The sequence below is a fragment of the Aeromonas sp. 603404 genome (genome assembly GCF_049171775.1).
Classification (GTDB): Bacteria; Pseudomonadota; Gammaproteobacteria; order Enterobacterales; family Aeromonadaceae; genus Aeromonas; species Aeromonas veronii_A.
Map to the genome: position 1 here is coordinate 1 of NZ_JAAKPE010000003.1, position 57,671 is coordinate 57,671.

General features: G+C 58.3%; 48 protein-coding genes and 1 pseudogene (1 of these 49 running past the window's edge). 24 read left to right on the top strand and 25 right to left on the bottom strand.

Translation table 11 applies throughout. The features are described from left to right. A pseudogene (locus G5306_RS05745) lies at positions 1 to 494 on the top strand (IS3 family transposase); the annotation flags it as partial. A 68-nt stretch (positions 495 to 562) separates the two neighbouring features. On the opposite strand, the gene G5306_RS05750 reads toward G5306_RS05745, so the two are convergent. Together G5306_RS05750 and G5306_RS05755 are read right to left on the bottom strand one after the other, a co-directional pair. Next, on the bottom strand, positions 563 to 1,438 hold the full coding sequence (locus G5306_RS05750; RefSeq protein WP_421312545.1) for a flagellar protein MotY: 876 nt from the start codon (positions 1,436 to 1,438) through the stop codon (positions 563 to 565). Between the two features lie 68 nt (positions 1,439 to 1,506). After that, positions 1,507 to 3,480, bottom strand: coding sequence for a methyl-accepting chemotaxis protein (locus G5306_RS05755; RefSeq protein ID WP_421312546.1), 1,974 nt, complete (start codon positions 3,478 to 3,480; stop codon positions 1,507 to 1,509). 292 nt (positions 3,481 to 3,772) lie between these two features. Here G5306_RS05755 and G5306_RS05760 point away from each other — a divergent pair, with 292 nt between their 5' ends. Beyond that, positions 3,773 to 4,690, top strand: coding sequence for an autotransporter domain-containing protein (locus G5306_RS05760; RefSeq protein WP_421312642.1), 918 nt, complete (start codon positions 3,773 to 3,775; stop codon positions 4,688 to 4,690). A 106-nt stretch (positions 4,691 to 4,796) separates the two neighbouring features. On the opposite strand, the gene katG is transcribed toward G5306_RS05760, so the two are convergent. Next, positions 4,797 to 6,983, bottom strand: coding sequence for a catalase/peroxidase HPI (gene katG, locus G5306_RS05765; protein ID WP_421312547.1), 2,187 nt, complete (start codon positions 6,981 to 6,983; stop codon positions 4,797 to 4,799). A 257-nt stretch (positions 6,984 to 7,240) separates the two neighbouring features. Between katG and G5306_RS05770 the strand changes: the two genes are divergently transcribed. Further along, positions 7,241 to 8,098 carry an NERD domain-containing protein gene (locus tag G5306_RS05770; protein WP_421206484.1) on the top strand — a complete coding sequence of 286 codons (858 nt, stop codon included), beginning with the start codon at positions 7,241 to 7,243 and terminating at the stop codon, positions 8,096 to 8,098. Positions 8,099 to 8,146: 48 nt separating this feature from the next. Here the strand turns inward: G5306_RS05770 and G5306_RS05775 are convergent, their stop codons facing one another. Further along, positions 8,147 to 9,328: a DUF1615 domain-containing protein gene (locus G5306_RS05775; RefSeq protein WP_421254904.1), complete on the bottom strand. Its 1,182-nt coding sequence runs from the start codon at positions 9,326 to 9,328 to the stop codon at positions 8,147 to 8,149. A gap of 257 nt (positions 9,329 to 9,585) precedes the next feature. Between G5306_RS05775 and G5306_RS05780 the strand changes: the two genes are divergently transcribed. Then, positions 9,586 to 10,620, top strand: coding sequence for a sterol desaturase family protein (locus tag G5306_RS05780; protein ID WP_421312643.1), 1,035 nt, complete (start codon positions 9,586 to 9,588; stop codon positions 10,618 to 10,620). 124 nt (positions 10,621 to 10,744) lie between these two features. Here the strand turns inward: G5306_RS05780 and carB are convergent, their stop codons facing one another. The 3 genes from carB to dapB form a co-directional block, all read right to left on the bottom strand. Further along, positions 10,745 to 13,969, bottom strand: coding sequence for a carbamoyl-phosphate synthase large subunit (gene carB / locus G5306_RS05785; protein ID WP_421312548.1), 3,225 nt, complete (start codon positions 13,967 to 13,969; stop codon positions 10,745 to 10,747). Between the two features lie 20 nt (positions 13,970 to 13,989). Beyond that, complete coding sequence (gene carA, locus G5306_RS05790; RefSeq protein WP_031227689.1) at positions 13,990 to 15,126, bottom strand: glutamine-hydrolyzing carbamoyl-phosphate synthase small subunit; 1,137 nt, start codon at positions 15,124 to 15,126, stop codon at positions 13,990 to 13,992. A 669-nt stretch (positions 15,127 to 15,795) separates the two neighbouring features. After that, complete coding sequence (dapB, locus tag G5306_RS05795) at positions 15,796 to 16,608, bottom strand: 4-hydroxy-tetrahydrodipicolinate reductase (RefSeq protein WP_005347132.1); 813 nt, start codon at positions 16,606 to 16,608, stop codon at positions 15,796 to 15,798. Between the two features lie 334 nt (positions 16,609 to 16,942). Between dapB and G5306_RS05800 the strand changes: the two genes are divergently transcribed. The 4 genes from G5306_RS05800 (at position 16,943) to serA (ending at position 21,458) form a co-directional block, all read left to right on the top strand. Next, on the top strand, positions 16,943 to 18,277 hold the full coding sequence (locus tag G5306_RS05800) for a Na+/H+ antiporter NhaC family protein (RefSeq protein WP_106844006.1): 1,335 nt from the start codon (positions 16,943 to 16,945) through the stop codon (positions 18,275 to 18,277). A 212-nt stretch (positions 18,278 to 18,489) separates the two neighbouring features. After that, the gene (locus G5306_RS05805; protein WP_005337635.1) at positions 18,490 to 19,086 is read left to right on the top strand and encodes a 5-formyltetrahydrofolate cyclo-ligase; all 597 of its coding nucleotides are present in this window, start codon (positions 18,490 to 18,492) and stop codon (positions 19,084 to 19,086) included. 161 nt (positions 19,087 to 19,247) lie between these two features. After that, positions 19,248 to 19,901: a ribose-5-phosphate isomerase RpiA gene (gene rpiA, locus G5306_RS05810; RefSeq protein ID WP_005353106.1), complete on the top strand. Its 654-nt coding sequence runs from the start codon at positions 19,248 to 19,250 to the stop codon at positions 19,899 to 19,901. Between the two features lie 324 nt (positions 19,902 to 20,225). Beyond that, the gene (serA, locus tag G5306_RS05815; protein ID WP_005337639.1) at positions 20,226 to 21,458 is read left to right on the top strand and encodes a phosphoglycerate dehydrogenase; all 1,233 of its coding nucleotides are present in this window, start codon (positions 20,226 to 20,228) and stop codon (positions 21,456 to 21,458) included. Positions 21,459 to 21,539: 81 nt separating this feature from the next. Here serA and G5306_RS05820 read toward each other — a convergent pair whose 3' ends face one another. Continuing rightward, positions 21,540 to 21,920: a diacylglycerol kinase gene (locus tag G5306_RS05820; protein ID WP_005337641.1), complete on the bottom strand. Its 381-nt coding sequence runs from the start codon at positions 21,918 to 21,920 to the stop codon at positions 21,540 to 21,542. A 144-nt stretch (positions 21,921 to 22,064) separates the two neighbouring features. Between G5306_RS05820 and G5306_RS05825 the strand changes: the two genes are divergently transcribed. Beyond that, on the top strand, positions 22,065 to 23,132 hold the full coding sequence (locus G5306_RS05825; RefSeq protein WP_058059525.1) for a 3-deoxy-7-phosphoheptulonate synthase: 1,068 nt from the start codon (positions 22,065 to 22,067) through the stop codon (positions 23,130 to 23,132). Positions 23,133 to 23,497: 365 nt separating this feature from the next. Here the strand turns inward: G5306_RS05825 and G5306_RS05830 are convergent, their stop codons facing one another. The 3 genes from G5306_RS05830 to G5306_RS05840 all read right to left on the bottom strand — a co-directional run bounded on the left by G5306_RS05830 (position 23,498) and on the right by G5306_RS05840 (position 26,196). Continuing rightward, the gene (locus G5306_RS05830) at positions 23,498 to 24,295 is read right to left on the bottom strand and encodes an ATP-binding cassette domain-containing protein (RefSeq protein WP_421221428.1); all 798 of its coding nucleotides are present in this window, start codon (positions 24,293 to 24,295) and stop codon (positions 23,498 to 23,500) included. Between the two features lie 65 nt (positions 24,296 to 24,360). After that, the gene (gene btuC / locus G5306_RS05835) at positions 24,361 to 25,368 is read right to left on the bottom strand and encodes a vitamin B12 ABC transporter permease BtuC (protein WP_421221422.1); all 1,008 of its coding nucleotides are present in this window, start codon (positions 25,366 to 25,368) and stop codon (positions 24,361 to 24,363) included. Positions 25,369 to 25,464: 96 nt separating this feature from the next. Beyond that, a complete protein-coding gene (locus G5306_RS05840; protein WP_421208714.1) occupies positions 25,465 to 26,196 on the bottom strand; it encodes a substrate-binding periplasmic protein in 732 nt (243 codons plus the stop codon). A 112-nt stretch (positions 26,197 to 26,308) separates the two neighbouring features. Between G5306_RS05840 and G5306_RS05845 the strand changes: the two genes are divergently transcribed. Further along, on the top strand, positions 26,309 to 26,665 hold the full coding sequence (locus G5306_RS05845; protein WP_151287233.1) for a DMT family protein: 357 nt from the start codon (positions 26,309 to 26,311) through the stop codon (positions 26,663 to 26,665). Between the two features lie 58 nt (positions 26,666 to 26,723). Next, positions 26,724 to 27,863 carry a type IVa pilus ATPase TapW gene (gene tapW / locus G5306_RS05850; RefSeq protein WP_421312549.1) on the top strand — a complete coding sequence of 380 codons (1,140 nt, stop codon included), beginning with the start codon at positions 26,724 to 26,726 and terminating at the stop codon, positions 27,861 to 27,863. 77 nt (positions 27,864 to 27,940) lie between these two features. Here the strand turns inward: tapW and G5306_RS05855 are convergent, their stop codons facing one another. Then, on the bottom strand, positions 27,941 to 28,390 hold the full coding sequence (locus G5306_RS05855) for a methyltransferase family protein (RefSeq protein WP_421231252.1): 450 nt from the start codon (positions 28,388 to 28,390) through the stop codon (positions 27,941 to 27,943). A 173-nt stretch (positions 28,391 to 28,563) separates the two neighbouring features. On the opposite strand from G5306_RS05855, the gene alr reads away from it, so the two are divergent. Next, a complete protein-coding gene (alr, locus tag G5306_RS05860) occupies positions 28,564 to 29,790 on the top strand; it encodes an alanine racemase (RefSeq protein WP_421312550.1) in 1,227 nt (408 codons plus the stop codon). A 65-nt stretch (positions 29,791 to 29,855) separates the two neighbouring features. Here alr and G5306_RS05865 read toward each other — a convergent pair whose 3' ends face one another. The 7 genes from G5306_RS05865 to G5306_RS05895 all read right to left on the bottom strand — a co-directional run bounded on the left by G5306_RS05865 (position 29,856) and on the right by G5306_RS05895 (position 37,614). Then, complete coding sequence (locus G5306_RS05865) at positions 29,856 to 30,800, bottom strand: TerC family protein (protein ID WP_421312551.1); 945 nt, start codon at positions 30,798 to 30,800, stop codon at positions 29,856 to 29,858. Positions 30,801 to 31,103: 303 nt separating this feature from the next. Next, positions 31,104 to 32,099 carry a murein tripeptide/oligopeptide ABC transporter ATP binding protein OppF gene (gene oppF / locus G5306_RS05870; protein WP_005337666.1) on the bottom strand — a complete coding sequence of 332 codons (996 nt, stop codon included), beginning with the start codon at positions 32,097 to 32,099 and terminating at the stop codon, positions 31,104 to 31,106. After that, complete coding sequence (locus G5306_RS05875; RefSeq protein ID WP_216978443.1) at positions 32,100 to 33,080, bottom strand: ABC transporter ATP-binding protein; 981 nt, start codon at positions 33,078 to 33,080, stop codon at positions 32,100 to 32,102. Positions 33,081 to 33,134: 54 nt separating this feature from the next. Next, positions 33,135 to 34,046 carry an oligopeptide ABC transporter permease OppC gene (oppC, locus tag G5306_RS05880; RefSeq protein WP_033137999.1) on the bottom strand — a complete coding sequence of 304 codons (912 nt, stop codon included), beginning with the start codon at positions 34,044 to 34,046 and terminating at the stop codon, positions 33,135 to 33,137. Between the two features lie 14 nt (positions 34,047 to 34,060). Continuing rightward, entirely contained in the window at positions 34,061 to 34,981 is a 921-nt protein-coding gene (gene oppB / locus G5306_RS05885) for an oligopeptide ABC transporter permease OppB (RefSeq protein WP_069555437.1), read from the bottom strand. A gap of 98 nt (positions 34,982 to 35,079) precedes the next feature. Then, positions 35,080 to 36,699, bottom strand: a complete 1,620-nt coding sequence (locus G5306_RS05890; protein WP_421312552.1) for an ABC transporter substrate-binding protein — start codon at positions 36,697 to 36,699, stop codon at positions 35,080 to 35,082. Positions 36,700 to 36,978: 279 nt separating this feature from the next. Beyond that, positions 36,979 to 37,614 (bottom strand): YchE family NAAT transporter, encoded by a 636-nt coding sequence (locus G5306_RS05895; RefSeq protein WP_005337678.1) that lies wholly within the window; start codon positions 37,612 to 37,614, stop codon positions 36,979 to 36,981. An 840-nt stretch (positions 37,615 to 38,454) separates the two neighbouring features. On the opposite strand from G5306_RS05895, the gene adhE reads away from it, so the two are divergent. Further along, complete coding sequence (adhE, locus tag G5306_RS05900; protein WP_337072781.1) at positions 38,455 to 41,121, top strand: bifunctional acetaldehyde-CoA/alcohol dehydrogenase; 2,667 nt, start codon at positions 38,455 to 38,457, stop codon at positions 41,119 to 41,121. Between the two features lie 596 nt (positions 41,122 to 41,717). Here the strand turns inward: adhE and G5306_RS05905 are convergent. The 3 genes from G5306_RS05905 to G5306_RS05915 all read right to left on the bottom strand — a co-directional run bounded on the left by G5306_RS05905 (position 41,718) and on the right by G5306_RS05915 (position 44,611). After that, a complete protein-coding gene (locus G5306_RS05905) occupies positions 41,718 to 42,458 on the bottom strand; it encodes a YebC/PmpR family DNA-binding transcriptional regulator (RefSeq protein ID WP_005337681.1) in 741 nt (246 codons plus the stop codon). Between the two features lie 102 nt (positions 42,459 to 42,560). After that, positions 42,561 to 44,327: an aspartate--tRNA ligase gene (gene aspS / locus G5306_RS05910; RefSeq protein ID WP_005337684.1), complete on the bottom strand. Its 1,767-nt coding sequence runs from the start codon at positions 44,325 to 44,327 to the stop codon at positions 42,561 to 42,563. A 32-nt stretch (positions 44,328 to 44,359) separates the two neighbouring features. After that, entirely contained in the window at positions 44,360 to 44,611 is a 252-nt protein-coding gene (locus G5306_RS05915) for an FmdB family zinc ribbon protein (RefSeq protein ID WP_005337686.1), read from the bottom strand. 162 nt (positions 44,612 to 44,773) lie between these two features. Here G5306_RS05915 and G5306_RS05920 point away from each other — a divergent pair, with 162 nt between their 5' ends. The 6 genes from G5306_RS05920 to G5306_RS05945 all read left to right on the top strand — a co-directional run bounded on the left by G5306_RS05920 (position 44,774) and on the right by G5306_RS05945 (position 50,970). Next, positions 44,774 to 45,622, top strand: a complete 849-nt coding sequence (locus G5306_RS05920; RefSeq protein ID WP_421312553.1) for a DUF72 domain-containing protein — start codon at positions 44,774 to 44,776, stop codon at positions 45,620 to 45,622. A gap of 275 nt (positions 45,623 to 45,897) precedes the next feature. Further along, positions 45,898 to 46,644: a carboxy-S-adenosyl-L-methionine synthase CmoA gene (cmoA, locus tag G5306_RS05925; protein WP_005353159.1), complete on the top strand. Its 747-nt coding sequence runs from the start codon at positions 45,898 to 45,900 to the stop codon at positions 46,642 to 46,644. Next, entirely contained in the window at positions 46,641 to 47,618 is a 978-nt protein-coding gene (gene cmoB / locus G5306_RS05930; protein WP_160881619.1) for a tRNA 5-methoxyuridine(34)/uridine 5-oxyacetic acid(34) synthase CmoB, read from the top strand. The genes cmoA and cmoB overlap by 4 nt, the downstream gene beginning before the upstream one ends. Before the next feature lie 52 nt (positions 47,619 to 47,670). Next, positions 47,671 to 48,459 (top strand): ATP-dependent zinc protease, encoded by a 789-nt coding sequence (locus G5306_RS05935; protein ID WP_040067873.1) that lies wholly within the window; start codon positions 47,671 to 47,673, stop codon positions 48,457 to 48,459. A 3-nt stretch (positions 48,460 to 48,462) separates the two neighbouring features. Further along, complete coding sequence (locus tag G5306_RS05940) at positions 48,463 to 50,001, top strand: inactive transglutaminase family protein (protein ID WP_216953263.1); 1,539 nt, start codon at positions 48,463 to 48,465, stop codon at positions 49,999 to 50,001. Between the two features lie 3 nt (positions 50,002 to 50,004). Then, positions 50,005 to 50,970 carry an alpha-L-glutamate ligase-like protein gene (locus G5306_RS05945; RefSeq protein ID WP_216953262.1) on the top strand — a complete coding sequence of 322 codons (966 nt, stop codon included), beginning with the start codon at positions 50,005 to 50,007 and terminating at the stop codon, positions 50,968 to 50,970. Positions 50,971 to 51,151: 181 nt separating this feature from the next. Here G5306_RS05945 and G5306_RS05950 read toward each other — a convergent pair whose 3' ends face one another. Then, positions 51,152 to 51,754, bottom strand: a complete 603-nt coding sequence (locus tag G5306_RS05950; protein ID WP_216953261.1) for a peroxiredoxin C — start codon at positions 51,752 to 51,754, stop codon at positions 51,152 to 51,154. A 146-nt stretch (positions 51,755 to 51,900) separates the two neighbouring features. Here G5306_RS05950 and G5306_RS05955 point away from each other — a divergent pair, with 146 nt between their 5' ends. From G5306_RS05955 to G5306_RS05970, 4 genes are all read left to right on the top strand, one after another. Next, complete coding sequence (locus G5306_RS05955) at positions 51,901 to 52,809, top strand: hydrogen peroxide-inducible genes activator (protein ID WP_216953260.1); 909 nt, start codon at positions 51,901 to 51,903, stop codon at positions 52,807 to 52,809. A gap of 193 nt (positions 52,810 to 53,002) precedes the next feature. Then, entirely contained in the window at positions 53,003 to 53,452 is a 450-nt protein-coding gene (locus G5306_RS05960; protein WP_216953259.1) for a C40 family peptidase, read from the top strand. Between the two features lie 279 nt (positions 53,453 to 53,731). Next, the gene (locus tag G5306_RS05965; RefSeq protein WP_005347176.1) at positions 53,732 to 53,908 is read left to right on the top strand and encodes a hypothetical protein; all 177 of its coding nucleotides are present in this window, start codon (positions 53,732 to 53,734) and stop codon (positions 53,906 to 53,908) included. A gap of 497 nt (positions 53,909 to 54,405) precedes the next feature. Then, entirely contained in the window at positions 54,406 to 54,582 is a 177-nt protein-coding gene (locus G5306_RS05970; protein WP_005337712.1) for a hypothetical protein, read from the top strand. 72 nt (positions 54,583 to 54,654) lie between these two features. Here the strand turns inward: G5306_RS05970 and icd are convergent, their stop codons facing one another. Both icd and G5306_RS05980 read right to left on the bottom strand, forming a co-directional pair. After that, positions 54,655 to 55,908, bottom strand: coding sequence for an NADP-dependent isocitrate dehydrogenase (icd, locus tag G5306_RS05975; RefSeq protein ID WP_005347179.1), 1,254 nt, complete (start codon positions 55,906 to 55,908; stop codon positions 54,655 to 54,657). 156 nt (positions 55,909 to 56,064) lie between these two features. Continuing rightward, positions 56,065 to 56,940: a helix-turn-helix transcriptional regulator gene (locus G5306_RS05980; protein ID WP_421171842.1), complete on the bottom strand. Its 876-nt coding sequence runs from the start codon at positions 56,938 to 56,940 to the stop codon at positions 56,065 to 56,067. 116 nt (positions 56,941 to 57,056) lie between these two features. Between G5306_RS05980 and manA the strand changes: the two genes are divergently transcribed. Beyond that, on the top strand, positions 57,057 to 57,671 hold the 5' portion of the coding sequence (gene manA, locus G5306_RS05985) for a mannose-6-phosphate isomerase, class I (protein WP_421312554.1). The gene runs 576 nt beyond the window's last position; 615 of the gene's 1,191 nt are visible here — the first part of the coding sequence; it begins with the start codon at positions 57,057 to 57,059; the stop codon falls past the right edge of the window.

Sequence of the window (57,671 nt, forward strand, 5' to 3'; positions counted from 1 at the left end):
GGGCAGGTCACACCGGTGGCCCCGGAGCAGGTCTGGGTCGCTGATATCACCTATCTGCCAGCCAGGAGCGGGCCGCTTACCTGAGCCTGGTGACGGATGCCTACTCACGCAAGATAGTGGGCCATCACGTGCACGAAGGAATGCATGCCGAATCGGTGGCGATGGCGTTCAGGAAAGCACTGAAGCAACGGCGTGGCGACGGTGAACTCATCCATCACTCAGACCGCGGCGTGCAGTATTGCTCGGGACTGTATCAGTCATTACATGAACGGTACGGGGTGAAATGCTCGATGACGGATGGGTATGACTGCTACCAGAATGCGTTGGCGGAGCGGGTGAACGGGATTTTGAAAGGAGAGTTGTTGTTGCAAAGCCCGCAGGATTTGACGCAAGCGCGGGAAATGGTGCGTGAAGCGGTGGATATTTACAACGCGGAGCGGCCGCATCATGCATTGAAATACAGAACCCCCGATGCGGTACATAGAGGGTTCTGAGTAGAAAAATGCTAGTTGAAAATGTGTAAACCTATTTCAGGACTAGACACTCTTTGCCGGGGACGGCGCTAGATCTCGCCATTGCGCCCCATGCTGATCACCACCCGCCGGTTCTTGGCACGACCCTGCTCCGTTTCGTTGGAGGCAACGTGCTGCTTCTCGCCATGCCCCTCCACCGAGATCTTGCCGGGATCGATCCCCAGATCGACAAACACCTTCTTGATGGCATCGGCCCGTTTCTCGGATAGCTTCAGGTTCGGCCAGCGGCCGCCATAGCTGTCGCTGTAGGCATCGATCACCACCACGTCGATGCTCTTGTCCGCCTTGATAAACTCGCTGATCATCGCCAGCCGCCGCTTGGAGGAGATGGAGAGCTGATCGCTGTTCTTGTCGTAGGTAAGCACGCTAAAGGCGATGTCGTTGAAGCTGTAGGGCAAGAGCCCGCTCAGGCAGTCGATAAAGGCCTGATATTTGACCCGAAAGTTAACCGACGAAAGCGATACTCGCACCGCACGGTTTTGGCGATACCAGTCCCGATACTGGAAAGTGGGCATTCGTCCCCCCTCCAGCTCATCGAGCATGGTCCAGGCGGTTTGCCCCTCCACCAGCCCATCGAACTGCTGATAGAAGCGCAGTTGACTCACTTCTCGCCCGGCAATCCCTGGGCGCCATACCGGCGGCATGATGCCAAGGCTCACCGTCTGGGTCTGGGCCTGTGGCCGCTTGCCCTTGAGCTCAAAGTCGAGGTTGATCTTGCGCCCGGCGCGGCTGACAAAGGCCCCCGTTCCCCAGTTGGGGATCGGGTGTTCGAGGCGACACTCAATCTGGGTATCGGAGGTCAAACGCCAGACGGATTGATCCAGACCGGCACCGAATTCGGTGACCCCAGCCTGTAACTGCATACTCACGGATATGCTGACCAACCCCAACACCCAAGCGTTCAATTGCTTGCCCTCCACACGATCTCACAAGGGGTATCGGCCAGGGAGGGACAAGCTTTAGCGCAAATGGATCAGTGGGGAGAGGCTCTCTCTATCAACTTGAAGCTGGCAATTCGTCCAGCCAGCTCCCGTGCCAACTGATCCAGTCCGACACTATTCTGCTGCAGGGTGACCGAGTGCTGGCGATGGGCCTCGTACACTTCGCGGATGGTCATTACGTTGTGCTGGATATCGTCCGTTACGTAGCGCTGCTGCTCGGTTGCGGTAGCCACCTGCGCCGTCATGTCACTCACCTTGCGCACCTCATTGACGATGTCGGTCAGCTCGTGACCCGCCCGCTGCGCTTCACTGACGCTGAGGCCCGCCTGCTCGCTGCCCGACTGCATGGCCACCACCGCCTGACGGGCTCCAGCCCGCAAACGGGAGAGCATCTGTTCGATATCATCTGCCGCCTGCTGGGTACGGGCAGCCAGTGAACGTACCTCATCGGCGACCACGGCAAAGCCGCGCCCCGACTCACCGGCACGGGCTGCCTCAATGGCGGCATTGAGGGCCAACAGATTGGTGCGATCGGAGATCTGCTTGATGAGGTTGAGTGCCTCGACGGCGGACTCGGTATCCTGATGCAGGTTGTTGACCAACAGCCGGGTCTCGTCGAGGGTACCGGCCACCTGCTCGATGGCGGCGATAGTCTGATCCACCTCCTTGTCCCCCTGCCGGGCACGGCCAATGGCCTGCTGGGTCGCCAGTGAGGTCTGGGTCGCATTGCGAGCAATTTCGGCCACCGTCGAAGCCATTTCCGTTGCGGCGGTGGCAACCAGTTCAACCTGACCGACGCCACGCACCACACCTTCATTCACTTCGGCAATCACCTCGCTGGAGTTGCTGGCACTACGGGTCAATATCTCACAGGAGCGGCGCACCTCCAGCAACAAGCCTTCCAGATGCTGCAGAAAGTGGTTGAGATCCCGCGCCAATGCCCCAAGCTCGTCACCCGATTGCCAGTTGACCCTCACCGTCAGATCATTTTCATTGACGAGCCGTGAAAAGGTGCGATGCAGAGCGACGAAGCCCAGATGCACATCCCGCAGCACCTTCCAACTGATGAGGGTAGTCAACAGCAGGCAGCACAGAACCGCCATAGCCCCCCACCAGAAGTTGCGCTGACTCTCTCCCTGCATCTGCTCAACCCGTTCGAACAACTGCTGGAAGAGCTGATCTTCGCCCTGTTTGAGCTGGTCGATCTTCTCGGTGCTCACGGCAAACCAGCGCTCCGGATCGACGCCAAAGCTCCCCTCGGTCATCTTGCCCAGGGCGAGCTGCTCATATTTCGCGACTTCTGCCATCACCGGACTCTTCTCAATTTGCTCAAGCAGGCGTCGCTGCGGCTCGCTTGCCACGGCGCGAAAACGCTCCAGATAGCTCTGCTGGGCAGCGAGCAGGGACATAAATTGCTGCAAGGTAGCCGGGGTGAAACTCCCTTTGGCAAAGACATTGCTGAGGGTCGCCCGCTCCATCCCCATACGCTCCTTGTTTTGCAAAAATGCGGCGTAGGCATTGGTCTGCAAGGCAATAGCGGCATCCTGGCTACGCAGACTAATCTCATCCACGACCTTGAGCAGAGAAGCAATCAACTGGCTATAAAAGGCGACCTGACGCGGGGCCTCTATGGCCAGTTTGTCCACCTGATTGCGGATCCCCATCAACTCGCGCAAAGCCAGATCCACCTGCTCGTGGGCAACCCCCCTCTCCAACCCCTGAAAGCGATGAATGGCTTCATCAACCTGTTGCCGCTGACGTGGCAGGGCATCTGCAAATTTGCGCCCTTCAGAGCCGATAAACCCCGCCGACATGCCACGCTCCTTTTGCAGCTCGTGCACCAACTGGGCGCTGCGTTCGACCACAGCCAGCTGCTGCAGGGCTTGCGTCATCTCATGGGTCACCCGATATCTGTCGTATGCGTAGTGGCTGGCGAAAAACAGCAGCGCCAATAACGGCAGGCAAATTGCCAGCAACATCTTGCCGGCCAATCCGAGTCTGTTCATCCCGCACTCCTGTCATTTTTATCAACGCGTTGATTATATCCGGCCTGCTCGCTTATGCCGCTGACGACATCTGCCATTGGCCAGAACCATGAGCTGCATCAACCATTTTCTGTAGATGGCCACGCAGCCCCCCCATAGCCCAGCCCAATGGTCAGGTCGAGACAGCCAGAGAGAAACTCGCTACAGTAGATCAGGGCGACAGGAGGTCGCTTGTTTGGGGAATCCAGCCATGAAACACCCGCTCTGCCCGCTTTACCGTCTGGGTTGCGCCCTCTTCGCGGCGACCCTGCCCATGGCGTCACTCGCGGCCAGTAACAACCTTGACGATCAGGAGGAGGACTGGGCGCAAAAACGGGCCAATGCGGTGATCTCGCTGATGACTTTCAGCGTGGTGCCGGACATCACCGCCAGCAACCTGGACATCGGCAGCAGCACTGGCCAATCTTCTGCGCTCAACATGGGGCAACTGGGAGGCGGCGCAACCCTGAGCGAAGCCGTGCCCATCTATCTGGAGGGGGCGCTGGGCTACAGCCGCTACGACCCCCAGTTTGTGATAAGCAATGGTACCGAAAGTCGCACCATACCGACCAAGTGGAATAGCCTGACCGCCTCGGGCGGGATCGGCTGGGATGTCACCCTTCACAAAGATCCGCGTGGCGGCCACTGGGTGCTGCGCCCCATAGCCAACATCTCGCTCGGTACCATGGCCAGTGACCTGCGGATCGGCAACTGGCTGCTGGATCGTACCAAGGGCTACTCGCTGGACTTTCTCGATGGGGGTCAGCTCAATATGTACGGGCTGGGTGGCTCGCTGATGCTCGATTACGAACTCTTTTCACCGGCCCAGGACATAGATGCCGAACTGCGCTACTCCTATCAGCACCTGCAGAGCTTTGGCGGCACCTCGACCAGCGTCCGTGGTCACGCCGAGGCGGAGAACCTCGGCCTCTATCTGCGCCGCCGCGCCCCGCTGTTCCACTGGACCCTGCTCGACAGACCGGTGCGCTATGTACTGGAGGGGGCTCATACCGCATATCTGGGGGAGCAACGGGGGTTGCTTGGCTTTGACTCCCTCAACTCCATCGGCGCCGGTCTGGAGCTGGACAGCAGCAAGTACGACATCATTGTCACCCGTACCCGGCTGGTTGCCCGCTACATGTTCAGCCACAACACCAGCGGTTATTCCATCGGGCTGGCCATGAGCTTCTAACCCGGGCTGCCAGAGGGGCATCCTCCGAGTCGCATCATGCAGCTATCACCGCCACCATAAAAAACGCCAGCCTTGCGGCTGGCGTTCTCATTGGGGTTGAAGTGACTTATTTCAGATCGAAACGGTCATTGTTCATCACCTTGACCCAGGCCTTGACGAAGTCTCGGACGAACTTCTCCTTGCCATCTTGCTGGGCATAGACCTCGGCGTAGGCACGCAGCACCGAGTTGGAGCCAAACACCAGATCAACCCGGGTAGCAGTCCACTTCACCGCACCACTCTGGCGATCCACGATCTGGTAACTGTTGCGGCCAGTCGGCTGCCAGCTATAGGCCATGTCGGTCAGGTTGACGAAGAAGTCGTTGCTGAGCACACCGACCCGGTCGGTAAAGACGCCGTGGGCCGACCCGCCATGGTTGGTGCCAAGCACCCGCATACCGCCGACCAGCACAGTCATCTCGCGGGCGGTAAGCCCCAGCAACTGGGCACGGTCGAGCAGCATCTCCTCCGGCTGCACCTTGTAGTGCCCCTTCTGCCAGTTGCGGAAACCGTCGTGCACCGGCTCGAGGAAGGCGAACGACTCAGCATCGGTCTGTTCGGCGCTGGCATCGCCGCGGCCCGGCGCAAAGGGAACGACGATATCGACGCCAGCCAGTTTGGCCGCCTGCTCCACCGCTGCGCTGCCCCCCAGCACAATCAGGTCGGCGATGCTGACCGGCTTGCTCAGGGAGGCCTGCAGGGCGATCAGGGCGTTGAGCACCTTCTCGAGGCGAGCGGGCTCGTTGCCTTCCCACTCTTTCATCGGCGCGAGACGGATGCGAGCACCGTTGGCACCACCGCGATAATCGGAGCCGCGGAAGGTGCGGGCACTGTCCCATGCGGTGGCGATCAAATCGGTTGGCGCCACGCCGCAGGCCAGCAGTTTGGCCTTGATCTCACTAACCTCTTTGTCAGAGAGCTGGTAATCCACCGCCGGAACCGGATCCTGCCACACCATGACTTCGCTCGGCACTTCTGGCCCCAGATAGCGGCTGCGCGGCCCCATGTCGCGGTGGGTAAGCTTGAACCAGGCGCGGGCAAAGGCGTCGGAGAAGAGCGCTTGATCCGCGGCAAAGCGCTCGGAGATCTCCCGATAGACGGGGTCAAAACGCAGCGCCATGTCCGCATCGGTCATGATGGGGTTGCAACGGATAGAGGGGTCTTCCACGTCCACCGGACGATCTTCCTCCTTGATGACGACGGGCTCCCACTGCCAAGCACCGGCCGGGCTCTTCTTGAGCCACCAGTCGTGGCCCAGCAGCATCTTGAAGTAGCCGTTGTCCCAGCGGGTCGGGTTGCTGGTCCAGGCACCTTCGATCCCGCTGGTCACCGTATCACGGCCGATACCGCGGCTCTCGTGGTTGATCCAGCCAAGCCCCTGTTCGTGCACATCCGCCCCTTCGGGGGCTGGTCCCAGTTTGGCTGCGCTGCCGTTGCCGTGGGCCTTGCCGACGGTGTGGCCACCGGCGGTGAGGGCGACGGTCTCTTCGTCATTCATCCCCATACGGGCAAAGGTGACGCGCATGTCGTGGGCGGTTTTCAGGGGATCGGGATTGCCATCCACCCCTTCCGGGTTGACGTAAATCAGCCCCATCATCACCGCGGCCAGCGGGTTCTCCAGATCCCGTTCGCCGCTGTAACGGCTCCCTTCGCTACCGCTCGGTGCCAGCCACTCCTTCTCGGAGCCCCAATAGACATCTTTTTCCGGATGCCAGATATCCTCGCGGCCACCGGCAAAGCCGAAGGTCTTGAGCCCCATGGATTCATAGGCGACGTTGCCCGCCAGGATCATCAGGTCAGCCCAGGAGATCTTGTTGCCGTACTTCTGTTTGATCGGCCACAGCAGACGGCGCGCCTTGTCGAGGTTGCCGTTGTCTGGCCAGCTGTTGAGGGGAGCGAAGCGCTGGTTGCCGGTGTTGGCACCGCCGCGTCCGTCGGTAGCGCGATAGCTGCCGGCGGAGTGCCAGGCCATGCGGATCATCAGGCCGCCATAGTGACCCCAGTCTGCCGGCCACCAGGGCTGGCTGTCGGTCATCAGGGCATGCAGATCGGCTTTGAGGGCATCGTAATCGAGGCTGTTGAAGGCATCGGCATAATCGAAAGTCTCATCCATCGGATTGGTCTTGCTGTCATGCTGGTGCAGGATGTCGAGGTTAAGGGCATTGGGCCACCAGACTTGATGCTCCTGGCTGGCAGAGGTATTGGCACCGTGGGCAAAGGGGCACTGACCGGCCCCGCTAGCGTGTTTGTCCATCTATCAGATCCTCATTGTGGTCATAATGACGGCGAAACCCTTCGCTTCGCAGTAGAGACTAGCCTACCCCCCACCAGTCACTTAAAAAACCGAATAAAAAAGTTCAATTCAATCTGGTTTTGCGATTGAACTATCTCGTCACCGGGTAACAAACAGAACAATGCAGGCGCTGGCAGAGTAGTAGTGGCATAGATCACACACGCTTGTTGAACCCACTGTTAACATGTTGCCATTGCACATCAGACGACAGCGTTGAAATGGACTTCACACCCGTTATTGCGATTCTACTGGGCCAGTTCTGGTATCTGCTGCCCCTGTTGTTGATTGCCACCCTGATCAAAACGCCCAGGTTCAAGGGGATGGTTGGGGAGGCATTTATCAACTTGGGCATCCGGCTTTTTCTCGACCAGCGGGAGTACCACCTGCTCAAGGATGTGACGCTGCCAACCCCGCAGGGCACTACCCAGATCGACCATGTGATCATCTCGCGCTTCGGGCTATTTGTGATCGAAACCAAGAACATCAAGGGGTGGATATTTGGCAATCCAGCCCACAAGAGCTGGACCCAGCAGCTCTATCGCCGCAGACATACCTTTCAAAATCCCCTGCGCCAAAACTATCTGCACCTGATGACGCTCAAATCCTTGCTGGGTCTTGCTGATCATCAGCTCCATTCGATTATTTACTTTACTGGCGACTGCACCTTTAAAACCCCCATGCCGGATAACGTGATGAACCGCGGGCTTATTCGCTATATCAAGAGTAAAACCACGCAGGTGTTGACCTCTGCCGAAGTCACCAGAGTGATCGACACCATCCAGCGGGGACGACTGGCCGCCAATTGGCAGACCCATAAACAGCATGTGGCGCAGCTAAAGGCGCGCCACAACCAACCTGCCATTCCCTCTTCCCCAAGCAATAACGTCAGCATGGTAAAAGAGGAGCTCCCCATCCTTCATGACACGAGTCACGCCCAGCAGCGTTGCCCGAAATGCGGCAACGCCATGGTGCTTCGCACCGCACGTCGTGGCAGCAACAAGGGGGAACAGTTCTGGGGATGCAGCGCTTACCCGAAATGCCGGCAGATAATCACGCGGCAAGCTGAAGAGCGGTAAACATCGGAAACAACAAGGGCGGCCAATTGGCCGCCCTTGTTGTGTTTCTTAGCGAATGGTCGCCATCTGCCGCACGCAGCGCTGCTCCCTGTCATCCACCCGCTTGGCAAACCAGGCGGTGGTGAGGTTGCGGGTGATCTTGGGGCTTTTCAGCTGAATGCCCGGCAGGATGGCGCGGGGCAACCGCTTGCCCGCTTTCTGGTCTGCCAGCGTGAACACGCGATGATAGAGGTCGCTCTGGCCAAATTCGGCGGTATCGCCGAGTTTCAGGCTCTGATGGATCGCCTGCTGACTCATGTTGATCCGGCTGGCAATGGTATAGACCGCGAGTTCCGTCTTGCCCGGCAGGTCGGAGTCATAGCGGATCAGATCGCCATCCAGAGCCAGCGTGGTACCGCTCAAACGGCTGACGGCGGCCTGAAAGGCGGCGTTGCGACTGGCATACCAGCCGGCGTTGAAGTCAGCGAAACGGTAGAGGGTATCGGGGTACTCCGCCTCATAACCGAAGATATGTTTGGTGCCAAACCAGATACCGCCGCGACGGGTAAAGACTTCGTGGCGGATGGACTCCTTGACCGGATAGGGGTAACCACGGGTATTGGCCTCGGCAAAGGCGATGCTCACCTGCATCGGGCCGCCGGTGTGCACCGGGTTCATGTTGCCAAACAGGGTCTTGCCCATCGGCAGCATGCTGATCATGTCTTCGAAAATTTCGCTCATCTCCCGCTCGGTGCGAAGCGCATCGATGCGCTCGGCATAGCTCTTGCCTGTCGGCGAGTTGATGGAGAGCGCGGCCCGCACCATAAACTCGGGGATCAGCAGCTTGGCCGCCCGCGAGTTGATCTCCTTCCAGGCGATCTTGCCAAGGCCCGGCACCACGGGATCGGCCTGATAGGTCGCCTCCTGCTCCGCTACCGCCAGCACGGTACAGACGTTGTGGTCATTGACTGTCACCCCCTGGGTAGTGAGCGCCGTCACCACATCGTTGGCCCACCCCTGCTTGTCGACCACATGGCGGGGCAGAAACCTCACGATGCGGCTCTTCATATCCGCCGGCTTGCGCGGCTGCATGGCTGGCGGGGTCGCCTTTTTGGCGGGCGTAGTTGCGCCCGTTGTGTCGCCAGGCGCCGGGGCAGAAGCGGGATCGCTGGCACAGCCGGCCAGCAGCAAGGGGATCAGCAGCGCCAGCGTGCGCATGGCGGGGGAAACAGAAAAGAGAGAGAGCGTCATCGGATATCCGGTACTGAGGCTGGAGGCAAACCCGCCAGGCGGCGGGCGCACACATGATGGCTCATTGTAGAGAATTGATCCACAAGGCTAAAGTCCCATCACCTCGCCCCTCTTCCTGACCAGACAGGGGTTGCCGCAACAGGAGCGCCCCCAGATATGACCAGATAACAGGTATGACCCGACAACAGACATGGGCTTTTATCGAGAGTTGTTTACATTTAGAATGCCGCCGCCAGGATGCTCACGGTATGGACCCTATGGATACGCTCGCCCATCTCTTTGCTTACGTGCAGCAGTGGCTGCTCACTCCGATCTGGCACTGCCTGACCGGACTGCTTGACTTCAACGGGCGGCTGGGCCTCCCCTTTCTGCTGATATCCGGCCTCATTGCCTACCTCCTCTACCGTGTGCGCCGGCACCAGCAAGGCCCCGCAGCGGGCAGTTTCGCCGGTTTTCTCGGCGGCCGTGCCATCTGGCTGCATCCCTCCGCCCTGCTCGATTATCAGTATTATCTGGTGCGTGCCCTGCTCCATGTGGCCCTGATCGTGCCGCTCCTGACCCTGCTCAACCCCTGGCTTTTGCAGGCAACGGATATTACCTCCGCGCTCACCCGTCTGTGGGGGGAGCGTCCCCGTCTGGCCGAGGCTAGCTGGCTGATGATGCTTTACGGTCTCGGGGTATTTCTGGTCAGCGATTTCGTCCACTACTGGCTGCACCGTCTCTTTCACAGCCGCTGGCTGTGGGAGTTTCACAAGGTGCACCACAGCGCCACCGTGCTGGTACCGCCGACCGCCAGCCGCATTCATCTGGTGGAGAAGCTCGCTGAAATCCTGCTCAAGGGGAGCGCTCTCTCCCTCTACTCCGGTGCCTTCTACTGGCTGTGCGGAGGAACCGTGCGCCCCTACACACTGTTTGGGGTGGGCTATCTGGTGCTGATCTTCAACTCGCTGGCCGCCAATTTGCGCCATAGCCATATCTGGCTGTCGTTTGGCCCGCGGCTGGAGCATATCTTCAACAGCCCGGCCCAGCATCAGATCCACCACAGCCGGGATCCCCGCCACTTCAACCACAACTTCGGGATCAACCTGTCGCTGTGGGATTGGTGGTTCGGCACTCTTTACGTCACCAACCACCAGCCAGAGCCCCTCACCTTCGGGGTCGGCCCGAAAGACAATGTGCGCTACAGCCGCCTGAGCGCGCTGATCCTGCGCCCCTTTCTGGTCACGGCCCGCAAGCTGTGGCATGCCCTGCCCCGTCCACGCAGTCGCAAGCCGCAGCCTGATTTACGGTAGTTACGCTCTTCGCCCCATAAGTCCAGTCCTCGCAGCACCCACCCCGTCGTTATAAAAAAGCCCCCGCCATTACTGGCGGGGGCTTGTCATCTATGCGGAGCGAGCATGGCTCGCGCGCAGAGCGTTAGCGGTTGTTCACCCGCTCGTGCAACTCCTGCACCGAGTTGACGCTGGCAGTGGCATCCACACTGATGGCCATGCAGGTCGCGAATGCCTCGTTCATGGTGGTGGTATACGCCACCTTGTTCTGCAGGGCCGCGCGGCGCAGCTGCTTGGAGTCCTCGATGGCCACCCGCCCTTCGGCGGTGTTGACGATGTAGGTGTACTCGCCATTCTTGATGCGGTCGAGAATGTGCGGGCGACCTTCGTGCACCTTGTTGACCAGACGCGGGTTGATGCTCGCCTCGCCCAGCGCGACAGCGGTGCCGTGGGTGGCGTCGAGCTCGTAACCCAGCTCCAGCAGCTTGGCGGCCAAATCGACCACCTGTGCCTTGTCGCTGTGACGCACTGACAAGAGAGCACGGCCCTCTTTCGGTACGGCGTGGTTGGCACCCAGCTGCGCCTTGGCATAAGCCTCGGCAAAGCTGCTGCCCACCCCCATCACCTCACCGGTGGAGCGCATCTCCGGCCCCAGCAGCGGGTCAACCCCCGGGAACTTGGCGAACGGCAGTACCACCTCTTTCACCGAGTAGTAGGGCGGGATGATCTCTTTGGTAAAGCCCTGCTCTTTCAGGCTCTGACCGGCCATCACGCGGGCGGCAATCTTGGCCAGCGGCGCACCGGTCGCCTTGGAGACGAACGGCACGGTACGGGCGGCACGCGGGTTCACCTCGATGAGGTAGATGTCATTGCCCTTGACCGCGAACTGCACGTTCATCAGGCCGATAACACCGAGCTCCAGCGCCAGCTTGCGCACCTGCTCGCGGATCTCGTCCTGAATCTTCTTGGACAGGGTGTAGGGCGGCAGGGAGCAACCGGAGTCACCGGAGTGGATACCGGCCTGCTCGATGTGCTCCATGATGCCGCCGATAACCACATCGGTACCGTCGCAAATGGCATCCACGTCCAGCTCGGTGGCATCGTCCAGGAAGCGGTCCAGCAGTACCGGCGATTCGTTGGAGACGCTCACCGCCTCGGCGAAGTAGCGACGCAGGTCGGTCTCGTCGTAGACGATCTCCATGGCGCGGCCACCCAGCACGTAGGAGGGGCGAACCACCAGCGGGTAGGTGATGCGCTCGGCCACCACAACCGCCTGCTCCAGCGCGGTGACGGTGCCGTTTTCCGGCTGCTTGAGACCGAGGCGCTCGACGGCAGACTGGAAGCGCTCGCGGTCTTCGGCGCGGTCGATGGCATCCGGGCTGGTACCGATAATCGGCACGCCGTTGGCTTCCAATGCCCGTGCAAGCTTCAGCGGGGTCTGGCCGCCGTACTGGACGATAACGCCCTTGGGTTTCTCGATGCGCACGATTTCCAGCACATCTTCCAGGGTCACCGGCTCGAAGTAGAGGCGATCCGAGGTGTCGTAATCGGTGGAGACGGTCTCCGGGTTGCAGTTGACCATGATGGTCTCGTAACCGTCTTCGCGCAGGGCCAGCGCCGCGTGTACGCAGCAGTAGTCGAACTCGATGCCCTGACCGATGCGGTTCGGGCCGCCACCGATGACCATGATCTTGTCGCGGTCGGTGGGGTTGGCTTCGCACTCCTCGTCATAGCTGGAGTACATGTAGGCGGTGTTGGTAGCGAACTCGGCGGCGCAGGTATCGACCCGCTTGTAGACTGGGAAGATGTTGTGGCGGGCACGCAGCTTGCGCACCTCCCCTTCGGCCACACCGAGGATCTTGGCCAGACGCGCATCGGCAAAGCCCTTGCGCTTGAGGGCGCGCAGGAAGTCGGCATCGAGACCGGCCATGCCACGCTCTTTCACCTCTTCTTCCAGCTTCACCAGCTCTTCAATCTGCACCAGGAACCAGGGGTCAATCTTGGTCAGCTTGAAGATGCCGTCCATGGAGAGGCCGGCGCGGAAGGCGTCGGCGATGTAGAAGATACGCTCGGCACCGGCATCCTGCAGCTCGTGACGGATGCGGGTCAGGGAGTCCGGGGCGTTCAGATCCACCATGGGGTCGAAGCCGGTCTTACCGGTCTCGAGGCTGCGCAACGCCTTGTGCAGGGACTCCTGGAAGTTACGGCCGATAGCCATCACTTCACCGACCGACTTCATCTGGGTCGTCAGACGGTCGTTGGCACCGGCGAACTTCTCGAAGTTGAAGCGTGGCACCTTGGTCACCACGTAGTCGATGGCCGGCTCGAAGGAGGCCGGAGTGCGACCGCCGGTGATGTCGTTCATCAGCTCGTCGAGGGTGTAACCGATGGCGAGCTTGGCTGCGATCTTGGCGATGGGGAAACCGGTCGCCTTGGAGGCCAGCGCAGAGGAGCGCGACACCCGCGGGTTCATCTCGATGATGACCATGCGGCCATCTTTCGGGTTGATGCCGAACTGGACGTTGGAGCCGCCGGTCTCGACACCGATTTCGCGCAGCACCGCCATGGAGGCGTTGCGCATCAGCTGGTACTCCTTGTCGGTCAGCGTCTGGGCTGGCGCGACCGTGATGGAGTCACCGGTGTGGATACCCATGGGGTCGAAGTTTTCGATGGCGCAGACGATGATGCAGTTGTCGTTGCGATCCCGCACCACCTCCATCTCGTACTCTTTCCAGCCAATCAGCGACTCGTCGATGAGCAGCTCTTTGGTCGGCGACAAGTCCAGACCGCGCTCGCAGATCTCGACGAACTCTTCGGTGTTGTAGGCGATGCCGCCACCGGAGCCACCCATGGTAAAGGAGGGACGGATGATGCAGGGGAAGCCAACCATCTGTTGCACGCCCCACGCCTCTTCCATGTTGTGGGCGATGCCGGCACGCGGGCACTCCAGGCCGATGCTGCGCATCGCCTTGTCAAAGCGGGAGCGGTCTTCGGCCTTGTCGATGGCGTCGGCGGTGGCACCGATCATCTCGACACCGAACTCGGCCAGCACGCCATGCTTCTCCAGCGCCAGTGCGCAGTTGAGCGCAGTCTGGCCGCCCATAGTGGGCAGGATGGCGTCCGGGCGCTCTTTCTTGATGATTTCGCGCACCACTTCCCAGGTGATGGGCTCGATGTAGGTGGCGTCTGCCATCTCCGGGTCGGTCATGATAGTGGCCGGGTTGGAGTTGACCAGAATGACGCGGTAGCCCTCCTCGCGCAGGGCTTTGCACGCCTGGGCGCCGGAGTAGTCAAATTCGCAGGCTTGGCCGATGACGATGGGGCCGGCGCCGAGGATCAGGATGCTCTGAAGGTCGTTACGTTTTGGCATGAAACTCTTTCCTCTATTTCTTAGGCGCGATACTGCTTAATCAATTCAATAAAGTGGTCAAAAAGACCGGCACAGTCGTGCGGACCCGGGCTCGCTTCGGGGTGCCCCTGGAAGCTGAAGGCCGGACGGTCGGTGCGATGGATACCTTGCAGGGAACCATCAAACAGGGAGACGTGGGTGGCGCGCAGGCAATCCGGCAGGCTGTTCTCGTCTACCGCAAAGCCGTGGTTCTGAGCGGTGATCATGACGGTGTTGTCATCAAGGCTCTTCACCGGATGGTTGGCGCCGTGGTGGCCAAACTTCATCTTGACGGTCTTAGCACCGGAGGCCAGACCCAGCAGCTGGTGACCCAGACAGATGCCGAATACCGGCGTGCTGGTATTAAGGAAAGCCTTGATGGCCTCGATGGCGTAGTCGCACGGCTCGGGGTCGCCGGGGCCGTTGGAGAGGAAGATGCCATCCGGGTTCATCGCCAGTACCTCGGCGGCCGGGGTCTTGGCCGGTACCACGGTCAGGCGGCAGCCACGGTCAACCAGCATCCGCAGGATGTTGCGCTTGACGCCAAAGTCATAGGCTACCACGTGGTACTTCAGCTGGTCGGCATCCGGGGTGACGTGCCCCTTGCCAAGCTGCCAGCTCCCTTCGGTCCAGTTGTACGCTTCACCAACCGTTACCTCTTTGGCCAGATCCATCCCCTTCAGACCGGGGAAGGCGCGGGCCTGTTCGAGAGCATAGGCTTCATCGACCTGTTTCCCGGCCAAAATGCAGCCAGCCTGAGCGCCTTTCTCGCGCAGGATGCGGGTCAGTTTACGGGTGTCGATGTCGGCGATGCCAACGATGTTGTGAGACTTGAGGTATTCGGAGAGGGATTGCTGATTGCGGAAATTGGAGGCAAGTATCGGAAGGTCCCGGATGATCAATCCCTGAGCATGGATCTGACTGGACTCTTCATCTTCGCTGTTGGTGCCGGTGTTGCCTATATGGGGGTAAGTGAGGGTGACTATCTGACGGGAATAAGAGGGATCGGTGAGGATTTCCTGATAGCCCGTCATCGACGTATTGAAAACCACTTCACCAACGGAACATCCCTCGGCGCCTATCGACACGCCTTTGAATACAGTTCCATCTTCCAGCACTAGCAATGCAGTGTGATTCAAGACAACCTCCAGTTATTTAGCTTTAAATTCAGCAATTTACCTGGGTGTTGCGGGCTCGGTTCCGGTCTTGGACAGGACTCGAACCCGGCAGATTTCTGGCAAATTGGGCGCATTCTACTTAAAAAAAGTGGCATTTCAACGTCTTTTCTCAGATGAAATGCATCTAAATTCAATAAAAAAGCAACATTACCCATTATCTATGCACTTAATCGCTTTGCAACCCCCTCCCGTGAAAGAAAAGGAAAAACCACCACCAAAAGATGACACCAAGCCAGCAATAGCGACAAAAACAAACAAAAAAAGCAATTAAAACAATGACTTTTATTTTTACACAAAAAACATTAATGACAAATTTAACGCTTTTACGATGACAAGAGTGAACGTGAAAAATGGAAAACGTTTTTCAGTGTTTGAATTTTTAGTCTTTCCGATTCCGTGTAAAAAAATGGCTTAATCCGCCATAAAGATGCTCAAATCTGTTACCTGGTGATGACATTCAGGAAGGGAAAATCTGGTGGATAACACAATAGTGTGATTTATAAGGCATTCAGATAAAAATTGCAGGCAGCGTGTCTTTTTACACAAACTCTGGCTAACTGACAGCAAAAACCCCGGCAAGCCGGGGTTTTTCACTGGGTAGCAGTAGTACGAAAGTGCCGCACAGAGGCATCACTTGAGATTGAGCACATCCTGCATGTCATAAAGACCGGCACCCTGCTGACCAAGCCACTTGCCCGCCCGCACAGCACCGTTGGCGAAGGTCAGGCGGCTGGAAGCCTTGTGGCTGATCTCCACCCGCTCGCCGATATCGGCAAACATGACGGTATGCTCCCCCACCAGATCGCCGGCACGAATGGTGGCAAAGCCGATAGTGTTGCGATCCCGCTCGCCAGTGATCCCCTCGCGGCCATAGACGGCGCACTCCTTGAGATCCCGGCCCAGGGTTTTGGCGACCACTTCCCCCATGGAGAGCGCAGTACCGGATGGCGCATCCACCTTGTGGCGATGGTGGCCCTCGATGATCTCGATGTCGGTGTAATCCCCCATCACCTTGGCGGCCTGCTCCAGCAACTTGAACACCAGGTTGACCCCGACCGAGTAGTTGGAGGCGAACACGATACCGATCTGCTTGCCCGCCTCTTTCAGGGCGGCCTTGCCTGCATCATCAAAACCGGTGGTGCCGATCACCATCTGCTTGTGGTGGGCCAGCGCAAAGGCCAGATTGGCCAGGGTCACCTCGGGGCGGGTGAAGTCGATGATAAGATCAAACTCGTCACGCACCTTGTCAAGACTGTCACTGATGGCCACACCCAGATGGCCCAGCCCATTGAGCTCACCGGCATCAAGACCGATCACCGCCGAGCCCGGCCGCTCCAGCGCAGCACCAACCACCACGCCATCGGTGTTGGTGATGGCCTCCAGCAGCACCTTGCCCATACGACCATTACAGCCCATCACAGCCACACGGATCGGATTGTCCATCTCCACCCTCTCATCTCTTTTAATTATGGAAAGAGACCGTTTTACCAGCCTGTGCCAGCTTTGAAAAGCCCACAGTGAGCCAGCAGAGACAACCGACAAATAAACGAAAATATTTAATTTAATCCGAACATTTAACGGATTTAGTCAGAGTGACAAAATCGAAAGATAAAAACACCTATCCATCTGGACGTCTATCTTGACCTTGTGGGGTTGACTCACTACTGTGGGCACCCCAATGCGGCAGGATGCCCGCCCTGTTTTCCCCCTATCCCTATCCGATACAGGTACAAAGCAGTTTATGACAGGAGGTCATTGTTCAATTTCAGAGGAACACATGATCCAGACTCAACCCAGTGCCAGGGCCTTGCTGCCACTTCTGGTTTTTCTCGCACTCTTTATCGGTACCGGTACCTGGCTGACCCTGCAGGGGGTCGAGTTCGCCTTCTATCAGCTGCCCGCTCCGGTTGCTGCCCTGCCTGCGGTGATGCTCGCCCTGCTGCTTGGCAAAGAGAGCTTCAACAGCAATCTGGAGACCTTCTTCAAGGGGGTCGGCCACAGCAATATCATGGCGATGTGCCTTATCTATCTGCTGGCGGGCGCCTTTGCCAGCGTGGCCAAGGCCACCGGCGGGGTTGATGCCACCGTGGCGCTGGGCCTGTCGCTCATCCCTGGCTGGGCGCTGTTGCCCGGGCTGTTCCTCATCTCTGCCTTTATTGCTACCGCTATGGGCACCTCCATGGGCACCATAGGTGCCGTGGCGCCGGTCGCGCTGGGCGTGGCGCAGGCGGCCGGTATCGATCCGGTACTGATGGCAGGCACCATTCTCTCCGGCGCCATGTTTGGCGATAACCTCTCCATCATCTCCGACACCACCATAGCAGCAACCCGCAGTCAGGGGTGCGAGATGAAGGACAAGTTCCGCGAGAACTTCAAGATTGCGGCCCCTGCCGCCATCGCGGTGATCCTGCTCTATCTGACCCTGGGCTCAGTGGGTGAATCCCCTGCCAGCGGCAGCGCCATCGAGCTGTTCAAGGTGATGCCTTATCTGCTGATCCTGGGGCTGGCGCTCGCCGGAGTGAATGTGTTTGTGGTGCTGGGGATCGGCATTCTGGCCGCCGGAGTGGTGGGCATGATCAACGGCTACGCCATCGGTCAGTTCAGCAAGGATATCTATCAGGGCTTTACCGGCATGCAGGAGATCTTCCTGCTCTCCATGCTGATCGGCGGTCTCGGCGCCCTGATGGAGCGTCAGGGTGGTCTGGCCTGGATCAGTGAGCGCATCAGCGCCCTGATTGCCCGTTTCACTCGCGAGCACAATGGTGAACAGAACGAGAAAGCCGCCGAGCTCGGCATCGCCGGGGTGGTGAGCCTCACCAACCTCTGCACCGCCAACAACACGGTGGCTATTATCGTCGCCAGCAAGGTGGCCCGGGATCTGGCCGAACACCACGGTGTCACCCCGCGACGCGCCGCCTCCATGCTCGATATCTTCTCCTGCGTGGTACAGGGTCTGATCCCCTGGGGCGCACAGGCGCTGCTGCTGGGATCCATCTTCGCCCTGTCGCCGCTAGCCGTGGTGAGCATGAGTTTCTACCCGATGGCACTCGCGGTAGCGGCACTCATTGCAGTGTTTGTGAAGCACCAGATGCGCGGCAAAGCTGACAAGTAACAGACCAGACGCTGGCGCGCCGACATGCTGTCAACAGGGGCCACACCCTGGCCCTTGTTGACTCACTATCGGACCCGCCAGCATTAATCCCATCGTCCCGGGCATCAGCCGTCCGGGGCGGGAGTTCCCCTGTCCCCCTTAACGTCAAGAGTGAATGTGCTAAGGTAGAGCGCGTTCAAGCCATCGATGCGCAGCTATACCAGAGGTTCCCCATGCATGAGTCCCAACCCGAACGTCAATCCCTGCGCCAACTGGTTCGTCAACGCCGCAAAAATCTGAGTCCGGCCGAGCAGCAGGCGGCGGCCCAACAGCTGCTGGCCCAGTTCAAGCAACACCCCGAGATCCTCGCCGCCAAACGCATTGCCCTCTATCTGGCCAATGACGGGGAGATCAACCCCTTGCCCACCATCCATTGGCTGTGGGCCCAGCACAAAGAGGTCTACCTGCCGGTGCTCCACCCCTTTACCCCGGGTCACCTGCTCTTTTTGCGCTATACCGCCACCAGCCCCATGGTGCGCAACCGCTACGGCATCGAAGAGCCGGAGCTGGATATCCTGCAGGTGGTGCCCCACAGCACGCTCGATCTTATCTGCACCCCGCTGGTCGCCTTCGATGCCCAGGGCAATCGCCTTGGCATGGGGGGCGGCTACTACGATCGCACCCTCGCCATCTGGCATGAGCACAAGCTGGGGCCCAAGCCACTCGGCATTGCCCACGACTGCCAGCAGGTGGATGCGGTTCCGCAAGAGGAGTGGGATGTGCCGCTGCCCCAGATCATCACCCCGAGCCACTGCTGGCGCTTTGAATAGGCTGTTTTTGGCAGGCAGCCCCTGCTTTGTGTGCGCAAACGCAGAATAAACAGGCAAACGATTTACAAAGTCCCTCTTTTTGCCCAGGAACGTGAGCAACAAGGTCGCGACGGGGTACCGGGTTGGATATAATGCGCCCGCTTTTTTCTTAAGGAACGATCATGACTCAAGATGAAATGAAGAAGGCGGCCGGTTGGGCTGCGCTCAAGTATGTGGTTCCCGGCACCATCGTCGGGGTGGGCACCGGCTCTACCGTCAACCACTTTATCGACGCGCTGGCGACCATGAAGGACGAGATCAAGGGGGCGGTATCCAGCTCCGTGGCCTCTACCGAGCGCCTCAAGGGCTTCGGCATCACCGTATATGATCTCAACGAGATCGACGCCCTCTCCGTCTATGTGGATGGCGCCGACGAGATCAACGCAACCCGCGACATGATCAAGGGTGGTGGCGCAGCCCTGACCCGCGAGAAGATCGTTGCCGCCGTCGCTGACAAGTTCATCTGCATCATCGACAACACCAAAACCGTCGACGTGCTGGGCCAGTTCCCGCTGCCGGTGGAAGTGATCCCGATGGCCCGCGAATACGTGGCCCGCGAAATTCGCAAACTGGGTGGCAACCCGGTGTGGCGTGAAGGGGTTGTCACCGACAACGGCAACCACATTCTGGATGTGAAAGGCATGGCCATTACCGACGCCAAGGCGCTGGAAGTGAGACTGAACGCCATCGTTGGCGTGGTCACCAACGGCCTGTTCGCCGCCCGCGGCGCCGATGTTGTCCTGATCGGTACGCCGGACGGCGTGATTACCCAGTAATCCCGACACCGGTAGCACAGTGCAGCGGCATCCTCCCTCGCCCGCCAGCGCCACTCTACCAGCCCTGACGCAACAGCGGCGTTGATTGAGCCCCGAGATGGGATATGACCCAAACATTGCACTGTGAATAAATGACGGCGCCTGATGGCGCCGTTTTTATTTATCCCTCAACAAGTTGCATACGGATGTTTACAACATTCGTTGATAACTTCAAAGAATTTGACTTTCGTCACAAATATTCCCTCTCCCAAACGTTTTTGCTACTTTACGGTTTTCTTCGCACACCAAATCTGCACTTACGTTTGCACATACAGAGGGATCGTCATGACTGCCAAGTTTTCGTTGGACAAGGATAAAATCAAGGTTCTGCTGCTGGAGGGGGTTCACCCCAACACCGTTGAGACCTTTCGTGCCGCAGGTTACACCAGTGTGGAGTATCTCAAGACCTCGCTTTCCGAAGAGGAGCTGATCGAGCAGATCCGCGACGTCCATTTCATCGGGCTGCGCTCCCGCACCCAGATCACCGAGAAGGTGCTCGACGCCGCCAACAAGCTGGTCGCCATCGGCTGCTTCTGCATCGGTACCAACCAGGTCGAGCTGGAGGCGGCCCAGATCCGCGGTATTCCGGTCTTCAACGCCCCCTTCTCCAACACCCGCTCGGTCGCCGAGCTGGTACTGGGCGAGATCCTGCTGCTGCTGCGCGGCATCCCCGAGAAGAACGCCAAGTGCCATCGCGGCGTGTGGGAAAAACTGGCCAACCGCTCGGTGGAAGCGCGCGGCAAGAAGCTCGGCATCATCGGCTACGGCCACATCGGTACCCAGCTTGGCATCATCGCCGAGAGCATCGGCATGAAGGTTTATTACTACGATATCGAGAACAAGCTCTCGCTGGGTAACGCCATTCAGGTGCCGAGCATGGTCGAGCTGCTCAATATGTCTGACGTCATCAGCCTGCACGTGCCGGAGACCGCCTCCACCAAGAACATGATCGGAGCCGAGCAGCTGCGGATGATGAAACCGGGCGCCATCTTTATCAACGCCGCCCGCGGTACCGTGGTGGATATCGATGCGCTGGCTGACGTCATCAAGAGCGGCCATATTGCCGGCGCCGCCATCGACGTCTTCCCGGTCGAGCCCAAGTCCAACGACGAGGAGTTCCAAAGCCCGCTGCGTGGGCTGGAGAACGTGATCCTGACCCCGCACATCGGTGGCACCACCCATGAGGCGCAGGAGAACATCGGGCTGGAAGTGGCCAACAAGCTGGTCAAATACTCCGACAACGGCTCTACCCTCTCCGCCGTCAACTTCCCGGAAGTGTCGCTGCCGGGCCACAAGGGCTCCAGCCGCCTGCTGCACATTCACCGCAACCAGCCGGGGGTGATGAACCAGATCAACCAGATCTTCGCCGAAGAGGGGATCAACATCGCCGGTCAATACCTGCAAACCAGCAGCCATATCGGTTACGTGGTGATCGACGTGGAGACCGAGCACAGCGAGAAGGCGCTCGCCAAGCTCAAGGAGATCAACGGCACCATCCGTGCCCGCATCCTCCACTGATAGCCCCTTATCTGCGCAGCAAAAAGCCCGTCGTGATGATGGGCTTTTGTATGAAGCAGAACCCAAAGGCAGCGTAGTGGCTTACCACCATCCCAACAGGTTGCGGCCCACCAGCGCGCCCCATACCAGGGCATTAAGGGCCAGCGCGATAAAGACGGCGGCAGAGCCCAGATCCTTGGCGCGACCGGAGAGCTCATGATGCTCGGAGCCAACCCTGTCTACCACAGCTTCAATGGCGGAGTTGAGGATCTCGACGATCACCACCAGCCAACTGATGACGATAAGCAGCAGGATCTGGTTGAGAGAATCCCCCAGCCAGAAGGCAAGTGGCATCAGCAACAGGATCAGCATCAGCTCCTGCCGAAAAGCCGCCTCGTTAATCCAGGCTGACTTGAGCCCCTTCATGCTGTAACCGGTTGCGTTGATGATGCGGGTGACCCCGGTTGCCCCTGGCTTTGCCACGCTATCTACCTCATTTGAAATCGATTTTGGCCTCACATCCTATCAGAGCCCCCCAAGGTTTCAATCAGGGGACTTTTGCTTTATTTTATCTCTTTGCTTTTTCGCCCCTTGCGGCTGACACCACCCACTCGAGACTTGAGTTGTATGTCCATTCACACAGATGAATTGCGCACCCGTCGCCTGGAGTCACTGATCACTCCGAGCGAGCTTGCACACGCGTTTCCGATCACCGATACCATTGCCCAGAATCTGCTGGATGCCCGTCGCGAAGTGGAAGCCATTCTAGCCGGAGACGATCAGCGCCTGCTGGTCATTGTCGGCCCCTGCTCTATTCATGATCCCGCTGCTGCTCGCGAGTATGCCCAGCGCCTCAACGCCCTGCGCGAGCAGTATAAAGAGAGCCTCTGCATCGTGATGCGCACCTACTTCGAGAAGCCGCGCACCATCGTCGGCTGGAAAGGGCTGATCAACGATCCGCGCCTCGATGGCAGCTTCGATGTCAACGAAGGGCTGAAACTGGCGCGCAAACTGCTGGTCGATATCAACGAACTGGGCATGCCAACCGCCACCGAATTCCTCGATATGGTGACCGGCCAGTATATTGCCGACCTCATCACCTGGGGCGCCATCGGCGCACGTACCACCGAATCCCAGGTACACCGCGAGATGGCTTCGGCCCTCTCCTGCCCGGTTGGCTTCAAGAACGGCACCGATGGCAATACCCGCATCGCCATCGATGCGGTGCGCGCCGCCCGTCACAGCCACATCTTCTATTCGCCGGACAAAGACGGCAAGATGACCATTTACCGCACCGCCGGTAACCCCTTTGGTCATGTGATCCTGCGTGGCGGCCACCGACCCAACTACGACACCGCCAGTGTCGATGAAGCCTGTGAAGCGCTGGCCGATGTGGGCCTGCCGGAGCGTCTGGTGGTCGATTTCAGCCACGGCAACAGCATGAAGGATCACCGCCGTCAGCTGCTGGTGGCGCAAGATATCTGCGATCAGCTGCGCCGCGGCCGTACCGGCATCGCCGGCATCATGGCAGAAAGCTTCCTGGTGGAAGGGCGTCAGGATGTGGAGAACGGCTGCGCAGCCACCTTTGGCCAGAGCATCACAGATGCCTGCCTGTCATGGAGCGACACCGAAACCCTGCTGGCGATGCTGGCCGAAGCCGCGCTGGTGCGGTTGAACAAAGCAAACCTGCGGTAACGACTGCGACATCACCCTTCGGCCAGAGCATCACAGATGCCTGCCTGTCGTGGAGCGCCACCGAAATCCTGCTGGCGATGCAGGCCGAAGCCGCGCTGGTGCGGTTGAACAAAGCAAACCTGCGGTAAGACTGCGACATCACCCTTCGGCCAGGGCATCACAGATGCCTGCCTGTCGTGGATCGACTCCGAAACCCTGCTGGCGATGCTGGCAGAGGCGGCGCAGGTGCACCTGAGCAAACAGGCTTGAACTGCGAATAAAACCAAAGGGGCCAGTATTTTTGATACCGGCCCCTTCTTCTTGCTGTCGGCCGATTACGCTTCGCTAATCGACCCTACATGCGCGCTCTTTCCTGTACACCCTACTTACAAACTGGGCATAAACCACACGCGTCCTGCCGCTTCGATGCGGTCGGTGCGGATCTGGAATACCTGTGCCAGCAGCGCCTCATCCACCAGCTCGACACCCCCTTCGCGCACCACCGCGCCCCCTTGCAGGCAGAGAATGCGGTCGGCCCAGTCGATGGCCAGATTGATATCGTGGATGGCGATCACCACCAGCAAGCCTTGCCCGGCCAGGGTTTTCAGCAAGCGCAATAGCGCCAGCTGGTGATGCAGGTCGAGCCCCGCCAGCGGCTCGTCCAGCAGCAGCACCTTGCCGGTCGGATTGAGGCTCGGCCACACCTGCAGCAGGGTGCGGGCAATCAGCACCCGCTGCTGCTCGCCCCCCGACAACCGGCTGAAGTCACGAGCCAGCAAAGCTTCCAGCTCCAATGCCTCGCACAATGCATTTATCGCCTCGTTCTGTCTGGCAGGTGCAACCATCTCATCGAGCCCCAGGCTCAACACCTGAAACACCGGAATATGAAACAGCTGGGGCTGACGCTGGGGCAGCATGGCGCGCCGTTTGGCAAGCTCGGGCCAACTCATGTCAGTAAGCACTCCCCCCCCCAGCAGCACTGTGCCATCGGCGGGTAAAATCCCCGCCAGCGCCCCGAGCAGGGTCGACTTGCCACTGCCATTGGGGCCAAGCAGCGCTACCAACTGGCCACCATGCCAGCGGATATCTAGGGGAGAGAGCCGTCCGGCAATGGCTAGTGCGCTCGCCTCCAGCAGCGGCGCAGCAGCACGAGAAGAAACCGGCTTGGGATCAGCGGGTGACATCGGCATCTTGCCTCAACAACGGGTAAATAAGGAGACTGCGCGCCCCGACCAAATCATGCAGATATTCATGCAGCACCATCGGCAGTTTGCCTCAATAGCAGGTAGATAAAGAGCGGCGCCCCCACCGAGGCGGTGATGACGCCGATAGGCAACTCCCCCGCGCTCAGGGTGGATCGAGCAACCAGATCGGCCGCCAGCAGCAGGGCCCCGCCGCCAAGCGCCGAGGCAGGCAGCAGAAAGCGCTGATCGCTGCCACCGCAGAGCCGCAGCAGATGGGGCACCACCAACCCGACAAAACCGATCACGCCGCACAGCGACACCGCCACACCGGTCAGCAGACAGACCGCCAGCACCAACCGCACCCGCATCCTGTCGACATCCATCCCCATCAGGCGGGCCTGGGTCTCCCCCAACAACAACTGTTGCAGCGCCTTGCCCTGCCAGCAGAGCCAGCACAGGGTGAGCGGCAGCACCAGCCACCACCAGGCAAACTGCTGGCTGCCGTAAGAGAGGCTGCCCATCATCCAGAACATGAATTCACGCAAGGAGCCGTCGTCGGCAAAGTACATCAGCCAGGTCATGGCGGCATTGGTGAGAATACCGATAGCCACCCCAAACAGTAGCAAGCGGGCATGGCCGAGACGCGCCCGGCGAGCCAGCCGAATGAGCAGCATGGTCACCAGCAGGGCGCCACCGAAGGCCGCCAGTGACAGCCCCCAGCCGGGCAGATAGACACCGAGGGATTTGGCTACCGCCATCGCTACCATGGCAGCCAGTCCTGCCCCGCTTGAAACACCAAGCAGCCCGGGCTCCGCCACCGGGTTGTGCAGCATCACCTGCAATACGGCACCGCCACAGGCAAGGGCTGCGCCGGCCAAGAGGGCCAGCAAGGCACGGGGTAGCCGCAGCTCCAGCAGGATGCGCTGTTCGAGATCGCCAAGGGGCTGCCAGGGCAGCAGCACAAACTCGCCCCAGACGAGGGAGAAGAGAAACAGCAGCAGGGTCAGCAGCGTCAGGCCACAGAGCCAGCGCCGCTGCCAGCGCTGCTGGCGGGCGATAAGGGAGAGGTACAAGGAGGATCCCCGAATAACAAGGCTTCCCCCCGGCCCTGTCGCAGCGCCGGGGGGAAGCAGGAAAAAGGCATGATAACAGTGGCTTGCCACCCAAGGTCAAGGCTGGTAACGCTTGGCCATCACGCTTATCTCGCCGCTGGCCACCAGATTTTGCAGCGCCACCAGCAAGGGCTGGCGCAGCGACTGGTGAGGTGAGTGCTTGCTCATCCCCAGATAGAGGGTCACCGGCGTGGCGGGGCGGTAGTCCGCCTTGCCTATCCGGCTGGCATTTCCCTGACTCAGGGCATAGTCCACCTGACAGTCGGTGCCAATCATCAGCGGCAGGTGACCGCGCTGCACCATGCGCAGCAGCTGATCTTCGGTGGGTACTCCGTGCTTGTCGAGGCGACTGTCAGAGTTGAAGGGCTCAAAGTAGGCGGAGTTGAGCACATAGCCCACCTTCACCCCCTGCAGATCGCGGTATTGGTGGATCCGGGCCACATTGATCGGCTGACCATAAAACGCGGGCCAGCACTTGTAGTAGGCAGGCTGCAGATAGTCGATGAACTGCGCCCGCTCGGCGGTATAGGCGAGGCCAATCATCAGATCGACCTGACCGGTTTGCATCTGCTTGAGCGCCCTGCCCCACGGCATCCGCCGTACCTGCAACTCAATGCCGCTCGCCTGTTGCAACCGGCGCAGGATGTCCATGTCGAGCCCCTGCAACCGGCCATCCGCTTGCAGGATGCGAAATGGCGGCCACAGATCAGTGGCCACCGTCAGCGTCGGGGTCGCACACACCGGCATGGCAAATAACAGTAACAACACAATCCCGCATAACTTGCCCATCCCGTCGCATACCTCGCACGGCTTATCCTGTTGGTTAAAAATACCCTCCCGCACCACGTATGAAAACCCGTGGTTCAGGGATAAAATGCGCCGGATTTTCAAGGAGAACCCTATGAACCCGATTTTCACCAGTATCGGTCTGCTGCTCTGCAGCAACGTCTTTATGACCTTCGCCTGGTACGCTCACCTCAAGAGCATGAACCATAAACCCTGGATCATTGCCGCCCTGGTGAGCTGGGGTATCGCTCTGTTCGAATACCTGCTACAAGTGCCCGCCAACCGCATCGGCCATACGGTGATGAGCGTGGGCCAACTGAAAATCCTGCAAGAAGTGATCACACTCACCGTATTCGTCCCCTTCTCTATCTTCTATCTCAAAGAAGAACTGAAATGGGACTATCTCTGGGCAGGGCTCTGCATTCTCGGTGCGGTCTTTTTTGTCTTTCGCGAGAAACTGACCGGCGCCTGAGGCTGTACACTCAATATCATCCCGCTCATGGCATCTCATTGATCGACGAGGCAAAAAAATGGAATTGCGAGACATGTTACAGATCCTGGCTAAGCAGGATGGCTCAGACCTCTATCTGTCGACCGGCGCGCCCCCCTGCGCCAAATTTAACGGCGGCCTGCGCCCCCTCAACGAAACGCCGCTGGAACCGGGTGAAGTGGCGCGGATCGCCGCCGAGATCATGGATGGCGAGCAGAAGCAGCAGTTCGAGAAGGAGTTGGAGATGAACCTCGCCATCTCCCTGCCCCAGATCGGCCGCTTTCGGGTCAACATCTTCAAGCAGCGCAACGAAGTCTCTTTGGTGGCCCGCAACATCAAGACCGACATCCCCCGCTTTGAAGATCTCAAACTCCCGCCTGTGCTGCTCGACACCATCATGGAGAAACGCGGTCTGGTACTGTTTGTCGGCGGTACCGGCTCGGGTAAATCTACCTCGCTGGCGGCGCTTATCGACCACCGCAACCGCAACAGCGGCGGGCACATCATTACCATCGAGGATCCGGTGGAGTTCGTTCATCGCCACCGCAAGAGCATCATCAACCAGCGGGAGGTTGGCGTGGATACCCGCAGCTTCCACGCCGCCCTGAAAAACACCCTGCGTCAGGCGCCGGACGTCATTCTTATCGGCGAAATTCGCGATCGCGAGACCATGGAGCATGCGCTGGCCTTCTCCGAAACCGGCCACCTTGCCATCTCCACCCTGCACGCCAACAATGCCAACCAGGCGCTGGATCGCATCATCAACTTCTTCCCGGAAGAGCGCCGCCCACAGCTGCTCAACGATCTGGGCAACAACCTCAAGGCCTTTGTCTCTCAGCGGCTGGTGAAAACCACCGATGGCGGCCGCCGGGCCGCAGTGGAGATCATGCTCGGCACCCACACCATCCGCGACATGATCAAGCGCGGCGAATTTGGCGGCCTCAAAGAGGTGATGGAGAAATCCAAGGCCCTCGGCATGGTCACCTTCGACAGTGCCCTGTTTGATCTGGTGGTGGAAGGGGTAATTGAGGAAGAAGAGGCGGTGAAGAACGCCGATTCGGCCAACAACCTGCGCCTCAAGATCAAGCTGTGGAAGGAGAAGGGACAGATAGCCAGCAGCAGTGATGCCACCGGCTGGAGTCTGGAGCCAACAAAGGATGAAAAGGACGATCTCTTCTGATCGCTCCCTCCCGTGCCTCAACAGGCACGGGGGCATTATCTCCCTCTCACACTTTCGCAAAGTGTCTTCCAGACCACTTAACACCAACGGCGAACGCGCTGGCAATACGCCACATACTCGTCACCAAAGCGGGCGCTTAGCAGCCGCTCCTCCGGCATGATCTGAAAGCGAGTTAACCAGGCCACCAGCACGATTGGCCCAACCCAGACCCACATCCCGCCGAGATAACAGCCCCAGGCGGCCAGCCAGCAGAGCAAGCCCAGATACATGGGATTGCGGCTGACACGATAGACGCCACAGGTCACCAGACGGCTGGTGTGCTGCGGTTTGGTGGGGCTGACCGTGGTCTGGTGGTGACGAAACCGTTGCAGGGCCCCAAAGCCCATGATGGCCCCCGCCACGACCAGCACAGCCATCAGCGTCATTGCCCAGATACCGGGCTGGCTCTCCCCTCTTAGCCACCACATGGCCCCTGCACAGAGCAGGAAGATCAGCGGTGGTGGAAAACGTAACTCAAGATTGACCATTTTCTTCCCCTGACGAGTGTCGGCCGAACCCGTGTTGCGGTAGACTCCCAACCAGTCAGCACCTGTTGAGAGTGACAAAGATCATAATAATAACAACAAGTTGTGGTTAAACCACCACCAATGTGGCCGACCCCGTCCAAACTATCCAACGCGAACAACAAAAAGGAATCACCATGCACAAGAAAACTCTGCTGGCTACCCTGATCTTCGGCCTGCTCGCGGGCCAAGCCGTTGCGGCTCCCTATCTGCCCCTTGCGACGGATCATCGAAACGGCCAGGAGCAAACCGCCAGCAACGCCTGGTTGGAAGTGGATCTGGGCGCCTTTGAACACAATATCCAGACCCTCAAGGATCGTCTCGGTGACAAAGGCCCGCAGATCTGCGCCATCATGAAGGCCGACGCTTATGGTCATGGCATCGACCTGCTGGTCCCCTCCGTGGTCAAGGCCAATATCCCCTGCATCGGCATCGCCAGCAACGAAGAGGCGCGCGTCGCCCGCGAGAAGGGCTTTACCGGCCGTCTGATGCGGGTGCGTGCTGCCACCCCGGATGAAGTAGAGCAGGCCCTGCCCTACAAGATGGAGGAGCTGATCGGCAGTCTGGTCAGTGCCCAGGGTATCGCCGATATCGCCCAGCGCCACCACACCACCATTCCGGTGCATATCGCGCTCAACTCCGCCGGCATGAGCCGCAACGGCATCGACCTGCGTCTGGCCGATGCCAAGCAGGATGCGCTGGCCATGCTCAAGCTAAAGGGGATCACCCCGGTCGGCATCATGACCCACTTCCCGGTTGAGGAGAAAGAGGACGTCAAGATGGGGCTGGCCCAGTTCAAACTGGACTCCCAGTGGCTACTGGAAGCGGGCAAGCTGGATCGCAGCAAGATCACCATCCACGCCGCCAACTCCTTCACCACCCTGGCCGTGCCGGACGCCTACTTCGACATGGTGCGCCCGGGCGGCCTGCTCTACGGTGACTCCATCCCCTCCCACACCGAGTACAAGCGGGTGATGGCATTCAAGACCCAGGTCGCCTCGGTCAACCACTATGCCGCGGGCAACACCGTCGGTTATGACCGCACCTTTACTCTCAAGCGTGACTCCTGGCTCGCCAACCTGCCGCTGGGCTACTCCGATGGCTATCGCCGCGCCCTCAGCAACAAGGCCTATGTGCTGATCCAGGGTCAGAAGGTGCCGGTGGTCGGCAAGACCTCCATGAACACCATCATGGTGGACGTGACCGACCTGAAGGGTGTGAAACCCGGTGACGAGGTGGTGCTGTTTGGCCGTCAGGGTGACGCCGAAGTGAAACAGGCGGATCTGGAGGAGTACAACGGCGCCCTGCTGGCGGACATGTACACCATCTGGGGCTACACCAACCCCAAGAAGATCAAACGCTGATCACGCGATATGAAAAAGGGCTCCCGCGGGAGCCCTTGTTGTTATTGCTTCATTGTCTGCCGCGCTCAAGCGGCCTTTTTACGGGTCACAAACAGACTCAGCCCCATGGATGCCAGCAGGATCAACGCGACTACGCCCAGTGCTATGCCAGTCGGGATCTTGAAGATATCCAGCAGCAGCATCTTGACCCCGATAAACATCAGGATCAGCGCCAGACCGTATTTGAGCAGGGCGAAGCGATCAGCCACACCGGCCAGCAGGAAGTACATGGCACGCAGACCCATGATGGCGAAGATGTTGGAGGTCAGCACGATGAAGGGATCCGTGGTCACCGCGAAGATGGCCGGGATACTGTCCACCGCGAAGATGAGATCGCTCACCTCCACCAGAACCAGAATGAGCAGCAGCGGGGTGGCATAGCGCACACCGTCACGCCAGACGAAGAACTTCTCCCCCTCCAGGGTCTCGGTCACCTTGAAGCGACGGCGCATCCAGCCCAGCAGCGGATTGTTGGCGAGATCAGGCTCCTTGTCGGCCGCCCACAGCATCTTGGCACCGGTCAGCAGCAGGAAGGCGCCGAACAGATAGAGGATCCAGTGGAACTGCTCGATGAGCCAGCTACCGGCGAATACCATGCCAGCCCGCATCACGATGGCACCCAGTACCCCGTACAGCAGCACCCGGCGCTGCAGCTCGGCCGGAATGGCAAAGTAGCTAAACAGCATCAGCCAGACGAAGACGTTGTCCACCGCAAGCGCTTTCTCGATGAGGTAGCCGGTGAGGAACTCCAACCCCTTCTGGTTGGCAATCTCACGGCCCGCGCTGTGATCCAGCCAAAGCCAGATAGCCAGGTTGAAGAGCAGGGCCACGCTGATCCAGATAAGTGACCAGATGCCCGCCTCTTTGAGAGATACCTTGTGTGACTTACCGCCACCGACAAAGCGTATGTCTATCCATAACAGGACCAGCACTATGCTGAAGAAACCGGTCCACATCCACCATTCACCCATGTTCACTTCTCCCAAAAACAACAAAACCCACGACCGGGAGGCAGTGGGTTTGCGTTTGGAGCAGATACACCTTGCCTCTCGGCAAGGTCTCACTTACAGCTGATTTGCATCGACTGCCCGGCTGCCGGGTGCACTGCAGGAAATGGGTGCACCGTAATGACGACAAATCGGCGAGAAGTTACTCCCCTTGTTGCGCGGATAGTAGCAGCGGTAAAAGATAACGCCAAGAGGCATCTTCACTACCGCCAGAAATAAATCGGGGCCCCATCAAGGAGCCCCGCAAGCAGGTTCAACACATCCCCATCAGAGCGGGTCGACCTTGAGGCAGGAGACCGCGTGATCGAAGTTCCCCTCCAGCACGGGGCGGGTCTTGGCGCACTCGGGGCCAGCCACCGGGCAGCGGGTGCGGAACACGCAGCCTGACGGCGGATTCATTGGCGATGGCAAGTCCCCCTCCAGGATCTGGATCACCTTGTTGCGCTCCAGCTCAGGGTCCGGGATTGGCACCGCAGACATCAGCGCCTTGGTGTAGGGATGCAGCGGATTGGCGAAGATCTCCTTGCGGGTCCCCAACTCGACGGCGTTGCCCAGATACATCACCAGCACCCGATCGGAGATATGTTTGACCACAGACAGATCGTGGGCGATGAAGATGAGCGACAGCCCCATCTCCTTTTGCAGGGATTTGAGCAGGTTGACCACCTGCGCCTGAATGGAGACGTCAAGCGCCGACACCGGCTCGTCACAGATGATCATCTTGGGCTCGAGGATCAGTGCCCGGGCGATACCGATCCGCTGGCACTGGCCGCCGGAGAACTCGTGCGGATAGCGGTTGACCAGGTTGGGCAACAACCCCACCTTGCTCATCATGGCGCGCACCTTCTCTTTCACCTCTTCCCGTGGCAGGTTGGGGTAGAAGGTGATGAGCGGCTCGGCGATGATGTCGCCGATGGTCATGCGCGGGTTCAGAGAAGCCAGCGGGTCCTGGAAGATCATCTGGATCTCTTTGCGCTTCTCGCGCAGGGCATTCTGATCTAGCTTGGTAAGGTCGTCACCCAGCCACACCACCTTGCCATCGGTGGCCGGTACCAGACCGATGATGGCGCGGGCAAAGGTCGATTTGCCGCAGCCGGATTCACCCACCACGCCGAGGGTTTCCCCTTCGTAGAGGCGCAGGGTAACGCCATCGACCGCCTTCAAATCGGATGGCTTGGCCCAAGGCCACGCCTTGCCACTCTTGATACTGAAGTGGACCTTGAGGTCAGACACTTCCAACAGCAATTTTTTGTCGGCACCCATTTAGTTGGCCCCCTTGTTCATGGCATCCGAAACCCAGTGGCAAGCGCGCTCCCGACCGTCGTTGAACGGGGTCAGGATCGGTGACTGCTGGCCGCAAATCTCGCTCACACGGTGGCAACGCTCCTGGAAGGGGCAGCCGGTGGGCAGACGCAGCAGGTTGGGCGGATTGCCCGGGATGGTGGGCAGCACTTCCCCTTCGGTATCGAGGCGGGGAATGGCGCGCAGCAGGCCTTCGGTGTAGGGGTGGCTCGGGCGATAGAAGATATCGTCTACCTTGCCGTACTCCATGGTACGACCAGCATACATCACCAGCACCTTGTTGCAGATACCGGCGACCACGCCAAGGTCATGGGTGATCATGATGATGGCGGTGTTGAACTCGCGCTTGAGCTCGTTCATCAGAGTCATGATCTGGGCCTGAACGGTCACGTCGAGTGCGGTAGTCGGTTCGTCGGCGATCAGCAGTTGCGGCCGGCAGAGCAGTGCCATGGCGATCATCACCCGCTGACGCATGCCGCCGGAGAACTCGTGGGGATACATGCCCATCCGCTTGCGTGCTTCAGGAATTTTGACCGCATCGAGCATCCGTACCGACTCTTCGAACGCTTCCGCCTTGCTCACCCCTTTGTGCAGCATCAGCACTTCCATCAGCTGATCCTGCACCTTCATGTAGGGGTTCAGCGAGGTCATGGGGTCCTGGAAGATCATGGCGATCTTCTCGGAGCGGATCTTGTTGAGCTTGGACTCCGGCAGGTTGAGGATCTCCTCCCCCTGAAACTTGGCGGAACCGGTAATAATGCCATTTTTGGCCAGCAGCCCCATGATGGCAAAGGCCGTCTGGGATTTGCCGGAGCCGGACTCGCCGACGATCCCCAGGGTTTCACCCGCAGCGAGGGAGAAGTTGAGGTCGTTGACCGCCACCACATTGCCGTCCGGGGTCTTGAACTCGACCCGCAGATCTTTCACATCCAGTAACTTCATATAAAAACTCCTTATCGATCTTTCGTGATGCTTTCCTGTCGACCCGATGCTCGATTAACGATCTTTCGGATCGAGGGCGTCACGCAGACCATCCCCGAGGAAGTTGAAGCAAAACAGGGTCACCACCATAAAGCAGGCGGGGAACAGCAGTTGCCAGATGGCCACTTCCATCGACTTGGAGCCTTCATCCAGCAAAGCACCCCAGCTGGTCATGGGCTCTTGCACGCCCAGGCCAAGGAAGCTCAGGAAGGATTCGAACATGATCATCCCGGGCACCAGCAGGGTGGCGTAGACCGCCACGATCCCCAGCACGTTGGGTACGATGTGACGGGTGATGATCTTCCACTTGGAGACGCCGCAGACGTGAGCCGCCTCGATAAACTCCTTGCTCTTGAGGCTGAGGGTCTGGCCTCGCACGATCCGCGCCATGTCGAGCCAGCTAACCGCGCCGATGGCGATGAAAATGAGCGCCAGGTTGCGGCCGAAGAAGGTGACCAGCATGATCACGAAGAACATGAAGGGGAAGGCGTTGAGGATCTCAAGGACCCGCATCATCAGGCTGTCGACCCGCCCGCCGATAAAGCCGGAGGCAGCGCCATACAGAGTGCCGATGATGACCGCCACCATGGCCCCCATGATGCCGACCATCAGGGAGATGCGACCGCCCAGCAGGGTGCGCACGAACAGATCGCGCCCCAGACTGTCGGTACCGAAGTAGTGACCCGCTTCCATATCCGGCGGCGACTGCATGGCCCCCCAGTCCGGATCGTCAAAGGTGTATTGGGACAGATGAGGGCCGACGATGACCGCCAGACCGATGATGGTCAGGATAATCAGGCTGGTCAGAGCAGCCTTGTTGCGCAGGAAACGGCGACGGGCATCCTTCCACAGGGAGCGCCCCTCCACCACCTCTACTTTTTGCGCGAACGCCTCGACGGCATCCCGTTTTTCAGTTGAAACAACCATGATGAACTCCCGAATTAGTAACGGATCTTGGGATCGATAAAGGCGTAGAGAATATCGACCACAGCGTTAAAGGTGATGGTGAGGGCGCCGACCAGAATGGTCAGACCGAGCACCATGGAGTAATCACGGTTAAGGGCACCGTTGACGAACAGCTGACCGATCCCCGGCAGGCCGAAGATGGTCTCGATCACCACGGAACCTGTGATGATGCCGACAAAAGCCGGGCCCAGATAGGAGACCACCGGCAGCATGGCCGGACGCAGCGCGTGTTTCAGGATGATATGGCGCAGCGGCAAGCCCTTGGCACGGGCGGTACGGATAAAGTTGGAGTTCATGGTCTCGATCATGCTGCCCCGCATGATCCGCGAGATAGCAGAGATGTAGTACATCATCATGCCGAACACAGGCAGCACCATAAACTGGATGCCACCACCCTGCCAGCCACCGGCAGGGAACCAGCCCAGATGAATACTGAAAAACAGCACCAGCAAGGGCGCCAGCACAAAGCCCGGGATCACCACCCCGGCCATGGCCGACGACATCAGCAGATAGTCGATAATGGTGTTCTGTTTCAGTGCCGCTATGGTGCCGAAGGTGACCCCCAGCAACACGGCGAAGAAGAAGGCCGTGGTCCCGATCTTGGCGGAGACAGGCAACGCCTGACTCACCAAATCATTGACGGTGAAATCCTTGTATTTGAAAGAGGGCCCCAAATCACCCTGTACCAGGTTGCCCAGGTAAGTGAGATATTGCATGCCGATCGGCTTGTCGAGGCCGTATTTGGCTTCGATGTTGGCCATTACTTCGGGGGGGAGTGAACGTTCGCTGGTAAAGGGGTTACCCGGGGCGAAACGCATCATGAAGAAAGAGACGGTGATCAAGACCAGCAGAGTCGGGATCGCTTCCAATAGCCGTTTAAAAATGAATTTCAACATAGACATTTCCTGTCCTGTACTGCTTCCAAAGGGTCGCGGTTGTAATAAAGGCCCGCCGTCTGGCGGGCCCTGCTTGTTATGCGACTTGTTGCTTTAAATCAGTGAGCAATGATGTACATATCTTTGCTGTAGAGGTTATCCAGCGGGTTGCTTGGGTAACCCCCAACATAAGCTTTGACCATCCGAGGTTGAACATATTGGTATATCGGGATGATCGGCATGTCCTTGGCCAGGATCTCTTCCGCCTGGACATAGAGCTTGTTGCGAGCGTCCGCATCAACCTGATCACGAGAATCGGTCATCAACTTGTCAAACACCGGATTGGAGTACTTGCCATCGTTGTTGCCGTGAGTGGTCTGCATCAGATCCAGCATGGATGAGGCTTCATTGTAGTCGGCGCTCCAGCCGGCACGACCCACGTCAAACTGTCCCTGCTTCTTGGTTTCGAGGTAAGTTTTCCACTCCTGGTTCACCAAGCTGACCTCTGCACCCAGTTTTTTCCACATGGAGGCAACGGCCACAGCTACTTTCTTGTGGTTGTCATCGGTGTTGTAGAGCAGCTCGAACTTCAGCGGCTTGCTGGCATCGAAACCTGCCTCTTCAAGCAGCGCCTTGGCCTTGGCGTCACGTTCAGCCTGGGTCATTTTTGACCACTCCGGAGCAACCGGTTTAAAACCATCAACATAGTCAGGCGTCAACCCATATGCGGGTTTTTGCCCTTGTCCCATGACTTTATCTGCAATCACGTCACGATTGACAGCATAAGAGAGAGCAGTTCGCACTCGCACGTCATCAAACGGCTTTTTCTTGATGTTGAACTGGTAGTAATAAGTAGAAACCAGACCTTCAACCTTCAGATCCGCGGGATAATCTTTCTTCAACTGCTTAAAGCGTTCGATCGGCACATTCCATGTCATGTCGATCTCACCAGCCAAAAAGCGATTTAGCTCCGCGTTGGTGGACTGGATCGGAAGATAGGTAACCTTGTTGATCACCGTTTTCGCATCATTCCAATAGTTTTTATTACGCTCCAAACCAATTCGCTCATTAACAACCCACTCCTTCAATACGTAGGCACCATTACCTACCATATTGCCCGGCTGGGTCCATTTTTCACCATACTTCTCGATCACCTTCTTCGGTACCGGATAAGTGGTGGTATGAGAGAGCATGGTTACGAAATAAGGGATGGCCTTCTCGAGCTGAACTTCGAAGGTGTAGTCGTCGGTCGCCTTCACACCCAGCGTATCAGCCGGCTTCTTGCCAGCAATGATCTCTGTAGCATTGGCAATAGTTGGCATCTCCAGGTACCAGGAGTATGGAGAAGCTGTCCTGGGGTCAACTGCACGTTGGAAAGCATATACAAAGTCATGTGCGGTGACCGGTTCACCATTAGACCACTTGGCATCTTTGCGCAGGTGGAAGACGTAGTGCTTGTTATCCTTGGTTTCCCAAGACTCTGCGACACCCGGAACAACTTCCCCTTTCGAACCGGATGTCACGAGACCTTCAAACAGGTCGCGCAAAATTGCAGACTCAGGCGTTCCTTCAACTTTCTGTGGGTCCAAGGTCGCAGGCTCGGAACCGTTGCCTTTTACCAACTGCTGGACATCCGCCAGCTTGGTTCCCGCCGGGACATCGGCAGCCTGAGCCACATTGACGCCACCAAACAGTGCAGCCATCAGCAATGTGTTAATCATTGTTTTTTTATGAGTCATTTCCCTACTCCAACAAGAACATTCCATGCGTTTTTTAAAGTGACGGTGATAAAACCCGCTCCCAGCATAATTCCCTGCCAATTCTGATAATGCAACAGATATTGTCAGGGTAACTGTCATTTCCTGGTTAAAAAATCAGCTAATGTGCGTTTTTTCAGTATTAAAACACCAGCAACTCGCTCATTTTTCACACAAACGACCGATTCTAGAAAAGACAGGGTAAAAAGCAACCAATAAAAAGCCGGTCACGAGGACCGGCTTTCATAAAGTGGAGCTGGCTCACATCAGACTGGGGAAAACGCCCTTGATACCGGCCACCATGATCTCGATACCCAGCGACATCATGATAAGACCCATGATACGGGTCACCACGTTGATACCGGTGTTGCCCATGATCTTGAACAGCAGCGGCGCGGCGCGGAAGATGAGCCAGGAGCAGAAGGAGAAGACCACGACAACCACTGACATGCCAAGCAGTTGCTGCCAGTGGCTCTGGCTGGCATAGACAATCACCGAGGAGATGGCACCGGGGCCTGCCATCAATGGAAGTGCCAGCGGAACCACGGCGATAGACTCGCGCACCGCCAGTTCACCCTTCTCCTGTTTGTTGTGCTTCACCTCGCCCAGCTTGCCCTGCAGCATTGACCAGGCAATCAGGGTAATCAGCGACCCACCGGCGATCCGGAACGACGCCAGCGAAATACCAAACCCATCGAGGATCAGTTGCCCCATATACATGGAGACCAGCAAGATCACCATCACCGCGATATTGGCGGTGGTGTTGGTTTTCATCCGCTCGGCCTGGGTATGGTGGCTGGTCAGGCTGACAAAGACTGGCAGCAGACCAAGCGGGTTGATAATTGCGAACAAACCGACAAAAAACTTCAGATACAACGAGACGTCAATTGCTGCCATAGGCGCCTTCCAATAGAGTTTCGGGCCCAGCGGGCCAGTCCATTAATTTCGTGCGTAAATTTACATCATAGCCAGAGCGGGCACCAATCAAATAATCTCACCATTTTGAGGGTTTTTTAGTTAGTTCATCTAATGCATCCACGCTAACTGGCATAAACCGATGCCAAAAGCCCTTTCTACCGCCCGACACGCGTTAGAAAAGTGAGTGCAAGTCTACTTAATCATGACCAGAGAGTCCGACGGTGACTGACCGAATGACCAAGCGACTCGAGAGAATCCAGGCTTTGCCTTTCCACTATTTCAGGCTATGCATCACTTCACTGACTCGGCAAGAGAGCCACAATGCAAAAACCGGGAAAGCGGGCAGAAATGGCGTCCTCGGGGAATAAAGCGGATTAGTCATGGATTAAAACAACAATCATTCTCGCAACAAATGCAGAAATAAAGCGCGTTTGCCGATGATTTTGAAACCTATCTACTCATATTTACTAACTAATAGTGCCAAATTGGTGCTGCAACCAGATGAAGAGGAATAATTAACCGCTTGATAAATGTGGTTTATTGCCCTGCATTAACAGGCCTCTTACCTTTCCCTTTGGTGTACATTTCGATAACATCGGTCAAACAAGGATTGTGAAAGAAAATTTCTTTTGTTCTTTTGTTACACATGATCCAGATCAAGTTTTTCTGAGTCGGCCCCGCTCTATAATCGACTCAGAAAGCGATTTAGTAAGGCATGTAAAAACCGTGTTGCAACCATACCGTCTTGACAGGGCGACTATAATTGCCGGGCATTGCCAACGTCTTACTAAACAGTTTTCAAATAATCAGGAGATAAACATGGCAGTAACCAATTTGGCTGAACTGGATGCACTGGTCGCCCGCGTTAAGGAAGCACAGCGTGAATTCGCCAGCTTCTCTCAAGAGCAGGTAGACAAGATCTTCCGTGCCGCCGCCCTGGCCGCCAACAACGCCCGTATCCCCCTGGCCCAGATGGCCGTGGAAGAATCCGGTATGGGTATCATCGAAGACAAGGTTATCAAGAACCACTTCGCCTCCGAATACATCTACAACAAGTACAAAGACGAAAAGACCTGCGGCATTCTGAGCGAAGATGATCAGATGGGCACCATCACCATCGCCGAGCCGGTAGGTATCATCTGTGGTATCGTTCCGACCACCAACCCGACCTCTACTGCGATCTTCAAATCCATGATCGCGCTCAAGACCCGCAACGCCATCATCTTCTCCCCGCACCCCCGTGCCAAGAACTCCACCAATACCGCTGCCAAGCTGGTACTGGATGCAGCTGTTGCCGCCGGTGCACCGAAAGACATCATCGGCTGGATCGACCAACCGTCTGTTGAGCTATCCAACGCCCTGATGAAGCACGAAGACATCAACCTGATCCTGGCCACCGGTGGCCCGGGCATGGTAAAAGCAGCCTACTCCTCCGGTAAGCCTGCTATCGGTGTGGGTGCCGGTAACGTGCCCATCGTTATCGACGAAACCGCCGACGTGAAGCGTGCCGTTGCCTCCATCCTGATGTCCAAGACTTTCGATAACGGCGTGGTCTGTGCTTCCGAGCAGGCAGTCATCGTTGTTGATGCCATCTACGACCAGGTTAAAGAGCGCTTTGCATCCCACAAGGGCCACGTGCTCTCCAAAGAAGATGCTGACAAGGTGCGTAAAGTCATCCTGATCAACGGTGCCCTGAACGCCAACATCGTTGGCCAGCCAGCCACCAAGATTGCCGAGATGGCAGGCGTGACTGTACCGGCTGATACCAAGATCCTGATTGGTGAAGGCGTCAAGCTGTGTGCAGAAGATGAGTTTGCTCACGAGAAATTGTCCCCGCTGCTCGGTATGTTCCGTGCAAGCAGCTTCGAAAACGCCGTAGATATGGCCTGTGACATGGTCAACATCGGTGGTATCGGCCACACCTCAGGTCTGTACACCGACCAGGACCGCAACGCTGACCGCATCAAGTACTTCGGCGACAAGATGAAGACCGCGCGTATCCTGATCAACACTCCGTCTACCCAAGGCGGTATCGGTGACCTGTACAACTTCGCAATGGCACCGTCCCTGACCCTGGGTTGCGGCTCCTGGAGCGGTAACTCCATCTCCGAAAACGTGGGTCCGAAGCACCTGATCAACAAGAAGACAGTCGCAAAACGGGCAGAAAACATGCTGTGGCACAAACTTCCGAAATCCATCTACTTCCGTCGTGGTTCCCTGCCGATCGCTCTGAGCGACCTGGAAGGTAAAAAGCGTGCCATGGTCGTAACTGACCGCTTCCTGTTCAACAACGGCTACGCCGATGAACTGGTCAGCCTGCTGAAAGCACAGAATATGGAAGTGGAAGTGTTCTACGAAGTAGAAGCTGACCCGACCCTGGCTGTGGTTCGCAAGGGTGCCGAGATGGCCAACTCCTTCAAACCGGACGTTATCCTGGCGCTGGGCGGTGGTTCACCGATGGATGCGGCCAAGATCATGTGGGTAATGTACGAGCACCCGAACACTGCGTTCGAAGATCTGGCCATGCGCTTCATGGACATCCGCAAGCGTATCTACAAGTTCCCGAAAATGGGCGTGAAGGCCGAACTGGTCTGTATCACCACCACTTCCGGTACCGGCTCTGAAGTCACTCCGTTTGCGGTAGTAACCGATGAAGTGTCTGGTCAGAAGTATCCGCTGGCTGACTACGAGCTGACCCCGAACATGGCCATCGTTGATGCCAACCTGGTCATGGGCATGCCGAAGTCCCTGTGTGCCTTCGGTGGTATCGATGCCGTGACTCACGCCATGGAAGCCTATGTTTCCGTACTGGCTAACGAGTACTCCGACGGTCAGGCGCTGCAAGCCCTGAAAATGCTGAAAGAGTACCTGCCATCCAGCTACCAGAACGGTGCCAACGACCCGATCGCTCGTGAGAAGGTGCACAATGCTGCCACCATCGCCGGTATCGCGTTCGCCAACGCCTTCCTGGGTGTGTGCCACTCCATGGCTCACAAACTGGGTGCCGAGTTCCACATTCCGCACGGTCTGGCTAACGCCCTGCTGATCAGCAACGTCATCCGCTACAACGCGAACGACAACCCGACCAAGCAGACTGCGTTCTCCCAGTACGACCGTCCGCAGGCTCGTCGTCGTTACGCCGAAGTCGCTGACCACCTGGGTCTGACTGCTGCCGGTGACCGCACCGCCGCCAAGATCGAGAAGCTGCTGACCTGGCTGGACGAGCTGAAGGCGACCCTGGGTATCCCGGCCTCTATCCGCGAAGCTGGCGTGACTGAAGCTGACTTCCTGGCCAAGGTTGACCAGCTGGCTATCGAAGCTTTCGATGACCAGTGCACCGGCGCCAACCCGCGCTACCCGCTGATCAGCGAGCTGAAGCAGGTTCTGCTGGACTCCTACTACGGTCGTCCGTTCACCGAAGCCGTTCCGGTAACTGCTGCCCCGGTTGAAGCCAAGGTTGAAGGCAAGAAGAAATCCAAGGCCTGATAATCAGTCCTGAAATAACAAGCCCGCGCAGTGCGCGGGCTTTTTTTTTATCTGCCACTTATTCACTGCTCTCCTCTCTCCAACCGATTGCGCTAGTGCAGCACCTATCTTCCGGACCAACCAACCAACCAACCAACCAACCAACCAACCAACCAACCAACCAACCAACCAACCAACCAACCAACCAACCAACTCGTCCCAGCCAATCCGCTATCGATATCCCAACCTGTGACTCTGTATTGATGGGCCACCTGTGATAACAAGAGCACGTCCCATCACCTCCTCCCCCTACCCGCAACGCAATTACCCTGACGGGCAGATGCGAGCAGTGAACCCCATCTACAGAGCTAAAGGAGTGATAAACAGAATAAGCGGAGCCTCGCTAGCGCAACGCAGCAGAACTGCCGACTGGCGTACGTGCGGGCCAACCGACTGGCAGAGACAGAGCAATGATAATTCGCAGAGAAAGCGGGAAAGATTGTCAGTGAAGAGAGTTGTTGCGCCGATTGCTCAACCGACACATCAGCAGTTGCCACGATGCAAAGATAAAAAAATGGCAGCCATCAGGCTGCCATCGGGAGAGCACGATTCAGCGATCAGAGGGTCGCAGCGACTTCATCGGAGATGGAGCCGTTGTGATACACCTCTTGCACGTCGTCCAGATCTTCCAGCATGTCGATCAGACGCATCAGCTTGGGTGCAGTCTCTGCATCCAGCTCCGCTTCGGTGGAGGGGATCATGGTCACTTCGGCGCTCTGGGCCTTGAAGCCGGCAGCTTCCAGACCGTCCAGCACGGTACCGAAGTCGTTCGGGGTGGTGTACACCTCGATAGTGCCATCCTCTTCGGTGACCACGTCATCGGCGCCCGCTTCGAGCGCGGCATCCATCAGGGCATCTTCGTCTACGCCCACGAAAGTCAGCAGACCTTTCTTGCTGAACAGATAGGCAACGGAGCCGTCGGTACCCAGGTTGCCACCGCACTTGCTGAAGGCGTGGCGCACTTCGGCTACGGTACGGTTACGGTTGTCGGTCAGGCACTCTACCATCACGGCAGAGCCAGCCGGGCCGTAACCTTCGTATACGATGGTCTCGAGCTGTTCGCCATCGCCACCACCGGCGCCACGCTGAATGGCACGGTTGATGGTGTCGCGGGTCATGTTGTTGGTCAGGGCGGCAGTCACCGCAGCACGCAGACGCGGGTTGTTGGCGGGATCGGCATCACCCAGACGCGCGGAGGTAGTGATTTCGCGGATCAGCTTGGTGAAGATCTTGCCACGCTTGGCGTCCTGAGCGGCCTTGCGGTGTTTGATGTTGGCCCATTTACTGTGACCTGCCATAGAGACTCTCCGTTATTTTTTAAATGTCAGTAACACTGATCATGACTAACCCAAGGGAAACACAGAGGCCGCACGGCGGCGGCCTCCGGTGCCGGTATCGGCTTACTCGTCGCCCTTGACGGTGGTTGCAATCGCCAGCTCACCCAGTTGGGCGGCATTGGCAAGGCTGGGGGCGTCTGTCATCAGACAGGCGGCCGCGGTCGTTTTCGGGAAGGCGATGACGTCCCGAATGTTTTCGGTGCCGGTCAGCAGCATGCTGAGACGGTCCAGACCGAAGGCCAGACCGGCGTGCGGCGGGGTACCGTACTTCAGGGCATCCAGCAGGAAGCCGAACTTCAGGCGCTGCTCGGCCGGGGTGATACCCAGGATGTCGAACACGGTGGACTGCATCTCGCTGTTGTGGATACGGACAGAGCCACCACCCACTTCGTAGCCGTTGATCACCATGTCGTAGGCGTTGGCGTAAGCACCCACCGGGTTGGCTTTCAGCTCGGCCGGGCTCATGTTGCTCGGCGCGGTGAACGGGTGGTGCATGGCGGCCAGACCACCTTCACCATCTTCCTCGAACATCGGGAAGTCGATGACCCACAGCGGTTTCCAGCTGTTCTCCAGCAGGCCCAGATCGCGACCCACTTTCAGACGCAGGGCGCCCATGGCATCGCAAACCACTTTCTTGCTGTCAGCGCCAAAGAAGATGATGTCGCCGTCGGCAGCGCCGGTACGAGCCAGGATCTCGCGCACGATGGCGTCAGAGAGGAACTTGGCAACCGGAGACTGCACGCCTTCGATACCATTGGCCGCTTCGTTGACCTTCATCCAGGCCAGGCCCTTGGCACCGTAGATGCCGACAAACTTGGTGTATTCGTCGATCTGCTTGCGAGAGAGCTCGGCACCACCCGGGACTTTCAGGGCAGCCACACGGCCTTTCGGATCGTTGGCGGGGCCCGCGAACACGGCGAACTCGACAGCAGTCAGCAGATCAGCCACATCGACCAGCTCCATTGGCAGACGCAGGTCCGGCTTGTCGGAGCCGTAGCGACGCATGGCTTCGTCGAAGGTCATGATCGGGAAGTCGCCCAGATCCACGTTCAGGATGTGCAGCCACAGTTTGCGGATCATCTCTTCCATCACTTCACGCACTTGCGGCGCGGTCATGAAGGAGGTCTCCACGTCGATCTGGGTGAATTCCGGCTGGCGGTCGGCACGCAGGTCTTCGTCACGGAAGCACTTGACGATCTGGTAGTAGCGATCGAAGCCGGACATCATCAGCAACTGCTTGAACAGCTGGGGTGATTGCGGCAGAGCGTAGAACTTGCCCTTGTGCACGCGGCTCGGCACCAGATAGTCACGGGCACCTTCCGGGGTGGCCTTGGTCAGCATCGGGGTCTCGATATCGAGGAAGCCGTGCTCGTCCATGAAGCGGCGTACGAAGGCGCTGGCCTTGGCACGGGTCTTCAGGTACTTGGCCATCTCGGGACGACGCAGATCCAGGTAACGATACTTGAGGCTGATCTCTTCGCTGTTGACCTGATTGAAGTCCAGCGGCAGCGGCTCGGCACGGTTGATGATGTTGAGCTCGTGGGCGAACACTTCGATGGCGCCAGTGGCCATATCGCTGTTGCGCTGGGACTCGGGACGGGTGCGCACCACGCCGGTCACCTGGATGCAGAACTCGCCGCGCAGCTCGGAGGCCAGGGCGAACGCATCCGGCTTGTCCGGATCGAAGAACACCTGAACGATCCCTTCCCGGTCGCGCATATCGATAAAGATCAGACCGCCGAGATCACGACGACGATGAACCCAACCGCACAATGTAATGGTCTGCCCAGCATGGGCCTCATTGACCTGTCCGCAATAGATAGAGCGCATGGACTTCTTCCTTCGAAATTGTAGAGAGACGGTTAACCTTGGGCCGCCGGGCACGACTGGCAAGCACCGTCTGTCTCACAGCTGGCCAGATTCTTTTTCTTACCCGGTTTGAAATCAGTCTCGTACCATCCGGTTCCCTTGAGCCGGAAGCCTGCCGCCGATATCAGCTTGACCAGATTCGGCTTGCTACAGGCCGGACAGTCGGTCAGGGGGGCATCGGAAAGCTTTTGCAGTTTTGCCAATTCATGGCCACAGACGTCGCAACGATATTCGTAGATAGGCATGGGTCACAAGAAATTGAAAAACAAAAGGGCTGGCATTATAGAGGAAAACCCCCTTTTGGGTAAAATGGCCAGCAGCCTCCTTTCGCCAGTTTTTTGCACTCGATGGCAAAAAGCGGGCAAAAAATCGGCACGAATGCACCAAGAGCGAAGAGAATAGCCATCATGAGCCTCTATTTGGGCCTGCCACAGTGGTCCCACCCCAGCTGGCCCGGCCAGTTGCTGGGCCTTGGCGCCAAGCCTGCCGAACACCTCGCCCACTACGCCACCGTGTTCAATTCGGTGGAGGGCAATACCACCTTCTACGCCCTGCCGACCCCCGATACGGTACAGCGCTGGGCCGATGCGGTGCCCGATCACTTTCGTTTCAACTTCAAGTTTCCGCAAACCATCAGCCACCAGAGCGATCTCGTGAGCGCAGACAAGCAAGTAGCCGACTTTATCAAGCTGCTTGCGCCGCTGCACGACAAGCTGGGGCTGCTCACCCTGCAGTTGCCCGCCCGTTTCGGGCCACAGGGGCTGGCCAGACTGGCGGCCTTCATTGATCGGCTGCCACGGGCGTTTCGCTACGCCCTCGAAGTGCGTCATCCTGATTTCTTCGCCAAGGGGGAGGCCGAGCGGGCATTGAACCGGCTGCTGATGGAACAGGGAGTGAACCGGGTGATGCTCGACAGCCGGCCACTCTTCTCGGTGCAAGCAACCACGCCAGCCCTTGTCGATGCCCAGGGCAAGAAACCACGCCTGCCGGTGCATCTGCTGGCCACCGCCAACGCCCCCATGGTGCGCTTTATCGGCCTGCCGGATCCGGCGGCCAATCACCCCTTCCTGCCCAGCTGGCTCCCCCACTGGCGCCAGTGGCTGGCCGAGGGCAAGGATCTTTACCTCTACATCCACACCGCCGACAACGCCCAAGCCCCCGAGCTGGCCCGTCAGGTAAGTCGTCTGCTGGGGCAGGAGATGGCCCCCTGGCCGGGGGAAAACGATCGCGCACGTCAGGGAGTGCTGCGCTTTTAGCCAACCCATTCTGCGGCCATCATTTCGCTGCAAAAAAAGTGCTTTTTTGTGGCGTGGCAAGCCCTGGCGTCAAGACAAACGGCCATCAATCCTCTACACTACCGCCCCAAGTAAGGGTCCGGAACATGGCCCGTACGAACAGGACAGGTCCAAAGGATTTCATGACCAGCCACCCCGTTCGTAAACAGGTGATAAATCTACTCTGATGGGTGTCACCCAACGACTCAATTGAACAATACAGCCGGGTGATGTCCCGACTGTCAGGTTGCGCCAGCATGCATACCAAAGATCAAATTTTTGCCGCCCCGATCGCCCGATTGGGTGACTTCTGTTTTGACGAACAGGTCGTCGACGTGTTTCCCGATATGATCCAGCGCTCGGTGCCGGGTTACAGCAACATCATCTCTGCCATCGGCATGATGGCCGCCCGCTACGCCCAACCCGAGAGCCGACTCTATGATCTCGGCTGCTCACTGGGCGCCGCGACCCAGGCAATGCGTCGCCATGTCAGCCAGCCCGGCTGCCGCATCACCGCGGTGGATCTCTCCCACCCGATGATTGAGCGCGCCCGCGCCCACCTCTCCGGTTTCAAATCCGAGGTGCCGGTGGAGCTGGTGGAAGCAGATATCTGCGACATCGAGATCGAGAACGCCTCCGTGGTGGTACTCAACTTCACCCTGCAATTTGTCGAACCAGAGAAACGGGCAGCCCTGATCCAGCGCATTCACGATGGGCTGCGCCCGGGCGGGATCCTGATCCTGAGCGAAAAGTTCCGCTTCGAAGATGAACCGGTCAACGAGCTGCTCATCGATCTGCATCTCGACTTCAAGCGGGCCAATGGCTACAGCGAGCTGGAGATCAGCCAGAAACGCACCGCCCTTGAGAACGTGATGCGCACCGACAGCCTGCCGGTGCATCAGGCACGCCTGCGAGATGCCGGTTTCGTCCATCAGGATCTCTGGTTCCAGTGCTTCAACTTCGGCTCCATGATTGCCATCAAATCCAGCGACGCCCAGCCATGATCGACTTTGCCAATTTCTATCAACTGATTGCCAAAAACCGGCTGAGCCACTGGCTGCATACCCTGCCCGCCCAGCTGCACGCCTGGCAACATGACAACCAGCATGGCGACCTGCCGCGCTGGAACCGCGCCCTCAACAAGCTGCCGGTGGTCTCCCCCGGCAACATCGAGCTGAAAAGCCGGGTCGAGATTGGCTCGGCCGAGAGCCTTGGCGAAGGTGAACGCAAGAAGGTCGAGAGCCTGCTGCGCCACTTCATGCCCTGGCGCAAAGGGCCGTTCACCGTACACGGCATCCATATCGATACCGAGTGGCGCTCTGACTGGAAGTGGGATCGGGTGCTGCCCCATATCAGCCCGCTCGAAGGCCGTTACGTGCTGGATGTGGGCTGCGGCAGCGGTTACCACCTCTGGCGCATGGTGGGTGAAGGGGCTCGGCTTGCAGTCGGCATAGACCCGAGTCCGCTGTTCCTCTGCCAGTTCGAGGCCATTCGCCACTTCGCGGGCAATGATCAGCGCGCCCACCTGCTTCCGCTCGGTATTCAGGAGCTGCCGGAGCTGCGTGCCTTTGACACCGTCTTCTCCATGGGGGTGCTCTATCACCGCAAATCCCCCATCGAGCACATCGAGCAGTTGCGCAATCAATTGAAAGATGATGGCGAGCTGGTGCTGGAGACGCTAGTGATTGATGGCGGGGTCAACGACGTGCTGATGCCCACCGACCGTTACGGCAAAATGCGCAACGTCTGGTTTATTCCCTCAAGCCGCGCACTCAAGCTTTGGGTCGAGCGCTGCGGCTTCACCGACGTGCGGATAGTAGACGAGAATATGACCAGCACCGACGAACAGCGTCGTACCGACTGGATGATTAATGAATCCCTGAGTGACTATCTGGATCCAGACAATCCGGCACTCACGGTAGAAGGACACCCGGCGCCGAAACGTGCCGTACTGATTGCCCGCAAGGCCAAAGACTAGCCGATGGCGATTCAGGAAGTTACACTGACCCAATTCCAGGAAGCACAGTTAAATGAATGACATGAAAAGCAAATTAAAAGGAATGACCCTGCTCTCCCTGCTTAGTCTCGGCGGGTGTGTCAATATGGAAAAAGCGCCTCAGGTCCCTGCTCTGACGCTGGCCGAGCTTCGTAGCGAGCTGAGCCAGAGCGAGCAACGCCTGCAAACATCCATGGAACAGCAACAGAAGCAGTATGTGCAGCAACAGCACCTGCTGGTTCAGCTCAACACAGATGTCACCAATATGAAAGAGTCCGTCAAGCAAGTAGACCACAAGCTCGCCACCCTCCCCTCCGAGCCGCCCAAGCCGATGGCCATCCCCACCGAGAAGTGCCCGGCCCCCAATCAGGGTCACACCATCGATGGCAAGCTGATGGTCGGTGAAGCCGAGTGGATCTGGGTTGATGCCGCCAACGACGCCTTCCAGGCGCGGGTCGATACCGGTGCGACCACCTCCTCCATCAGTGCGCAGGAGATCACCATTTTCGAGCGCAACGGCAAAAACTGGGTGCGCTTCTTCCTGAGTCATCAGGATGTGGATGACAAGATCCAGATCGAAGCGCCGCTGGTACGCCATGTGCGGGTGCGTCAGGCCTCTGCCGACGATCTCGACCGCCGTCCGGTGGTCCGTCTGGCGGTACGGATTGGCGACATGACCGAGAAAGCCGAATTTACCCTGAAGGACCGCAGCGACATGACCTTCCCGGTGCTGCTGGGTCGCGAATTTTTGAAAGACATCGCCGTGGTTGATGTGGCCCGCGAATATATCCAACCCAAACCCAAGCTCAAGGATGTGAAATAATCCATGGTTTCCCGTAAGCCGTTCTATTTGCTGGTAGCCCTGCTGTACATTGTCGGCCTGGGGATGACGATCTATCACCATATCGCGTTGGATGTGCCGCTGACGCCCGGTGAAAAGCGCCAGATCTGGTCCATCGAAGCCAAGCTGGAGTTTGAGGCGACCGGTGAGCCGGTGATCGCCTCCCTGGCCATTCCGGGCACCCAGCCCGGTTTCACCCTGATGAACGAGAACGCCGCCAGCCCCGGCTACGGCCTCTCCTTTGTCGAGAAAGATGGCGATGCCCGCGCCGAGTGGTCCATCCGCACCGCCTCCGGCCGTCAGGAGCTCTACTACCGCGTCGACATGATGGCAGATGCCCATGCCAAACCGGCCGCCAATCCGCAGCCGCCTGCCATCGAGAAGCAGATCGAGAGCGAGCCCTACGCCACCGCCATGAAGCAGATCCTGGAACGTGCCCAGGAGCGCTCCGCCGACGGCTACACCCTGACTCGCGAGATCATCAAGGAGATCGAGAAGCAGGAGCAGAACGCCGAGCTGCTGAAAAAGCACAAGAGCCGTGCCAACCTGATCGCCGAGCTGCTCAACAATGCTGACGTCCCCACCCGCGTGGTGCATGCTCTGAATCTGGAAGATGGCCGCCGTCGTCAGGAGCTGGTGGATTACCTGCAGGTATTCAACAGCCCGACCGACTACAAGCTGTTCAACCCGCAAACCGGTGAACAGGGCCGTCCGGCCAACCTGCTGCTGTGGGAGTACAACTCCGGCGCCCTGCTGGATGTGACCGGTGGTCACAACTCCCGTGTCAGCTTCTCGATGATCGAGCAGGAGCAGCCGGTCAGCGTGGCGCTGGCCCAGAAGTTTGAAAAATCAGAGATGATGAACTTCTCTATCCACAGCCTGCCGCTGGAAGAGCAGACCCTGTTCAAGGGCTTGCTGCTGATCCCGATCGGCGTGCTGATGGTGGTGTTCTTGCGCGTGATTGTCGGCATCAAGACCTCCGGTACCTTTATGCCGGTGCTGATCGCCGTCGCCTTTATCCAGACCCAGCTGATCACCGGTCTGGTGGGCTTCCTGCTGATCGTCGGCACAGGTCTGGTGATCCGCTCCTATCTGTCACGGCTCAACCTGCTGCTGGTCGCCCGAATATCGGCCATCATCATCATGGTGATCTCGATGATCGGTATCTTCTCTGCCTTTGCCTTCAAGCTGGGGCTGACCGACGGTATGAAGATCACCTTCTTCCCGATGATCATCCTCTCCTGGACCATCGAGCGGATGTCCATCCTGTGGGAAGAAGAGGGCCCGAAAGAGGTGTTCCGTCAGGGCGGTGGCTCCCTGCTGGTGGCCATCATCGCCTATCTGGCCATGGACAACGAACTGATCCGTCACCTCACCTTCAACTTCCTCGGCCTGCAGCTGGTACTGATGGCGACCGTGTTGTTGATGGGTAACTACACCGGCTACAAGCTGAGCGAGCTGAAGCGCTTCAAGCCGCTGGTGGACGAGATCAAGTCTGGCGCCACCCCGGGTAAGGACAAGTAACAGATGTGGTTCTGGGAAAAGTACACTACTCCGTGGAGCCTGTCGCAGGCAGGCATCCTCGGTATGAACAAGCGCAACCACTCCTACATCAGCCGCTACAATCCGCGCAGCCTCTATCCGCTGGTGGATGACAAGCTGCAGACCAAGCAAATTGCGCTGGATGCAGGCGTGACGGTGCCTGAGCTGATCGGCACCATCCGTGCCCAGCACGATGTAGGTCGCATCACCGAGCTGGTAAAAGATTGGCCGGGCTTCTGCATCAAGCCGGCCCGTGGCTCTGGCGGCAAGGGGATCCTGGTGATCCTCCGTCAGGAAGATGGTCTCTTCTACAAACCCAACGGCAGCGCCTGCAACGGCCAGGATCTGGAGCGCCATGTCTCCAACATTCTGGCGGGGCTCTATTCGCTTGGTGGCAAGCCAGACGTAGCGCTGGTCGAAGGCCTTATCAACTTCGATGACGTATTCGACGGCTACTCGTTCGAAGGGGTGCCCGATGCCCGGGTGATCATCTTCAAAGGCTTCCCGGTGATGGCGATGATGCGCCTCTCCACCTCGGCCTCCGATGGCAAGGCGAACCTGCACCAGGGCGCCGTTGGGGTGGGTCTGTGCCTGCGTACCGGCCGCGCGCTGCGGGCGGTGCAGTTTGGCAATCCGCTGCGCCACCATCCGGATACCGGCCTCGACCTCTATGAGCTCAAGGTACCCCACTGGGATACCCTGCTCACCCTGGCCGCCTCCTGTTACGAGATGTCTGGTCTGGGCTATATCGGTACCGATATGGTGCTGGACAAGTTCCGCGGCCCCATGCTGCTGGAGCTCAACGCCCGCCCGGGTCTGGCCATTCAAATCGCCAACGGTCGTGGCCTGGTGCCCAACCTCAAGACCATCGAGAAGCTGGGACAGGTCAAGATGAGCGTGGCGCAGCGGGTCAACTTTGCCAAAGAACACTTCGGTATCTTTGACGAGTAGTCCCGCCCCCCATGTCAAAAGCGCGCCAAAGGGCGCGCTTTTTTATGACTGCCGTTTATCGGCGCGCTGCCGGCAACGACAATCCTGCCGAGCAATGGGACAGAACCAGACAGCCAAACAACGGCCATAAAAAAACCGATGCCTGGGCATCGGTTTTTCACTATCCGGCACGCAGACCCGATTACAGGGAAGCGGCGTTCTCGGACAGATACTTGGCAACGCCATCCGGGGAGGCGGTCATGCCTTTCTTGCCTTTCTCCCACTGAGCCGGGCACACTTCGCCGTGCTCTTCGTGGAACTGCAGGGCATCCACCATGCGCAGCATCTCGTCGATGTTGCGACCCAGCGGCAGATCGTTGACTACCTGGTGACGAACAACACCGTTTTTGTCGATCAGGAAGGAGCCACGGAACGCCACACCGGCTTCCGGGTGCTCGACATCATAGGCTTTGCAGATCTCGTGCTTGATGTCGGCAACCAAGGGGTACTTGACTGGGCCGATGCCGCCGTCTTCGATCTTGGTGTTGCGCCAGGCGTTGTGAGAGAACTCGGAATCGATGGAAACACCGATCACTTCCACGCCACGCTTGTTGAACTCTTCCAGACGGTGATCGAAGGCAATCAGCTCGGACGGGCAGACGAAGGTGAAGTCGAGCGGATAGAAGAACAGGACGGCTGCCTTGCCTTTGATGTGCGATGAGAGGGTGAACGAATCAACGATCTCGCCATTACCCAGAACGGCTGCGGCGGTAAAATCGGGTGCGGGACGGCCTACCAATACCATATTCAATTCCTCTTTAAGTGAAGTGAACAATCCAGTCAGGATTGGGCTACCAAGAGCCTAGTCCGTCTAATTCAAGCGACAAACTATAGACCCGGTGGTAGATTAGTTAAATCAAATTAAATAGATAGCATTAATCGGATTTTCCTATGCAACGTTGGCCCAGCCTCAAACAGCTGCAATATCTGGTCGCTCTCGACGAGCACAAGAACTTCAACCGCGCCGCCAAGGCCTGTCATGTCAGCCAGTCGACCCTGAGTACCGGGATCCAGACGCTGGAAGAGATGATGAACCTGCAACTGGTGGAGCGGGACCACAAGAGCTTCATTATGACCCCGGTCGGCATGGAAATCGTCGAGCGCGCTCGCAATTTGCTCTCCGATGCGCGAGATCTGATGGAACTAGGTCAACACCAGGGTGGTGTGATGCAGGGGACCGTGCGTCTGGGCTGTATTCCCACCATCGCCCCCTTCCTGCTCAGCAAACTGCTGAAAGTATGCAGCAAAACCTATCCTGACCTCGAATTGTTACTGCGGGAAGACACCACCAGCAATCTGCTCAAGCAGCTGGAACAAGGTCAGCTCGACTTGCTGATCCTCGCTCTCCCCATCGAGATCGGTGGTTTTCACTGCAAGACCGTCGGCCAGGATCCGTTCCACATGGTGATGCCCGCCAGCATGGCGGCCGGTCTGCACACCCCGTTCGACTACAAGGAGCTGCCAAACCAGAGCATCTTCCTGCTGGAGCGGGAGCACTGCCTCACCGAGCACGCAGTGAGCGCTTGCCGTCTGCGGGACAAGAGCAAGATCAATCCCTTTGCCGCCACCAGCCTGCACACTCTGGTGCAGATGGTCGAGGCGGGACTTGGCACTACCTTCCTGCCTCAGATGGCCATCGACGCCGGCATTCTTGCCAATTCGGATCTGGTCGCCATTCCCCTGCCGGGGGAAAAATCCTATCGCGAGATCGGCATGGTTTGGCGTCCCAGTACCACCCGGGTGCAAACCTTCTATAAGCTGGCCGAATTGCTTACCCCACTGATCAATCCCGCCCACTGACCCCGAATGCCAGCCGCAGGCTGGCGTTTTTCGCTCACTTGCCGCATTTTCTCCTTTCGGGACTAGGTATCAAGCCAGATCCCTGTTTATGATGGAAAAGTTGTCACGCCACTGGCGGCCGTCACCATATTCTGTCCGGGGTGGCGGTTAACAGACGTATCTATTGGTAGACCCCGTTGTGGAGAGCTCTCCGATGTACCGCAAGCTGATGCTATCCCTGCTGACCCTGCTGCTGGCCGCCTGCTCCAGCACGCCAGAGCCACCGCCGCCCCGCCAGCAGAGCAGTGCCTTTGACGGTTTCTACCAGCAGTGGCGTGGCGTCCCCTACCGGATGGGCGGCACCAACCGCGCCGGACTCGACTGCTCCGCCTTCACCCAGCTCGCCTACAATCAGGTGCTGGGAGTCAACTTGCCAAGAACCACCGAATCCCAGGCCAGTATCGGCAAACCGGTGGATCGCTACCGGCTGCAACACGGGGATCTGGTCTTCTTCAAAACCGGCTGGCAGCAGTACCATGTGGGGGTCTATACCGGTGCCGGCGAGTTTATCCACGCCTCCACGAGCAAGGGTGTAATCCGTTCGAGACTCGACAATGTCTACTGGAACAGCCGCTATTGGCAAGCCCGTCGGGTAACCCAGTAAAGGTTCAAACACCTGCCCGTTATACTGCTGGACTCCGTCAATCCCGGTCGCCAGGTCGAGATAATCCCCTGCACTGAAAACTCAATTGGCCCCAAAACCTGCCTTTCATACCATTTTGTGATAAGGTGGTGGCCAATTTTTAGCACTTTCGCGCTTTTCTCATACGCTATCTGTCCTGATTGACAATAAGCGAAGCAGCGAAAGTGGCTGTGACAGCACTGCCGGACGGGTGGCTCACAGCAGCAGTATCAAGGGTTAAATAGATAAGGAGATCATCCAATGAAACAGTATCAAAACTGGCTGGGGCAATACCTGATGAGTCGCCGTGACGGCGACCACGCCATGGCATGCGAGATGGCGAGTTCCATCTGCGAGTTCTGGCAACAACAGGGAGATGAAACCGAACTGGACAAGTGGCAGCAGATTTACCAGAACCATCTGGAAAAGACCACCTGATCCCGACCGTCACCTTGCTGCCAGCCATCTGTTGGCAGCAAGGCTGCCCCCTATTGCTTCGCGCATAGCCAGTTCCCGCATAACGCCCTTTTGCATGCCCCCTCTACCATTTCTTGAGTCCATGACAGTGCTCATCCAGAACCAAGTGTCGAGCTCGTCGATGCAACCGGACACAACAGGGTTCCCCACCCTGTTTCCCCGGATTTCATCCAAACCAACCGCGTCCTCACGGCGGGTTTTCTGTTTTGAGAACAAGGGGATGGGGCTGTTCTGTCGCAGTCCATGGCGACAATTTCCCCAAGTTGGTCAGTTTGTGCTAAAATGGCGCTCATTTTTTGACATCTCGCGTCACGTTCGCCGCCAGATTGCCCATCGGGCTCTCTGCCCGGGTCGTGACTTTGCACCATCATGCCTGATGATGTTCCCCCCAGGATGAGCCGACAGGCTCCCGTCAAGGTGGGCACCCTCAAGGGCACATGAGATAAGGAGATCGGGTAATGAAACAATATCAAAGCTGGCTGGGAGATTATCTGATGAGTCGACGTGACGGAGATCATGCGATGGCTTCGGAACTTGCCAACACCATCTGCGCCTTCTGGAAGGCCCAGGGTGATGAAGCAGAAACCAGCAAATGGCAGCAACGCTATCAGCAACACGTAGAGCAGGCGCAATAAGCCCCTGCACTCTTTCGCGATAAAAAAACCGGCGCACATGGCGCCGGTTTTGCGTTTCTGGCAAGCAGCAGATTACATCTGGTCGATCATGTCCTGAGCAAACTGGGAGCAGGAGCGCAGGGTGGCTCCTTCCATCAGACGCTCGAAGTCATAGGTGACGGTCTTGTTGCGGATCGCCGCTTCCATCCCCTTGATGATGAGATCGGCCGCTTCAACCCAGCCCATGTGGCGCAGCATCATCTCGGCGGAGAGGATCAGCGAGCCCGGGTTGACCTTGTCCTGACCGGCATACTTAGGTGCAGTACCGTGGGTCGCTTCGAACAGGGCCACACCATCGCCGATGTTGGCACCCGGCGCGATACCGATACCGCCTACCTGAGCGGCCAGCGCGTCGGAGATGTAGTCGCCGTTGAGGTTCATACAGGCGATGACGTCATACTCGGCCGGACGCAGCAGGATCTGCTGCAAGAAGGCATCGGCGATGACATCCTTGATGACGATGGTCTTGCCGGTTTTCGGGTTCTTGAAGGAGCACCAGGGGCCGCCGTCAATCAGCTGGGCACCGTACTCGTTCTGGGCCAGGGCATAACCCCAATCCTTGAAGGCACCTTCGGTGAACTTCATGATGTTGCCCTTGTGCACCAGAGTCACGGAGTCACGATCGTTGTCGATGGCATACTCGATAGCGGCACGAACCAGACGCTCGGTACCGGCCTTGGACATCGGCTTGATGCCGATCCCGCAGGATTCGGGGAAGCGAATTTTCTTCACGCCCATCTCGTTTTGCAGGAAGGCGATCACCTTGTTCGCTTCGGCACTGTCGGCCTTCCATTCGATGCCGGCGTAGATGTCTTCGGCGTTTTCGCGGAAGATCACCATGTCGGTCAGATCAGGACGTTTCACCGGGCTCGGGGTGCCGTCGTAGTAACGTACCGGACGCAGGCAGATGTAGAGATCCAGCTCCTGACGCAGGGCTACGTTGAGAGAGCGAATACCGCCACCGACCGGAGTAGTCAGCGGGCCCTTGATGGCCACGCAATATTCACGAATGAAATCCAGGGTTTCGGCCGGCAGCCAGGCACCTTCGCCATAGACATGAGTCGATTTCTCGCCGGTGTAGATCTCCATCCAGGCGATCTTGCGCTCGCCCTTGTAGGCTTTCTCGACCGCAGCATTCACCACATTCAACATGGCAGGGGTTACGTCAACACCGATGCCATCCCCTTCAATAAACGGAATGATCGGATGGTTGGGAACCTGCAGCTTGCCGTTGGCATCGACTGTGATTTTCTGACCCTGGGTCGGGATTACTACTTTGCTTTCCATCGGCATCTCCTAACTTCCGTTTGTTATCAACTTGTTTGTTGCGCGCGGCCATCTTAGCCCATTCATTTTCATAATAAAACGACAAGAAAGCATGTCAGACCAAAGAGGTAGCCACCCGCCAGTGCGCCGTCACAACGCCTTGCCGACCCCGCCCCGTTATTCTTCCAGCTCGCTGGTCGCCGCCTGCGGCTGACTCAGGGAACGGTACTGGGAAGGGGTCAAGCCGGTCTTCTGTTTGAACACCCGGCAGAAGTAGTTCACGTCGGTAAACCCACAGCGATTGGCGACCTCTTCGAGACGGAAGCGATACTTTTTCAGCATAAACTTGGCCCGCTCCAGCCGCACCCAGCTGATGTAGTCCGCTAGCCGCATGTGCCCCTGCTGGCGGAACAGGCGTGAGAGATGGCTGGGGGAGAGATTGAAGCGGGCGGCGATGCATTCGCGACTGATGGGGCGGTGGAAATTTTCCTGAATGTAGATGCAGATGCCGTGAAAAAGATCGGAGCCACGAGGACGACCGCTCTCCGACTCCACCAGCAACTGCCGTGAGTAACTGAGCAACGCCTGCAGCAGGTGATTGTCCATCGGTGCCCTTATCGGCTCCTGCGCAAGGGTGTTGAGGGAGAGCAGTATATGATCGAGCGCCCGTCCGGCACCGGCCTGAATACTGTGCTTCTGCACATCGAAGAAGCCGGTGTCTCCCTTGTGCTTGCTCACCAGACTGAACCCTATCTGACGCTTGCCGAACAACAGGCTGAGCACGGAACAGTCATTGTCCCAATCCGGCTTGTTCCAGCCGTTGGGGGGAATGTACATCGCCTCCCGCGGCCCCATCTGTACCGACTGCACATCCCCTTCCGGGGACCAGATCTGGTTGAGATAGTGACCACTGAATACCAGCTCGAGACGCGGAAAATTGACCTGATAACTGAAGCAGGGAGGCACCCCTTTGTCAGAGGCAAACAACACCTTCTCAAAGCCTCCCCCCTCACTTAGAAAGCCGTCCAACAGCTGGGTAAAGATGATACTCATGAATGATCCTGATCAAGATGCAGAGAGCAACCGATTGCGGTGCGCTGCCCCTGCCATGCTATAGTCCGCGCCAGACTGAAATTCCCAAAAAATCGTTCTGATACAAGGAGCCATCCATGAGCTACCCGCCGTTTTTTCTAATGTGCAACCCGATCCAGGATTATGTCTGGGGCAGTCGTGACTCCCTGACCACGCTGTTTGGCATCAAAAATCCCGAAGGCAAACCACAAGCTGAACTGTGGATGGGCGCTCACCCCAATGGCTGCTCCGAAGTGACCCTGGCAGGCGAGACCATGAAGCTTTCCAGCCTGATTGACGCCAACCCCGTCGCCATGCTGGGCGAAGCTACCCAGGCTCGTTTCGGCTCACTCCCCTTCCTGTTCAAGGTGCTCTGCGCCGAGCAAGCCCTCTCCATTCAGGTACACCCGAGCAAGGCACAGGCCGAAGCCGGTTTTGCCAAAGAAGAAGCCGCAGGCATCGATATCAAGGCGAGCAACCGCAACTACAAGGATCCGAACCACAAGCCGGAGCTGGTCTTTGCCCTCACCCGCTATCAGGCGATGAACGGCTTTCGCGCCATCCCGGCCATCCTGGCCCTGTTCGATCGCATGGCGCTGCCCGCACTGGTCGACCTGACCGCGGCGCTTCGCCAGTCACAGGATGAAGCTGGCCTGCAGCACTTCTTCCACCAGTTGCTGATCCTCAGCGGTGATCGCAAGGACGAGGCGCTG

Bases quoted from the DNA above. Each gene is read 5' to 3' on its own strand.
- oppC (WP_033137999.1), bottom strand. From the start codon at position 34,046: ATGGTTGTTTCAACTGAAAAACGGGATGCCGTCGAGGCGTTCGCGCAA.
- tapW (WP_421312549.1), top strand. From the start codon at position 26,724: ATGGAATTGCGAGACATGTTACAGATCCTGGCTAAGCAGGATGGCTCA.
- G5306_RS05955 (WP_216953260.1), top strand. From the start codon at position 51,901: ATGCAACGTTGGCCCAGCCTCAAACAGCTGCAATATCTGGTCGCTCTC.
- oppF (WP_005337666.1), bottom strand. From the start codon at position 32,099: ATGGGTGCCGACAAAAAATTGCTGTTGGAAGTGTCTGACCTCAAGGTC.
- G5306_RS05980 (WP_421171842.1), bottom strand. From the start codon at position 56,940: ATGAGTATCATCTTTACCCAGCTGTTGGACGGCTTTCTAAGTGAGGGG.
- G5306_RS05875 (WP_216978443.1), bottom strand. From the start codon at position 33,080: ATGAAGTTACTGGATGTGAAAGATCTGCGGGTCGAGTTCAAGACCCCG.
- G5306_RS05760 (WP_421312642.1), top strand. From the start codon at position 3,773: ATGGCGTCACTCGCGGCCAGTAACAACCTTGACGATCAGGAGGAGGAC.
- G5306_RS05915 (WP_005337686.1), bottom strand. From the start codon at position 44,611: ATGCCTATCTACGAATATCGTTGCGACGTCTGTGGCCATGAATTGGCA.
- G5306_RS05775 (WP_421254904.1), bottom strand. From the start codon at position 9,328: ATGACGCTCTCTCTCTTTTCTGTTTCCCCCGCCATGCGCACGCTGGCG.
- G5306_RS05895 (WP_005337678.1), bottom strand. From the start codon at position 37,614: ATGGCAGCAATTGACGTCTCGTTGTATCTGAAGTTTTTTGTCGGTTTG.
- cmoB (WP_160881619.1), top strand. From the start codon at position 46,641: ATGATCGACTTTGCCAATTTCTATCAACTGATTGCCAAAAACCGGCTG.
- G5306_RS05940 (WP_216953263.1), top strand. From the start codon at position 48,463: ATGGTTTCCCGTAAGCCGTTCTATTTGCTGGTAGCCCTGCTGTACATT.
- G5306_RS05950 (WP_216953261.1), bottom strand. From the start codon at position 51,754: ATGGTATTGGTAGGCCGTCCCGCACCCGATTTTACCGCCGCAGCCGTT.
- G5306_RS05920 (WP_421312553.1), top strand. From the start codon at position 44,774: ATGAGCCTCTATTTGGGCCTGCCACAGTGGTCCCACCCCAGCTGGCCC.
- G5306_RS05935 (WP_040067873.1), top strand. From the start codon at position 47,671: ATGAATGACATGAAAAGCAAATTAAAAGGAATGACCCTGCTCTCCCTG.
- adhE (WP_337072781.1), top strand. From the start codon at position 38,455: ATGGCAGTAACCAATTTGGCTGAACTGGATGCACTGGTCGCCCGCGTT.
- aspS (WP_005337684.1), bottom strand. From the start codon at position 44,327: ATGCGCTCTATCTATTGCGGACAGGTCAATGAGGCCCATGCTGGGCAG.
- G5306_RS05805 (WP_005337635.1), top strand. From the start codon at position 18,490: ATGCATGAGTCCCAACCCGAACGTCAATCCCTGCGCCAACTGGTTCGT.
- cmoA (WP_005353159.1), top strand. From the start codon at position 45,898: ATGCATACCAAAGATCAAATTTTTGCCGCCCCGATCGCCCGATTGGGT.
- G5306_RS05780 (WP_421312643.1), top strand. From the start codon at position 9,586: ATGGATACGCTCGCCCATCTCTTTGCTTACGTGCAGCAGTGGCTGCTC.
- dapB (WP_005347132.1), bottom strand. From the start codon at position 16,608: ATGGACAATCCGATCCGTGTGGCTGTGATGGGCTGTAATGGTCGTATG.
- alr (WP_421312550.1), top strand. From the start codon at position 28,564: ATGCACAAGAAAACTCTGCTGGCTACCCTGATCTTCGGCCTGCTCGCG.
- G5306_RS05840 (WP_421208714.1), bottom strand. From the start codon at position 26,196: ATGGGCAAGTTATGCGGGATTGTGTTGTTACTGTTATTTGCCATGCCG.
- G5306_RS05755 (WP_421312546.1), bottom strand. From the start codon at position 3,480: ATGAACAGACTCGGATTGGCCGGCAAGATGTTGCTGGCAATTTGCCTG.
- serA (WP_005337639.1), top strand. From the start codon at position 20,226: ATGACTGCCAAGTTTTCGTTGGACAAGGATAAAATCAAGGTTCTGCTG.
- rpiA (WP_005353106.1), top strand. From the start codon at position 19,248: ATGACTCAAGATGAAATGAAGAAGGCGGCCGGTTGGGCTGCGCTCAAG.
- G5306_RS05865 (WP_421312551.1), bottom strand. From the start codon at position 30,800: ATGGGTGAATGGTGGATGTGGACCGGTTTCTTCAGCATAGTGCTGGTC.
- G5306_RS05855 (WP_421231252.1), bottom strand. From the start codon at position 28,390: ATGGTCAATCTTGAGTTACGTTTTCCACCACCGCTGATCTTCCTGCTC.
- G5306_RS05825 (WP_058059525.1), top strand. From the start codon at position 22,065: ATGTCCATTCACACAGATGAATTGCGCACCCGTCGCCTGGAGTCACTG.
- G5306_RS05965 (WP_005347176.1), top strand. From the start codon at position 53,732: ATGAAACAGTATCAAAACTGGCTGGGGCAATACCTGATGAGTCGCCGT.
- G5306_RS05960 (WP_216953259.1), top strand. From the start codon at position 53,003: ATGTACCGCAAGCTGATGCTATCCCTGCTGACCCTGCTGCTGGCCGCC.
- G5306_RS05945 (WP_216953262.1), top strand. From the start codon at position 50,005: ATGTGGTTCTGGGAAAAGTACACTACTCCGTGGAGCCTGTCGCAGGCA.
- G5306_RS05890 (WP_421312552.1), bottom strand. From the start codon at position 36,699: ATGACTCATAAAAAAACAATGATTAACACATTGCTGATGGCTGCACTG.
- G5306_RS05970 (WP_005337712.1), top strand. From the start codon at position 54,406: ATGAAACAATATCAAAGCTGGCTGGGAGATTATCTGATGAGTCGACGT.
- G5306_RS05830 (WP_421221428.1), bottom strand. From the start codon at position 24,295: ATGTCACCCGCTGATCCCAAGCCGGTTTCTTCTCGTGCTGCTGCGCCG.
- G5306_RS05845 (WP_151287233.1), top strand. From the start codon at position 26,309: ATGAACCCGATTTTCACCAGTATCGGTCTGCTGCTCTGCAGCAACGTC.
- G5306_RS05905 (WP_005337681.1), bottom strand. From the start codon at position 42,458: ATGGCAGGTCACAGTAAATGGGCCAACATCAAACACCGCAAGGCCGCT.
- oppB (WP_069555437.1), bottom strand. From the start codon at position 34,981: ATGTTGAAATTCATTTTTAAACGGCTATTGGAAGCGATCCCGACTCTG.
- carB (WP_421312548.1), bottom strand. From the start codon at position 13,969: ATGCCAAAACGTAACGACCTTCAGAGCATCCTGATCCTCGGCGCCGGC.
- katG (WP_421312547.1), bottom strand. From the start codon at position 6,983: ATGGACAAACACGCTAGCGGGGCCGGTCAGTGCCCCTTTGCCCACGGT.
- G5306_RS05800 (WP_106844006.1), top strand. From the start codon at position 16,943: ATGATCCAGACTCAACCCAGTGCCAGGGCCTTGCTGCCACTTCTGGTT.
- icd (WP_005347179.1), bottom strand. From the start codon at position 55,908: ATGGAAAGCAAAGTAGTAATCCCGACCCAGGGTCAGAAAATCACAGTC.
- G5306_RS05770 (WP_421206484.1), top strand. From the start codon at position 7,241: ATGGACTTCACACCCGTTATTGCGATTCTACTGGGCCAGTTCTGGTAT.